Below are 57671 nucleotides of genomic sequence, written 5' to 3' on the forward strand. Positions count from 1 at the left end.
ACCCTCACCGTCACCTCTGATGACGGCAATGGCGGCACCTATACCGAAGACTTCTCGATCAATGTCGCCGATCTCAATGAAGCGGTCACCGCTGATGATGCCTCTGAGACCACGTCCGAGAATGTGAGCCTTGATGGCACTGTCACGGCAACGGATCTCGATGGCGATGCGATCAGCTACAGTCTTGATGGCCAGCCTGCCGAAGGCACGGTCACGCTCAATGCAGATGGCACCTATAGCTTTGCTCCGGGCACGGACTTTGATGATCTGGCCGTTGGCGAAAGCCGCACGGTGACCTTTGACTTTACCGCCGACGATGGCAAGGGCTCAACGGATACCGGCACCGTGACCATTGAAGTCACCGGCACCAATGATGCCCCAACTGCGATTGATCTCTCGGCAACGTCCGTTGATGAGAATGATGGCGGCGCGGTGATCGGCACCCTGACCAGCTCTGACGTGGATAGCTCTGACACGCATACTTACACGGTGTCTGACAACCGCTTTGAAGTGGTTGATGATGGCTCTGGCAATATGGTCCTCAAGCTCAAGGATGGTCAGTCTCTTGATCATGAGAGCGAACCGTCTGTTACCCTCACCGTCACCTCTGATGACGGCAATGGCGGCACCTATTCCGAAGACTTCTCGATCAATGTCGCCGATCTCAATGAAGCGGTCACCGCTGATGATGCCTCTGAGACCACGTCCGAGAATGTGGCGCTCAATGGCACTGTCACGGCGACGGATCTCGATGGCGATGCGATCAGCTACAGCCTTGATGGCCAGCCTGCGGAAGGCACGGTCACGCTCAATGCAGATGGCACCTATAGCTTTGCCCCGGGCACGGACTTTGATGATCTGGCCGTTGGCGAAAGCCGCACGGTGACCTTCGACTTCACCGCTGATGATGGCAAGGGTTCGAGCGATACCGGCACCGTCACCATTGAAGTGACCGGCACCAATGATGCCCCAACTGCGATTGATCTCTCGGCAACGTCCGTTGACGAGAATGATGGCGGCGCGGTGATCGGCACCCTGACCAGCTCTGACGTGGATAGCTCTGACACGCATACTTACACGGTGTCTGACAACCGCTTTGAAGTGGTTGATGATGGCTCTGGCAATATGGTCCTCAAGCTCAAGGATGGTCAGTCCCTTGATCATGAGAGCGAACCGTCTGTCACCCTCACCGTCACCTCTGATGACGGCAATGGTGGAAGCTTCGATCAGGACTTCACCATCAATGTCGCCGATCTCAATGAAGCGGTCACCGCTGATGATGCCTCTGAGACCACGTCCGAGAATGTAAGCCTTGATGGCAATGTCACGGCCACGGATCTCGATCGCGATGCGATCAGCTACAGCCTTGATGGCCAGCCTGCGGAAGGCACGGTCACGCTCAATGCAGATGGCTCCTACAGCTTTGCCCCGGGCACCGACTTTGATGATCTGGCCGTGGGCGAAAGCCGCACGGTGACCTTTGACTTTACCGCTGATGATGGCAAGGGTTCGAGCGATACCGGCACCGTCACCATTGAAGTGACCGGCACCAATGATGCCCCAACTGCGATTGATCTCTCGGCAACGTCCGTTGACGAGAATGATGGCGGCGCGGTGATCGGCACCCTGACCAGCTCTGACGTGGATAGCTCTGACACGCATACATACTCTGTCTCTGACAACCGCTTTGAAGTGGTTGATGATGGCTCTGGCAATATGGTCCTCAAGCTCAAGGTTGGTCAGTCCCTTGATCATGAGAGCGAACCGTCTGTCACCCTCACTGTCACCTCTGATGACGGCAATGGTGGCACCTATTCCGAAGACTTCTCGATCAATGTCGCCGATCTCAATGAAGGCGTAACCGCCTATGGCGGCACGGTAACGGTTGCGGAAAATGGTATCCGGTCAGGTCAAGCCTATGCGACGGATGGTGATGGCGACAGCCTGACTTATTCCATCGTTTCAGCGCCTTCGGAAGGCACGGTCACGCTGAATGCAGATGGCTCCTACAGCTTTGCCCCGGGCACCGACTTTGATGATCTGGCCGTTGGCGAAAGCCGCACGGTGACCTTTGACTTTACCGCCGACGATGGCAAGGGCTCGAGCGATACCGGCACCGTGACCATTGAAGTGACCGGCACCAATGATGCCCCAACTGCGATTGACCTCTCGGCAACGTCCGTTGACGAGAATGATGGCGGCGCAGTGATTGGCACCCTGACCAGCTCTGACGTGGATAGCTCTGACACGCATACTTACACGGTGTCTGACAGCCGCTTTGAAGTGGTTGATGATGGCGCTGGTTCCATGGTTCTCAAGCTCAAGGATGGTCAGTCCCTTGATCATGAGAGCGAACCGTCTGTCACCCTCACTGTCACCTCTGATGACGGCAATGGTGGCACCTATTCCGAAGACTTCTCGATCAATGTCGCCGACATCAATGAAGGCGTAACCGCCTATGGCGGCACGGTAACGGTTGCGGAAAATGGTATCCGGTCCGGTCAAGCCTATGCGACGGATGGTGATGGCGACAGCCTGACTTATTCCATCGTTTCAGCGCCTTCGGAAGGCACCCTGACGATGGATGCCAATGGGCAAACGTCCTTTGATCCAGGCACGGACTTTGACGACCTCGCCGTGGGCGAAAGCCGCACCGTCAGCTTCCAGTATCAGGCAGAAGATGGCAAAGGTGAATCCGATGTTGCAACGGTCAATATTGTTGTCACCGGCACCAATGACGCCCCAACGGCCATCATTCTTGATAACAACACGATCAACGAGAATGCCGATGGGGCAACTGTCGGCACCCTGTCCACCACCGATGTGGATACGTCCGATACACATACCTACACTGTCTCTGACAGCCGCTTTGAAGTGGTCGACGATGGCAGTGGTACGCTCTCGCTGAAACTGAAAGACGGCCAGAGCCTCGACCATGAGACCGAGCCAAGCGTCAATCTGACGGTTACCACCAATGACGGCAATGGCGGCACCTATTCCGAAGACTTCTCGATCAATGTAGCCGATGTCAATGAAGGCGTTACGCTGACGGCAGAAGGATCCTTCAACTTCCTCTATAACGGCAGCTTTGAGCAGTTCAGCAATGGCGTGCATGGTGGTGGAGACGGCACTGGTTGGTACGAAGGTGCGACGATTGACGGTTGGTCACAGACCAACATTGATGTGCATGAAGGTGGCCATATGGGTCTTGGAGCGACCGATGGGGATCATCATGTGGATCTGGCAGGCACCACCAACGGATCGTTGAGCCGCGAAATGCAAGGCATGGAAGACGGTGATACCTACAGCTTGTCGATGGATTTAAAATCCCGCGGTGCCGATGGCTCGGGCACGGGTGATGCCTCAGCTGCGGCTGGGCAGAGTGTGGTCGAGATCGTCTGGAATGGCGAGGTGATTGCCACGGTCGACCCATCCACCGATGGGATGGGCTGGCATACTTACACCTTTGACATCGTGGGCGGCTCTGGCGACGGCTCGAATGTCATCACCTTCAACGAAATTGGTTCCGACAACAGTTTTGGTACCATCCTCGACAACTTCCAGATCACTGATTCCGATGGCTTCGGGGTGCTGGAAAATGAAGCGGGAGCCAAAATCGCCACCCTTGGTGTGATTGATGAAGATGTCGGCGACAGCTACAGCTACACTGCTTCCGATAGCCGCTTTGAAGTGGTGGATGATGGCTCCGGCACAATGATCCTCAAGCTCAAAGACGGGGCGTCCCTCGATCATGAGGCGGAACCGACAGTCGATGTCACCGTGACGGTGACCGATAGCGCGGGCAATTCGGACAGCCAGATCCTCAATGTCACAGTTGGCGATATCAACGAGACGCCTTTGTCGATCGAATTGAGCGGCACGATGGTGGTTGAGGACAATGCCGGCGAGATCATCGGCATCTTGACCACGACCGACACCGATGATGGCGACAGCCATACCTACACTGTCTCTGACAGCCGTTTTGAGGTGGTTGAGGATAGCGGCGACATGGTGTTGAAGCTCAAAGATGGCCAGAGCATCGATGCGGACGCTGAACCGACCGTCAATCTGACGATCACCTCTACCGATAGCGGCGGCATCTCGACGCAACAATCCTTCGCGATTAATGTTGACCCGATCGCAGATGCGCCGAGCCTTTCTATCGGCAATGCCCAGACAACAATCATCAACACCAACTTTGAATCCCTTGCCGGGGACACGTCGGCCTTCCTGCCGGAAGCCGAAGGCTGGCAGACCGACAGTTCCGTCGAGGTGTGGCAGGGTGATACGGTCGATTATGGTGCCGCGAGCACCCATATCGAGCTGAATACCGATCCGCGCGATGGCTATGCGGATGCCCCGAATATCTATCAAACCGTCGACACGGTTGACGGAGCAACCTACACTCTGACCCTCGATTATGCCGGGCGGCCGGGCTATGGCGCAGATGTCAACACAATCGAAATCATCTGGGACGGTCAAGTGGTTGCCACCATTTCGGACAATGCGCAGGATAGCACCACCTATAACTGGCAGACCCACACCATCAACCTGACGGGTGATGGCGATCCTTCCAAGATCGAGATCCGCGAAGCCGGTGTCGATGTGGATTATGGACGCGGTATGCATATCGACAATATCTCTATGGTCGAATCCATCACCTCTGCAGCCCATGGGGAAGCAGGAGCGGCCATCAACTTGCCCGATATCCTGCCAACCCTTCCAGACAATGACGGTTCTGAGAGTCTGGCCCTGTCCCTTGGCAATTTGCCGGACGGCACGGTCCTGAGCGACGGCAGTCATACGGTGACCATTGGCGCTGATGGGGGCAGCGGCGATATCGCCAGCTGGGATCTAGACAACCTGCAGGCAACACCGCCTGCGGACTATGTCGGTACGGTGAATGTGCAGGTGACCGCCACAACGACTGAAATGTCCAATGGAGACACCGCCACCACCACGACTAGCTTCGACATTCAGGTCGAGGAACCACACATTGTGAATGAGGTGACGGGCACCTCCGCTTCTGAAACCCTTGATGGCACCAATGGTGAGGACCTGATTTCAGCCAGTGCCGGGGATGACACCATCAATGCCTATGACGGCAGTGACATCGTCTATGGCGGCGACGGCAACGACACGATTGATGGCGGCAGCGGCAATGACACCCTGTATGGTGACCATGGCAGTGACGTGATTGTTGGTGGTAGCGGCTCCGATATGATCTATGGCGGTATCGGCAATGACACCATGTCCGGAGGCGATGGCAATGACAGCTTCTTCTACATGATGGGGGATGGCAACGACAGTGTGAATGGTGGCACTGGTTCGGACTGGACCGACTCAATCGAGATCTTGGCCGCAGATGGCACGGAGACGACCGAGTATGGGACCGACTGGACCATCAACTTGACCTCGGGCTATTCTGGGATCACGCCGGACGGCGAACAGATGCTGCTCAGTGACGATGCCACTGGCACCATCGACTTTGCCGATGGCAGCAGCATCACGTTCGAGAATATCGACCGTATCGCCTGGTAACCAACGAAGGGCAGGATTCGGGTCGCGAGCCTTGTAGATCGACCCGAAACAACTGGCCTTGCCTTAAAAATCGGCCTTGGAGACAGGGGTTTCCAAGGCCTTTATTGCTCCGATGGATGGAGCTTGTCCCATGTGGCCTCTGGAGCGATGCCTTGAGACCCAAAGCCACCAACAGACCGCTATCCTTTTGGTCGGTCTTTTTCAACCAAGTCCAGTTAGGGAACGTTGTTTAAGTTTGTTGCAATTAACTTAATCTTAGACTCGGGCGCCTAGACTTGTTTCAGATTGGGTTCTGTTTAAGACAGAGCTGCTTCAGGATCCAGAAGACTTTCAGGTTGACGCCGCTGATGACCATGGCGCGACACCAATGATGTGGGTTGCAACCCGCGCGACAAGAAGAGTTTGTTCATGCTTGATACCATCACAGATCTAGCCCGCGAAAAGTCAAGTGACAAACGCAGAGAACTGCTCGGTCGTGTGGCTGACATGTTTTTTGATGGCGCCGAGCATCATTCTCAGAAGGAAGCCGTGATTTTTCGCGATATCGTGCTGAAAATGCTCGATGATGTCGATCTTGAGGGACGCGCGGAATTTTCCGAACGCGCCGCACCCCATGACAGTCTGCCGTCTGATGTCGCACGCCAACTGGCGCAAGACGACGTTGCGGTGGCCGGACCGATGTTGCAGCATAGCCCGGTCCTGACCGATGACGATTTCGTTGCCTTTTCCCAGTCCCTGTCCCCAAGTCATCTGGCAAGCATCGCCCAGCGTGAAAGCCTTTCGGGCACGGTTACCGATGCACTGATCGAGAATGGCACGCGGGAAGTCTGGCACAAGGTGACCCAGAACAAGGGCGCAGAAATCACATCCAAAGGGTTTGACAAACTGGTTAACAATGCCTCTGGCGACCAAATCCTCCAGGCCAGTCTGAGCGCCCGACCTGACATCACGATCGAGGCCGCCAAAAACCTGCTGCCATTGCTGCCTCAGGAAGGCAAGCAACGTCTGGTGCAATTGTTCGAACAGGATTCGGCCATGGGCGGCGAGTTGCTCGATATGGCACAAAAACGTGTTACCGCCGAAAAGCTGGATGGACGCAAGGGCCGGATTGAAACCAAGTTGCTGATCACCGATGTGAAAGAAGGCAAGGTGCAATTGTCTGACGCCATCATCCAACTGGCCGAAGCTGACCGCAGCGCAGACCTCATCTCTCTTCTTGCTGCCATGGCTGATATGGATGAACCACTGGTTTCCAATGCCTTCTATCAGGAAAATGACGACCCGATCGCCATCCTGTGCAAGTCACTGGATGTCAGCGTCGATGCCTTCACCCGTGTGATGCGGGTGCGATGTGATAAGCTGAAGCTGCCACTGAGTGCAGGCGGTCGCAGCATCATTCGTTACAAGGAACTGGATATTTCCTCTTCCCAGCGCGCGATGCGGTTTGTCCAGATGCGCAAAAATCTCGGGCAAGCAAGCTAGGGCTTGCCGGGACTGTCCGTCAAACCACCATGGTGCTGAAATAACAAAGGGGGCTTTCGCCCCCTTTTCTTTGTCTTGTTGATATAAGAGCGGTCACGCCGGTTCTGGCTTCTTCGCCTCTGATGCTTTCTCTCTTGCTTCGGAGCTCGCTTCAACGCCCTCTTCGGCATCTTTCGATTTTGCGTTATTCTCCTCGGAGGACGACTCATTGCTCAGAACACCGGCAAGATCATCCCGCGACAACGAGCCATGGAACTCTCCTTCGTCATCGACCACCGGCACCGGATAGTCAGCGGAAAGGGTCTCAGGCAGCACTTCCTCTAGCGGAGCATCCGGCGAGATGTGCGGCACATCGGCATAATGCTCTTCGCAGAGCTCGGCCTTGGCATCTTCCTGATAATATTCCTCAAGGCTTTCCTGAGTCAGGGTACCCTGATAGCCCTCATCGGTGACGTGATAGGCATAATCATCGGAATGGGCCCGCATTTGCTTGAGTGCTTCACCGATGGTGGCTGCGGTGATACGGAAGGCCTGGGGCTGCATAACCGTTTCCACATTCAGGGCCCGGGCGCGGTTGACGTCGCGCACGAAGGCCTCGACATAGTCGGTCGCCGGGTTGAGCAGGATTTCTTCCGGCTTGTCGTCCTGAACCAGCTCACCATCCTTGAGGATGGCGATGTTATTGCCAAGACGCAGGGCCTCATCCAGATCGTGGGTGATGAAGATGATGGTCTTGTGCAGCTTTTCCTGCAACTCGATCAGCTGATCCTGCATTTCCGAACGGATCAACGGGTCGAGGGCAGAGAAAGCCTCGTCCATCAGCAGGATTTCAGCGTTGGTTGCAAGGGCACGGGCAAGCCCGACGCGCTGCTGCTGACCACCGGACAATTGCGAGGGATACTGGTTCTCATAGCCAGCCAGACCGACCGTTGCCAACCATTCGACACCCCGCTCATGGGCTTCCGCCTTGCTCACGCCCTGAACCGTCAGACCATAGGAAGCATTATCGAGCACTGTGCGGTGAGGCAAAAGGCCGAAGCGCTGAAAGACCATCGACATTTTGTGACGGCGGAATTGTTCCAGCTCTTTTTCCGACAGCTTCATCACATCTTCGCCGTCAACGATGATCTGGCCTTCGGTCGGATCGATCAGCCGGTTGAAGTGGCGGATGAGTGTCGATTTGCCCGATCCGGACAGACCCATGATCACCGAGATATCACCCTTTTTGATCTTCAGGTTGATATCCTTGAGACCGAGCGTATGGCCGGTTTGGGCGAGGATATCGTCCTTGCTCAAACCCTGATGGACCAGTGGCATATGCTTTTCAGGTTCATTGCCAAACAGCTTGTAGAGCCCTTTTACCTCAATCAATGTATCAGACATTAGTGGGCTCCTTTCATATGCTTCTGGCTACGCTGGGCGTAAGCCTGGGATACCCGGTCGAAGATGATGGCGAGCGCCACAATTGCGAGGCCATTGAAAAGGCCGAGGGTGAAATACTGGTTGGTGATCGATTTGAGAACCGGCTGGCCGAGGCCTTTCACGCCGATCATCGAGGCCACAACAACCATCGCCAGAGCCATCATGATGGTCTGGTTGATGCCTGCCATGATGGTCGGCATGGCGAGCGGCACCTGAACACCGAACAGGCGTTGGTGCGGGCTCGCCCCAAAGGCGGTCGCGGCTTCCAGCACTTCCTTGTCGACAAGGCGAATACCAAGGTTGGTAAGGCGAATGACGGGCGGAATGGCATAGATGACCACAGCGATCAGGCCGGGAATCTTGCCGATGCCGAGCAGCATCACAACCGGAATGAGATAAACGAAGGCAGGCATGGTCTGCATGATGTCGAGAATCGGCGTGACAACCGCCTGAACCCGATCAGACCGGGCCATGGCAATACCGACCGGAATGCCCACGACAATCGCCATCAACGTGCAGACCGTGATCATCGAAAGGGTCCGCATGGTGTCTTCCCACATGCCGAAATAGCCGATCAGCAACAGGGAAATGACAACACCGATCAACAATTTCCAGGAGCGGCTGGCGCTGAAGACAATGGCGCCGATGGCCAAGATAATGATGGGCCACGGGGTGTTCAGCAGCAGTTTCTCGAACCAGATCAAAAAGGCAAGAAGGGGATCGAAGATCGTTTCGATGGCTTCGCCATATTCACGGGAGAAACTGCGATAGGCACCGTCCAGAGTTTTGCGGATAGCAACAAGGGTGCCTCTATCAAGTGAGGGGAATTCGCTCAGCCATGACGCATCCGCCATTTGCTTGCCTCCAATATGTCTGTTTAAAAAACAAAATCCCGGGCCCCAAGCAGGGTCCGGGATTCGTGCGCCTATGACAAGGCGCAATCATGCTTTCTAGAGCTCTGCGAGCGCTTTCTTGACTTTTTCAGCCGCTTCAGCAGGAACCCAGGAAGACCATTGGGCTTCATTTTCTTTCAGGAAGTGGATGCCAGCAATTTCGCCGTCAGCCTGATTGTCTTCCATCCATGCCAGAAGACCGTTCATCTGGGAGTTCTTGAAAGAACGCTTGCCAAGATAAGCGGCGATCTCTTCATGTTTCTTGGAGAAATCACCGGTGGTCACAGTCCAGACTTCAGAAGGCGGATACATGGTTGGTTTTGGATCCGCGCAATCTGCCTGGGTGATGCATTCCTTGAATATTTTGTCGTCGACGCCGGAACCGAAGTCAACTTTGACCATTTCATACTTGCCGAGCACAGCGGTCGGTGCCCAGTAGTAGCCGAGCCAGCCTTCGCCACGCTCATAGGCCTTGGCAATGGAACCAGAGAGGCCCGCGCCTGAACCCGGATCGACAATTTCAAAGCCGGCCTCTTCCATGTTCAAAGCCTTGAACAGGTTGCCGGAAGAAATCTGACAGTTCCAGCCAGCCGGGCAGCCATAGAAGCCTGCGAGGGAATCGTCTTCCGGATGCGGGAACATCTTGACGTTCTTCAGCACCCCTTCGATGGTTGCAAGGCTAGGATCCTTGTCGACCATATATTTCGGTACCCAAAAGCCCTCTTCGCCGCCATCAGACAGGGAGGCGCCGGTAATGGCCAGACGACCTTCTTCGACACCCTTGTCAATGGCTTCGCGCATGGAGTTAACCCAGAATTCCGGAGCAATGTCCGGCTCACCCTTCTCGGTCATCGATGCGCCAGTCGGCATGGTGTCGCCAGGAACCAGCTCGGCTTCACAGCCATAGCCGTGTTCGAGAATGAAGCGGTCAACATTGGCGATGAGCGTTGCAGAGTTCCAGTTCATGTCTGCGATGGTGACTTTGCCACAATCTGCAGCCTGTGCAGCAAAGGCGGAGCCTGACAGCATCAAGGCTGCGATCACAAAGCGTTTCATATTTACCTCCGGGATGGTATGTCTCATATATTCTGATCCACTGCAGGACGGCTTTGGGATGCCATCTGGATAGGTAGATCAATCTCGTTGCAGTTGAAGCGACCGCGCACAGGTGCGCGAAGGGTGATCTCGTGCATGACCGGGGCCGACATCACCCCGGAATTCTCAAAAGAATAAAATCCGAACTTGGGACTGTTCACGCAGTCTTCCTTGTCTGTTTAATGGTCCAGATTTTCGCAGCAGACAGAAGATTAACAATTCTCTTTATGGCTCGTCAATCAAAGATCTCCAAAATCCTGTCGATCAGGTTCGACACTGCCACTGCCTTAAAAAAAATAGTTCACCAATATTTCCAATAAATACCCCAGATAAAACGGAAACAACTTTTTACATTTACTCTAAACTTCCAAAATACAATCGAAATCTTTATTTTAAAAACCATTTTGCAGAAAACAACTTAGGACACAATCTGAGGTTTCAGCAGGAATGATGCATTTTCAAGACTTCGAACGGCTTTTTACTGATCAGGAATAGGGCCAATCGGTCCGGAAAAAACCAGATCAATGCGACCAATTGATGCGCCCAAAATGGCGGGGAAAACTTTTTGCAAAGCGGCTTCAAAGGGTCTGAAAGGTCGAATTGAAGAGCGAAGGTTGCCCGAATGAGAATAGAAAAAACAACATCTTGGTGCACTTTTTGCGGCGCACATCTTGCAAGTGCGAACAACCCAGCTCGCTTGCTCTATTCCCCTTCGCCGAAGCGGTCTTCGATCAGAGTGGAGATCGCCTTCAGCGCGTCTTCAGCCTGATTGCCCGACGTCACAACGTCAATGTGACAGCCCGGCGCTGCCGCCAGCATCATCAAACCCATAATTGACGTGCCACACACCGTGTGACCGTCCTTGGAGACCTGTACGTCCGCATCAAACTGATCAACTGTCTGGACAAACTTGGCCGATGCTCTGGCATGCAGGCCACGCTTGTTCTTGATGCACAATCGTTCGGAGAAAGAGGACTGGGACACGTCTGACGAAACGGCTTTCTTGGCAAGGGGTTACACTCTATTGACTGCCCTTGCCCAGAATCACGTCAGGGATCTGGACGAGCCGGTCGGAACACTCCGCTCAGCCGGACAGCAAGTCACTGGCAATATTAATATATTTTCGGCCTGCATCACAAGCCTCATGAACAGCTTCGGTCATCGTACGGTCGGCGCGCACACTGGCCAGCTTGATCAGCATCGGTAGATTGACACCGGCCAACACTTCAATCTTGTTCTCGTCCATGACGGAAATCGCCATATTGGACGGTGTTCCACCGAACATGTCGGTGAGCAAAACCACACCATCGCCCTTGTCGACCGCTTCGACGGCGGTGAGAATATCCTGACGCCGCTGCTCCATGTCATCATCCGGGCCGATGCAGATGGTCTCGATCTGCTCCTGTGGCCCGACCACATGTTCCAGCGCGGCACGAAATTCTTCGGCCAGTCGACCGTGTGTAACAAGGACAAGACCAATCATGGAATGTCTGCTCTCCTTCATATGTCCGGCACCCCGACGGGTTTTAGTCAGGATGGTCCTTACTACATCCCGTTGGGCACCAAAGACTGCCTATCTTCACCAACATGGGGACGAACGCAACCCCAAAAGACAGCCCTGAGCCGTCATCCACCAGCCTTCCATGTGGATAGACGGGCAAAAATCAGATCACAAGCGAGTGCGGATTGGCGCTCCGGTGCCTGCAGGTGATCAATGCGAACACCCTGCACGTCCAATCGGGCCTCATCGCGCGAGGGCATGCGCACAATGTCTTTGGCATCGGTCAGGTCGATCAGCAGGTGCATGACAGCACTGGTCAGATGATGGGCAGGGGACAGTTCGGTGACACCAAAGCCCCTCACCTCTTGCAGCCGCCGGGTTGCCAATGGTGCAAAAGCCAGAAGGGATGGAGCTTGGTGCTCGGCGCCAGCAGTTCGCGCGAGGCGGACATAATCGTCGCTGATAAGAGCAGCATAGAGGCCGCGATGGTCGGCCTCTTGCCGCAAATGACGCTGAAGCAGGGACTTGCCACTGCCGGTAGCCCCTCTGATCAGGATGCCGAGACTGCCGATCACCAGTGAAGCGGCATGCATGATGTCACTGCCTTGGGCCAGATGATCGGGGATGTCGAAGATGGGCCCATTGCGGGCTTCGTCATGGTCCGGGTCAAGATAAAGCGACATGGCAGGCTCCCAACAGCCTAGATTATTTGGTGCTCATTCACCCAGCTTAGCTGTTTTGGTCGGATTTGGGATCAAGCCTTTTCGTCGCATTGACAGGACCTGCGGGCAACTCGACCGTAAAGCGAGCACCGAGAATCGTCGCTTCGGCCTCTTCATGGGCGGGGTCTTCGTCCGGCGCACTGGTGCGATTGGACGCGCGTATCGTCCCCTGATAGGCTTCGACGATCTGCTTGGAGATGGACAGACCAAGACCGGAATTCTGACCGAAATCCTCGCCCTGCGGACGGTCGGTATAAAAGCGCTCGAAGACACGATTGACATCCTCGGCCTGAATGCCCGGTCCATGATCGTCGACGGTCACAACGACCTTCTTGTCCTGTCTGGTCAGGGCAACATCGACGGTGCCGCCCGGCGCGGTAAAGGAGCGGGCATTGTCGATCAGATTGACAAAGACCTGCCCCAGACGACTGTCGTTGCCATGGACCATGAAAGCATCGTCCATGTCCTCACCACCGGACAGGCTCAGCGTGACATGAATGTCGGATTTGGACCCGATTTCATCCTGAATGGTGACGATCGTTTCCATCAGGGCCTGCAGATCAAGGGGCTCGGAATCCTGTCGCGCCAGCTCTGCGTCCAGACGCGAGGCGTCTGAGATATCCGAGATCAACCGATCAAGGCGCCGCACGTCATGTAGAATGATGCCCACCAGCCGCTCACGGGATTCCGGTTTCTTGGCCAGAGGCAGGGTTTCTACCGCCGAACGCAGGGAAGTCAGGGGATTCTTCAGCTCATGGGCCACGTCGGCCGCGAAGGCTTCGATTGCATCCATGCGCTGATACAGGGTTTTGGTCATCGCCCGCAAGGATTGGCTCAATTGACCGATCTCGTCCTTGCGGTCGGAGAAATCCGGGATCTGTTCGCGGGCCTTGACGCCGCGACGCACCCGTTCTGCGGCTTCGGACAATTTGCGCACCGGGCCGGCAATGGTCCCGGCGAGCAGAATGGACAAGGTACCGGTCACCAAGGCGGAAATCAGAAAGACCCGGACAATACCCCAGCGCTCTGCCTGAACGATTTCATCGATTTCCCCGTCGCGGGTGGAGAGCAGCAAGGCGCCTGCAATGACACGGGAGCGCTGGATCGGCACGGCAGCAGAGACAATCAGACGTCCTTTGTCGTTGACCCGGACAATCGACGCGGCCGACCCGTCAAGGGCCTGGGAGACTTCCGGATAGCGACGCCCGTCGGTGCTGCCCAGCTCTTTGTAGAGGGGCAGATCGGCCTGTCGGATCCAGCTGACGAACCGGCTCCAGACTTCCGTCCAACCCTCCTCGCGCTCCACCTCCGGCTCGGGCAGATTGAAACGCAGGATGCCACGGGCATGAAGCTGGCGGGAATCAATCACCAAATTGCCAGCCAGATCATAGATACGGGCACGGGTGTCGGTGGGTGAAATAGCCGCGCGTAGAATGGGAGCCGCCCGTTCGGGATCGATGGGAAACTCGAAGAATCCGAAGGTATCATCAGTCGGTGTGAAGCTTTCACCCGCCTGCAGTTCCAGCAGCCGATCCGGATTGATGGTGATCGCGTCGGCGTCAGCCGCCGCTGAGGCCGCTACGGCCCCGGCGATGATCTTGCCCTGAGTCAGCAGAGAAGAGACGCGGGCATCGATCAAGCCTTCGCGGAACTGGTTGAGATAGAGAATGCCAAGCACCAGCACAGCCAACGCGGCAAGATTGAGAAAGACGATCCGACGGGTCAGGGAAGAAAAGGCAATTGAAGCACCAAGGCTGCGCAAGGGCGCAAGGCTGCGCTTCCGGCTTTCACCGGAAGAGGCTCGCTTGGCTTCCTGTTTGTCCCTGCTTTTCTGCAACATGGTCTTCCAGTCTGCGGATATGCCTGCCTTATGCTTTGTCGGCTTATCCCTCATTCATTCTCTGATCGCCAAGACACGGGCCTTGCCCTTGTCATATCCGCCTTGGCTGGCGCAAACCGGCCCTCTTTATGCGTGTTTTGGCAGACGTTCAGCCAAGGCTGGATAATGCGCGCGAAACGCATCCATAAATTCGTTGATCCATGGCCATTGCTCTTCCCAACGCCCGGCAAAGCGAAGTGCCAGATACCCTGCCATTCCGGCGAGAGCCAGATGGCCACCATTTAGCCCATCAGCCAATGTTGGTGGGGCCACCTGCAATCGGTCGAGGCCCCGCGCGACTTTCTCCCACTGCCGGTCAAGCGCCAGCTGGTATATCTTGTCATCGGGGCGAAAGCGAATTTCATAGGCCTGTGCAAGCAGGCAGTCGGTGATGCCGTCACCAAGCGCTTCGAGAACCTCCACGTCGGTTCGGTCCGAAGGATCCTCAGGGTAGAGCATGCCACCGCTTTCGCGGTTGAGGAATTGCATGATTGCGCGGCTGTCAAAAATGGCCTTGCCGTCATCGGTCAAAAGGGTTGGTATTTTACCCAAGGGATTGTTTTCAATCAGAACATCCGGGTCGTCCGTCGTGACAACCGTAGCGCACTCAGCTTCGATGTTGCAGAACCGCGCGGCCATGCAAACCTTCGAGGAATAGGGGGAGGTTGGGGAAATGAGAAATTTCAAAGCAGAATGTCCTGTATGGAATAGGCAGATTGTCGATGCTTTTTCAACATCCCTCTATTGGCGCTCCGGTTGATCGATCGGATCAACCCTGTTCCCGGAACCGGTAACCGACCCCATAGAGGGTTTCGATCATATCGAAATTGTCATCGGCTGCCTTGAATTTCTTGCGCAGACGCTTGATGTGGCTGTCAATGGTTCGGTCATCGACATAGACCTGATCTTCATAGGCGGCATCCATCAGGGCGTTGCGGCTTTTGACCACGCCGGGACGCTGGGCCAGCGCAAAGAGGATCAGAAACTCCGTGACCGTCAGGGTGACCGGTTTGCCATCCCAGCTGCAGGTATGCCGCTCCTGATCCATGCTCAGCAGACCGCGCTCCAACAGGTCGGCCTTAGCGGTCTGACCATCGGAAGAGACTTTTACCTCACGGGCCTGTGCCCGGCGCAAAACCGCCTTCACCCGCTCGACCAGCAGGCGCTGGGAGAAGGGTTTGTGAATGAAATCATCCGCACCCATTTTCAAACCGAACAGCTCGTCGATCTCATCATCCTTGGACGTCAGAAAGATCACCGGCAGGTCGGTTTTCTGGCGCAATCGGCGCAGAAGTTCCATCCCGTCCATACGGGGCATCTTGATGTCGAGGATCGCCAGATCCGGCGGGGCATGCAACAGGCCATCGAGACCCGAGGCACCGTCGGTATAGGTGTCCACTTTGTATCCTTCGCTTTCCAGTGCGATGGAAACAGATGTCAGAATGTTGCGATCATCATCGACAAGGGCAATTGTTGCCATGCCGTTTCCTTTCCTTGACCGGTTCGCTGTGCGTTGCTTCACAGCCTCTTTGACCAGAGGCCTGTGGCTGCGAACCGCTGTGAGCCAGACCTATTGTTGAAACGCTCGGACAGATCCGATTCTCTCCAGAGGATTGGCCCAGACGCAGGAGGAAAATCCGTTTTTTCCCCACTGCCATCCTCAGACCAAAGCCGTCAATCTGCCATTGGTTTGAGCACTATAACCCGAAATGCGCCAAAATAAGGCAGCTTCTTTTCCGTGTTACCATTCCTTCCAATCCATCAACAGGCCGTTGGCCCCGCCCGCAGCCTCGGCAGCCTGACAAGCCGCCCTGATATCTGCCAGCGGCGTCTGTGCCTTCAAGCTTGCGGCAACAAAGGCCGGATCGAGCAACTGGATCGGGCCGCGACGCGCGATCAGGGTGAAAAGCAGCGGGCCAGTGCTCCACCATGCGGGCGCGTCAGCCAAGCGTTTCAGGACATCGGGGATCGCCTCGATCATGCCCGTCATTGCCGGATGACCGGCGGGCGCCGCAATGAAGGAATTATAGAGCAGCATGCTGCCCCACCCAAGATTGCGCGGGACCGGCTCGGCCATGGCCGTCAATCCGGCCATCGACATAAAGGCATCAAAGCTCCGGTCCATTCGGGCGGGATACCAGTCGCAATCGAGATAGATGCCACCCTCGCGGGCGAGGATAACATAGCGGGCCACATCAACCGCACCGGGATAATCGCCTGCTGCCAGCATGTCATTGAATTCAGGCAGCACATCAATGCCGAGTGTTTGCAGATCGGCTTCGCGCCAGAGCTTGTATTGATACCCATTGCTTGCCGCATGGCTGGCCCATGCGCGGGTTGCTTCTGGCACCGGGCGCTCCCCGATCCAGATTTGATGGATGATTCTGGGGATGGCCTGCTGGTTGGCCGCGACAATCGCGCGTCTGTCATCGGGGCTGACTTTGGTCAGATCAGCCAAAAGCGCCGGGTCAGGCACAAGGTGATATTGATAGGCAATCTTCAACAGGGCATTGCCGTCGCGTTTGGCGGTGCGCAGCATCGCGGCATGCAGCTTGCGCGGCAAGCCCAACGCTGTGTGAGGCTGGACTGCCATCACCCCAGTGTCCTGTTTGGCCGCCTCCAGCACCTGCCAGGCGCGTTCGTTCTCTCCGGCATCGCGCAGGCTGGCGGCCGCGGCGAGCACTTGTCTGAGTTTTTCCATAGGCGCTCCGGTCTTTTTCCCTCTATGATCAATGTGATTTCTGTTTGTCACTTTGATCATGCTATTGATCTTGAAACTCATTGGATCAAGCATGCGCAAAAACTCGCATGCCCATCTTGGAAAGTCTGCATCGCTTGAGATAGTCTCTTCCTTCACGGATTTCAAAATTTTGGGAATTTTCATGTCGCCCACCGCTCAAGACCCAGTGCAGGTGCCCAACGCATCCACCGATCCCACAGCCATTCCGACCGTGGCTCAAGACCTGCTTCGCATTGAGGGGATGTCGGTTGATTTCTCGCTGATCGGCGGCGGACATTTCAGGGCGGTGAAAAATGCCAGCCTGCGGGTCTTGCCCGGCAAGGTGACGGCTCTGGTCGGCGAGTCCGGATCGGGCAAATCGGTCATTTCTCAGGCGGTGATGGGTATCGCGCCGAGGACGGCGACAGTCAAGGGCAATGTCTGGTTCGATGATGCCCGCTATGACGAGCCACCAGTGGACCTGTTGACCCTGCCCAAGGATGGCGCAGAAATCCGCCATGTTCGCGGCAACCGCATCGGCATGATCTTTCAGGAGCCGATGACGTCCTTCTCGCTGATGCACACGATCGGCAACCAGATCAGCGAAAGTCTGGCGATCCATACGAATCTGTCACCCATGGAGCAAATCGAGCTTTGCCACGAAACGCTGGCGATGGTTGGCTTCGACAATCCGCAGCGCATCTATGAGATGTATCCTTTCGAGCTGTCCGGAGGCATGCGACAGCGAGCGATGATCGCCATGGCGCTGATATGCTCCCCCTCGTTGCTGATTGCTGACGAGCCGACCACGGCGCTCGATGTGACCATTCAGGCGCAGATCCTGAAATTGCTCAAGGACTTGCAGACCAAGCTCAATATGGGGGTGTTGCTGATCACCCATGATCTTGGCGTGGTGGCCAATATGGCCGATGAGGTGGTGGTGATTCACCGCGGCAACATCATGGAGATGGGGTCGGTGGACGACATTTTTCGCAACCCCACCCATCCCTATCTCAAGGGGCTGATGGAAGCCGTGCCGCATTTCGGCATGGGACAGGGGGATCGGCTGAAACCTCTGCGCGAGATCCCCATCGACAAGGTTCGGGGGCTCGGCAATTATACCAAACAGAGCGACGCTGCCAATGGCAACAGCGCGGCACCGCAAGTCATTCTCTCAGTGCAGGGCATCAACAAGAGCTTTGCCACCCGCAAACAGAGCTGGGGCCTGAAGGCATCGGGACATGCCCCCAAAAAGGCCGTCTCCGACGTCAGCTTCGATATTTTCAAGGGTGAATGTCTCGGACTGGTCGGGGAAAGCGGTTGCGGCAAGACCACCCTGTCCAAGATTCTGATGCGGGCACTGGAGCCCGATGAAGGATCGATCCATTATGTGGACGAGCAGGGACCAATTAATATCAGCGAATGCAACGGAGCGGCCCTGCAAGCCTTGCGCTCGGATATTCAGATGGTGTTTCAGGATCCGGTCTCGTCCCTGTCGCCGCGCATGACGGTGAAGAATATCCTGACCGAACCGCTCGACATCCACCAGTTGGGTAACCGGAAAGACCGGCTGGATGTGGCTGAGAATCTGCTCAGCGCCGTTGGGCTGGATCGTGCCTCGCTCAACCGCTATCCGCACAGCTTCTCTGGCGGACAAAGGCAGCGCATCGGCATCGCCCGGGCCTTGGCACTTGGTCCCCGTCTGGTGGTTTGTGATGAGCCGGTCTCAGCACTTGATGTGTCGGTGCAGGCACAGATCCTCAATCTGCTCAAGGATCTGCAATCGGAACTGGGTCTGACCTATCTGTTCATTTCGCACAATCTGGCGGTGGTCAATTATATGGCGGACCGGGTGGCGGTGATGTGTTCGGGGCGCATCGTCGAGATTGCCCCTTGCGAAGCCTTGATGGCCAATCCGGTCCATCCCTATACCCGTTCGCTACTGGAAGCGGTGCCCTATCCGGATCTTGACCGAAAGCTCAATTTCGACATTCCGATGAAAGCCAGCAGCGCCTTGCAGGATACATGGCCGTCAGACTTCCAGTTTGACGATGAGAATGCCCTGACGATGATCGATCTGGGCGGCGACCACAAAGTGCTCGCCAAACGAGGCGCAAGCATCGAGGGAGCACAGGGATGATCACCAGACGCAACGCACTGAGCCTGCTGGCCAGCGCCGCCACCCTGCCCTTGTTGCCGATCGGGGCCAAGGCGCAAGCAAGGGATCTGGAACCGGATTTTCTGAAAATTCTGGTCGCCAAGGGCAAGTTGCCACCCGTGCAAGAGCGGTTGCCCAGCAATCCGCGTGTCGTCAAGCTCGCTCAGATGGGGCGTGCCGCCGGACGCTATGGGGGCACATTGCGGACCCTGATTGGTGGCCAGCGGGGCATTCGGCTGGTGCCAATCAACAGCTATGCCCGCCTGATCGGCTATGACGAAGCACTCAATCTGGTGCCAGACCTGCTGGCTTCGTTTGAGGTGGACGCGGATAGCCGCGTCTTCACCTTCAAACTGCGTGAGGGGCATCGCTGGTCGGACGGGTCTCCCTTTACGGCAGAAGACTTCCGCTATTGCTGGGAAGACGTGATCCTCAATGAGGAGCTTTATCGTGGCGGTCCACCGGCCAACATGCTGATTGACGGCAAGCCACCGATCTTTGAAGTGCTTGATGAACTCACCGTGCGTTACACATGGCACGACACGATGCCGGATTTCCTTGCCAATCTGGCCCAGCCAGTGCCACTCAAAATCTTCATGCCATCGACCTATCTGAAGCAGTTCCACGCGAAGTACCAGCCGTCTCAGAAGCTTGAGGAGCTGTCCTACAAATATCGGGTGGATGACTGGGTACGTCTGCATAAGCGGGTTTCGCGCACCAATCGGCCGGAAAACCCCGATCTGCCGACGCTGGAAGCCTGGATGCCGCGCACCAGTCCGCCTGCTGAGCAATTTGTCTTCACCCGCAATCCCTATTATCACCGGGTGGACGAGAATGGCCTGCAACTGCCCTATCTCGACCGGCTTGAACTCAATGTCAGCACCAATGACATCATTCCGGCTGCGACCTCGAGCGGCCAGAGCGATCTGCAGTTCGGCGGTCTGACCTTCTCCGATTTCACCTTGATGAAAACCGCAGAGGAAACCAACCATATCAAGGTCAGTCTGTGGCGACGGGCGCAGGGTTCGAGCTTCGCGCTCTATCCCAACCTGACCTACAAGGATCCGGTCTGGCGCGACGTGTTCCGCGATGTGCGGTTCCGCCGGGCGGTGTCGCTGCTGATCAATCGCGAAGAAATCAACAAAGCGCTGTTTTTCGGACTGGCGGCAGAGAGTGCCAATACGGTCTTGCCGGAAAGCCCGCTCTATAAGGACGCCTATGCGCAAGCCTATGCCCAGTTTGATCCGGACGCAGCCAACCGGCTGCTTGACGAGATGGGGCTCAAGACAAAGCGCTTCAGTCGCCAGCGTCATTTGCCCGATGGGCGTCCAATGGACATCATCATCGAGACCGCAGGGGAAAGCACCCTTGAAACCGACATACTGGAACTGATGACCGATCATTTCCGCCGCTGTGGCATTCGCATCTTTACCCGCTCAACCCAGCGCGAGGTGTTTCGCAAGCGGGCGATCGGTGGTGAAATCATGATGGCGGTGTGGTTCGGTCTCGACAATGGGGTGCCAACAGCGGACATTTCGCCTCAGGCATTGGCCCCGTCAGCGGACGATCAGTATCAATGGCCTGTTTGGGGTATGTATTATCAATCCGCCATGACCAAGGGCGAGCCGCCTGACATGCCCATCGTAATGGAACTGGTGGATCTGCTCAAGCAATGGCGTCATGCGACCAACCACGCACAGAAAACCGAAATCTGGCATAAGATGCTGCAAATCCATGCGGATCAGGTCTTTTCAATCGGGACCCTGAACAGTGCCCTTCATCCGGTCGTCTCGGCCGCCAACTTGCGCAATCTGCCGGAAAAGGGGCTTTATGGCTATTATCCCATGTCCTATCTGGGCGTCTACATGCCGGACACCTTCTGGTATGACGAGGAAAGCTGACCCATGCTGAGTTATATCTTGCGGCGCATCGTCATGATGATCCCGACCTTGCTGATCATTTCAGCCTTGGTCTTCACCATCATCCAGTTGCCCCCGGGCGATTATTTCGACAGCTACATTTCCGAGCTGCGCGCCATGGGCGAAGCCTCCGATCTGGCGGAAATCGAGGAATTGCGCGAACGCTATGGCCTCGACAAGCCCGTGGTTGAGCAATATGTCCGCTGGGTTGGTGGCATGCTGGTGGGGGATTTCGGCTATTCGTTCGAATATCGCCTGCCGGTCAGCGATGTGGTCGGTGACCGCTTCTGGCTGACGGTGCTGGTCTCTATGCTGACGATCATCGTCACCTGGGCCCTTGCTTTCCCCATCGGCATCTACTCGGCCACCCACAAATATAGCTGGGGGGATTATGGCCTGACCTTCCTTGGCATGATCGGCATTGCGGTGCCGAATTTCATGCTGGCGCTGGTGATTATGTATTTCTCCAACAAATGGTTCGGCATCTCAATCGGTGGGCTGATGGACAAGGCCTATCTCAACCAGCCGATGAGCTGGCCGAAATTTTGGTCGATCCTTGAGCATCTGTGGATTCCGGTGCTGATCATCGGTACGTCGGGGACGGCGGCTATGATCCGCCGCCTACGGGCCAATTTGCTGGATGAATTGCAGAAGCAATATGTCGTGACGGCGCGGGCCAAGGGTCTGCACCCCAAAAAGGTGCTGCATAAATATCCGCTGCGCGTGGCGCTCAATTTCTTTGTCTCCGACATTGGCTCAATCCTGCCCGCGGTCATTTCAGGGGCCGAGGTGACGGCAATCGTGCTGTCGCTGGAAACCACCGGGCCGATGCTGGTGCGGGCGCTCAGTTCCCAAGATATGTATCTGGCGGGCTCGTTCCTGATGTTCCTCGCCTTCCTCACGGTGATTGGCATGCTGGTGTCTGACATCGCCCTTGCCTTGCTTGATCCACGTATCCGTTTCGGGGGAGGACGCGCCAAATGACTGCCATGCTGCCGCCACCGGGCGCTCCGATCAAGCATTATGTCTCAGATGCTCCGTTCGACCCTTATGCGGTCGAACAGGATGAGGGCGATCAGAAAGGCCTCGCCGCCGCTTCGCAATTGCGGCTGATGTGGATCCAGTTTCGTCAACACAAGCCTGCCGTGATTTCGGGGATCTTCCTTCTGGTCTGCTATCTGAGCATTCTGTTCAGCGAGTTTCTGGCCCCTTACAGTCTGGAAACCCGCAATCTCGACGACATCTATGCCCCGCCACAATCGATCCATCTGTTCCATGAAGGCAGCTTTGTCGGCCCCTTTGTCTATGGCCGGACGATGGAACTAGACATGACGAAATTGCAGCGGGTCTATCAGGACAACAAGCAGGATGTGCAGCCCTTGCGGTTTTTCTGTAAGGGCGAGCCTTACAAATTCTGGGGTCTGTATGACGGCGATTTGCATCTGATCTGCCCCGCCGAAGGGGGTAAATTCTTCTGGCTGGGGACAGATCGGCTAGGCAGGGACATTTTGTCGCGCATTCTCTATGGGGCGCGGATTTCGCTGACCATCGGCCTGTTCGGCATCATCATGAGCTTTGTGCTCGGCATCGTGATCGGTGGCTTGGCAGGCTATTATGGTGGCTTCATTGACATGACGGTGCAGCGGATCATCGAAGTGCTGCAATCGATCCCGTCGATCCCGCTTTGGCTGGCCTTGGCGGCGATCATTCCGGTGACCTGGCATCCGTTGTTGGTCTATGCGGGCATCACGCTGATCCTCGGACTTCTGGACTGGACCGGATTGGCCCGCGCTGTTCGCTCCAAGCTTTTGGCCCTGCGCGAGGAAGATTATGTGCTGGCTGCCCAATTGGTGGGGGCCAAGCCAAGGCGGATCATTTTGCGCCATCTGGTGCCCGGCTTCATGTCGCATCTGATTGCCAGCGCCACCCTGACCATTCCGGGCATGATTCTGGGCGAGACCGCGCTCAGTTTTCTCGGTCTTGGCCTCCGGCCGCCGATCACTTCGTGGGGTATCTTGCTGACCGAAGCCAGAGGCATAAACATAATTGCGCTCTATCCGTGGCTTTTGTTGCCGGTTGTTCCGGTCATTTTGGTGATTCTGGCCTTCAATTTTCTTGGAGATGGGTTGCGTGACGCTGCGGACCCCTTTAGGTAGCACCATGTTGTAGAAAAAGAGGCGCGCAGTCGCGATTTTGCCAGTGACCTACAGTTCAGAACATATTGCGTTCGAGGCCCCTGTTTCATCGGGGTTCCATACCAGCAAAGATGGCACTTCATTCATTGACGGTGAGAGAGACATGGCACGTCGAAATCTGAATATTCGCATCATGATGTATAGCCATGACACGTTCGGGCTGGGGCATCTGAGGCGCTGCCGAACCATCGCGCATTCACTGGTGGAAGATTTCAGTGGTCTGGAAGTGTTGATTGTCTCCGGCGCGACGATTGCCGGTGCCTATGAATATCGAGCGCGGGTCGATTTCGTGAAGGTCCCCAGCGTGATCAAACTGCGCAATGGCGAATATAGCTCGATGGAAAAGCATATCGACATCAAGCAAACGCTGGCCATGCGCTCTGCCATCATTCGCCAAAGTGCCGAGATTTTCAAACCGGACATCTTCATTGTCGACAAAGAGCCCATGGGCTTGCGCGGCGAAGTAGAGGAGACTCTGCGATATCTCAAGGCCCATGATACCCGTCTGGTGCTGGGCTTGCGTGACGTGATGGACGCGCCCCACTTGCTTGATGCGGAATGGGCCCGCAAGGAAACGATGGACAAGATCGACCATTTTTTCGATGAGATCTGGGTCTATGGACCGAATGACTTTTACGATCCGCTGACTGGCCTCGATGTGCCGCAGTCGGTGCGCGACCGGATGGAGTTTGTCGGCTTTCTGCAGCGTCAGACCGCCATGTCGGATGAAGGCAGCCATGCGCTCGACGAAGGGGACTTCATTCTGGTCACGACAGGCGGTGGTGGCGATGGGGATGATCTGGTGCGCGATGTGCTCAATGCCTATCATCATGATCCCAGCCTGACGACCCGAGCCCTGATCGTTCTGGGTCCCTATCTGCCAGCTGAAGATCGCCATGCGCTGATCGAGCTTGGCGCTGACATCGATCATGTCGATATGATTGCCTTTGACAGCAAAATGGAAAATCTCGTGGCCAAGGCCAAATATGTGGTCGCCATGGGGGGCTACAACACCTTTTGCGAGATCATGTCCTTTGACAAACCTGCCCTGATCGTGCCGCGGACAGAACCGCGTGAAGAACAATTGATCCGAACAAAACGCGCCGAAGAGTTGAATTGGGTCACAATGCTCTTACCTGAGCAGTCAAGAGATCCTGCCACCATGGCAGCCGCCCTCAAAAAATTGATCCATCAGCCGGCCCCCTCGGCCCATGCGAATGGCATCAAACTCGATGGGCTGGTCAATATATCCGACAAGATCGAGCGTTTGTTTGTGCCGGACGGCAACGACGCAAAGAGCGAAGCCGAAAAGGCCTGAATTGTGACCGACAAGACCAAAATCGTCGTATTGCTGAAAGGCTATCCGCGCCTTTCAGAGACCTTTATTGCACAGGAGCTTCTGGGGCTGGAACGCGCGGGACTGGAACTGCATCTGGCCTCGATGCGCCATCCCACCGACAAGAAACGCCATCCGGTGCATGATGAAATCAAGGCACCGGTTTTTTATCTGCCTGAATATCTCCATCACGAACCGTTGCGGGTACTCAAAGGCCTCTGGAAAGCCGCCAAGACCTCCGGATTTGGCAAGGCCTTCAAACGCTTCCTGAGCGACCTGCCCAAAGACTTGTCCCGCAATCGGGTGCGCCGGTTCGGACAGGCAGCGGTCTTGACAGCGGAATGGCCCGAAGGGGCGACGTGGCTCTATGCCCATTTCATCCACACGCCCGCCTCCGTGGCGCTCTATGCCAGCGAAATGATGGGCATTCCTTGGAGCATATCGGCCCACGCCAAGGATATCTGGACCTCGGCAGACTGGGATTTGGCCGAAAAGCTGACGCGCGCCAACTGGACGGCCACCTGCACCAAAACAGGGCATGAGCATCTGCAATCGCTGGCCGATGATCCGAGCCGGGTGCATCTGAGCTATCACGGGCTCGATCTGGATCGCTTCGAGGGCAATCCGGTGCCGCTTGACCCAAGGGATGGATCGGATCCGGCCAATCCGGTTGTACTGTTCAGTGTCGGGCGTCTTGTTGAGAAGAAGGGCTATGACACGCTGCTTGAGGCCTTGTCGCTGCTGCCCAAAGGCCTCAACTGGCGCTTTGATCATGCAGGCCACGGGCCTTACAAGAAACAGCTGGTGGCCCAGAGCGAGGCATTGGGGATTGCCGACAAGATCAACTGGATGGGGGCGGTCGATCAAAAAGACGTGCTGGCAGGCTACCGTGCCTCGGACATTTTCACGCTGGCCAGCAAAATCGCGGCTGACGGCGACCGGGATGGTTTGCCCAATGTGCTGGTGGAAGCTGCCAGCCAGCAGAAATGCTGTGTCGCAACCCGTGTTTCGGCAATCCCGGAGCTGTTCCGTGATGATGAAAATGGCCTTCTGGTTGACCCCGAACAGCCAGTTGAGCTGGCCCATGCTCTGGAACGGGCGATTACCGACCCGGCTTTGCGGGCACGTCTGGGAGCACAGGCCGAGAAGGATGTGCGCAAGGATTTCGACCATAAGGTCAGTGTGTCCTTCCTCAAATCCCTGTTTATCGGTCCGGCTAAGGGTTCGGCCCCTAAAGCATAAAAGCCCTGCATAAAACAGATCGGCAAAGAGCGGATAGTCTGAAGGATGGAAGAAATGGATAAGCAGAATGGGTCCGGTCGCGGCAAAAAAGTGATGTTCTATGTGCAGCATCTGCTGGGAATCGGACATCTGGCGCGGGCCAGCCGGATCTCTGCTGCGCTGATTGAAGAGGGATTCGATGTGACTGTGGTCACCGGCGGCAAGCGCGTCGAAGGGTTCCCCGGCAAAGGCATCAAGCATGTCGCGCTGCCCGGCATTGCGTCGGACAATGCAAGCTTTTCAAAACTGATCGATGAGAATGGCACGCCGGTTGATGACGCTTTCAAGGCCATGCGGGCTGAATTGTTGATCAAGACCTATCACGACATCGCACCGGATTTTGTGCTGGTCGAGGCCTTTCCGTTTGGCCGCCGTCAGGTGCGGTTCGAGTTGCTGCCGCTGATGGAGACCATTCAAGCAAGCGACAACAAGCCGATCGTCATCGGCTCGGTGCGCGACATTCTGCAAGAAAAGATCAAGCCGAGCCGCAACGAGGATACGGTTCAGTATATCGATCAGTATTTCGATCATATCTTCGTCCATGGCGACCCCGACTTCATGCCGTTCGAGGCGACCTTCCCGCTGTTTGACCGGATCAAGGACAAGGTGCGCTATACGGGCATCGTCGCGGCGCCACCGCCAGAGGAACCAGAGGACACGTTTGCCGTCGTTGTGTCGGCTGGCGGCGGTGCGGTTGGCCGCGATTTGGTCACGGCAAGCCTTGAAGCGGCCAAAAACAGCCCCCTGCCTGGCAATTGGTGCATCATCACGGGGCCCAATCTGCCGCAAGTTGAGTTTGAGCAATTCCGCGCCGATGCCCCCTCTCATGTTCAGATCGAGCGGTTTCGCACAGATTTTGCCAGCCTATTGAAGGGGGCTTCCCTGTCCGTGTCACAATCGGGTTATAATACGGTCTGCGATATTCTGAGGGCGCAGTGTGGCAGCGTTCTGGTGCCATATACCAGTGGAGGAGAAACCGAACAGACCCGCCGGGCGGAAAAGCTGGAGGGGCTGGGTCTGGCAACTTATCTGAATTCGGATGATCTGAGTGGACCGACGATTGTGGCCGCCATGCGCGAGGAAATGGACAGGATGGCGCGACGCCCAGCCTTCAAGATTTCTCTCGACGGGGCGAAGACCACTGCGCACATGCTCCGCGAACTTGCCTGAATTTGCCTGAATTGGACTAAACGTCTCTTGAGAAGAGTGGCTTGATGCGCCAATGCTTGCCAGAGCAATGCAGCGCTTCGATGGCCTGCATAAAGGTGAGCATGGAACGAAACCTGATTCGATATATCTGGACGCATACCAAGCAAGAGCAGTTGATTGTTCTGACGCTCGTCCTGTTGTCGATGATCCCCTACTATCTGGCGCTGGATCTGCCCAAGCAGATCGTCAACGGACCAATTCAGGGGCAGGGTTTCGAGGCGGAAGGCGCCACACAGCTCTTTTTCCAGACCATCATCGACCTGCCCTACTTTGGCTCGGTCGAGCTGTTTTCCGGCATGGAGCTGGATCGGCTCGATTCCCTTTGGGCGCTGAGCGCGCTGTTTCTCGCCTTTGTCATCATCAAGGGCATTTTCAAGCTCAACATCAATACCTTGAAAGGACGGCTCGGGGAACGCCTGCTGCGCCGCATCCGCTATCAACTGGTCGATCGCATCCTGCGCTTTCCTCCCAGCTATTTCAAACGGGCCAAGGCCGGTGAAATTTCGAGCATGGTCAAGGACGAGGTGGAGCCGATGGGCGGCTTCGCCGGGGATGCCTTCGTCCAGCCCGCCTTGCTTGGTGGGCAGGCGCTGACCGCTCTGACCTTCATTTTCGTTCAGCATTTCTGGCTCGGCATGATTGCCGTATGCATGGCCTTGTTTCAGGCCTTCATCATTCCGAAGATGCGCATGCGGTTGATCGAGTTGGGGCGGCAGCGGCAATTGACCGCCCGTCAGCTGGCCGGTCGGGTGAGCGAAATCATCGATGGCATCCAGACAATCCATGCCTACGACACGTCCAACTATGAGCGTGCCGGGATTGGCGGATTGTTGGCCACGATCTTCAAGATCCGCTACGACATCTATCAATGGAAGTTTTTTGTCAAATTTCTCAATAACTTCCTTGCCCAACTAACGCCGTTCCTGTTCTACAGCATCGGCGGCTATCTGACCATCAAGGGTGGTCTGGATGTGGGGCAACTGGTCGCCGTGATCAATGCCTATAGCGAGCTGCCCGGACCGCTGAAGGAGCTGATTGACTGGGATTTGGCGCGGCAGGATGTGCAGGTCAAGTATGAGCAGGTGATCAACCAGTTCGAGCATGACGACATGTTGGCGTCTGACATGCAGGCGATCAATGGCAATGCCGACCAACCGCTGCCGTTGCCCCTGTGCGCTGCCAATGTGACGCTGGAGGATGAGTCCGGGGCAGTTTTGTTGCGCAATGCCACCGTCCGCATCGAGAAGGGTGAAACCGTCGCCTTCGTCGGAGGAGCCAGCAGCGGGGCCTCGCCGCTGGCGCAATCCCTCTCGCGCCTGTTGCCGCCTGTGAGCGGGCGCATTCAGGCTGGGCAAGTTGATCTCTACAGCCTACCGGAGACCATCACCGGACGGCGGATCTCCTATGCTTCCAACGATCCCTATCTGTTTGTCGGTACGCTGAAGGAAAATCTGACCTATGGGTTGAAGCATGAACCGGTGGCCGTGCATTTGGTGTCCGAAAGTGAACAGGCACAGAAAAAATGGGAATATTCAGAAGCCAGACGGACCGGCAATCCGACGCTCGACATCAATTCGGACTGGGTGTCGGAGAATAGCATCTTCCGGCCCGGATCAGGGGCCGATACCGGTCTGGCGGCTGCGCGCGTGGTGTTCGATACGGTGCAATTGACCGGTGACATTGTTGATTTTGCCCTCAATACCATCGTTGATCTTGAGGCTTATCCGGACATTCGCAACACCATCCTCAACCTGCGCAAGGATTTTCGACAGGAGCTTGAAGCCCGCGGAATCACCGACCTCGTCGCACCGTTCGAATTTGAAGGCTTCAATGATCATGCGATGCTGATCGAGAATTTTCTGTTCGGCAATGTGGTCGATCCGGAAAATACCATGCCGCTGATCGCCGAGAATTCCCACTTCGGCAAGGTCATGTCCGATACCGGGCTGGATGTCGACTTTTTCGAAATGGGCCGAACGATCGCCGCCAACCTTGTTGAATTGTTTGCTGATCTACCCGAAGACCATCCGTTCTTTCAGAATCTCGACCATATCACGGCGGATGACATTGCAGCGCTGGGCAAAATCCTGCCCAAGGTGGAAAATCGCGCCATGCGTCAGGTGAACAGGGACAACACCATCCCCTTCATTCGGCTGGCGGCGATCTATATCGAGCCACGCTATCGTCTCGGCCTGTTGACGGATGCGATGAAGAAGAAAATCATCGCAGCCCGCAAGCGCTTCCATGCGGCGCTGGATCCGAAGCTGCTCACCTTGATGGATCCCTACAAGGCAGACAGCTATCTCACTTCGGCCAATCTTCTGGAAAATATCCTGTTTGGCAAAGTGGACATCAGCTATGGCGACGCTTCCCGACAAATCCGCAATATCCTGTCGGATCTGCTCGGGCGCCATCAGGAGTTGAACTTTGCGATTATGAAGCTCGGTCTCGACTTCAATGTCGGCGCTGGTGGCAGGCTTTTGACCGAGGCCCAGCGGATCAAAGTGGGGCTGGCGCGGGCCATCATCCGGCGCTCGGACTATTATATCCTCAACCGTCCCATTGCCGGCTTTGACCCTGATATTCAAGACGAAATTGTCCGTGACACACTGGCGTTGCTCAGTGAATCGGCCGACAATCCCGGTGTAATCTGGGTCCTTTCACATGAGAGGTTTACGAAGTTTTTCCAGCGTGTTAGCATCTTTGAGCAAGGCACGTTAAAAGAAGACAGTGCTCTTGAAGACTACATTCAAAAAACTAAATCTAATAAGAGCTAGTCTGGCATCGTCGTTTCTTTGAACCCCAAACCCCGATTTCCGGGTGAGGATCTTTCGGATGCTGTTGTGTGATGAAGTCGAGACGTTAACCCATACGTCTTTGTTTGAATGCCTGGACAAGACCAAGCTGAAGCTCCTGGCATTCAATTCTGATCGCGTGAAATTCATGCCTGGGCAAACCTTGTTTGCGCGGGGCGATGAAGGTGACTTTGCATTTGTGGTCTTAAGTGGTCAGGTGGACGTGTTCGTCGATGTCGGCGAGGGTGACCGTCAGAAAGTCCGGGAAGCTTCGAATGGGGATCTGATCGGCGAAATGTCAATTATCGCCAACCGCCCGCACCAGAAAACCGCCATTGCCAAGACATCAACAGAAAGTTTGCGGATTGGCAAACAGTGCTTCCTGAAAGTCATTGAGGGATGTCCAAAAACATCTGCCAACGTGATTTCCCATTTGGGGCACCGCCTGTCTGAAGAAACCCGCAGCATGGAAAATCCGGTTTCCTGAAGGCCCTGTCCGGCCGTTCTCTCTCCTCCGCCGAAATCCGATATCAGACATTGCTTCAGAGCGCTCGAGCTTGGCTCAAACTTTGGCGTTGGCTTTCGCTCGCCCCGTCCTTTTCACCCCGCACCTGATCAGGACTTGATCAGAGTGGCCGGGTCGATCCAATGGCAGGCCGCATGGGATGTCGTGATCTCGAATAGCCGTGACAGAAAACCCGTTGCCTGATCGTCATGAACCAGATGATGGGTCAGAATACCGATAACCTCATCGGAACCACTGGATTGAATCAGACCAGTCATCTCGTTGAATAGCGCATCGGATGGACGACCAATGCTGCCTGCCTTCCAGTTGATGATATCGACATGGGTCTCGTGAAAAGGCAGGGCATGCGATGCCTTCCAGCCAGACTTTTTGTCGTGAAAGGTAGACAGTGCCCGATAGCCGATCGCGCTTAGAGGATCGACCAACGCCGCATCGATCCGGTTCCATGGCGGCACCAGCATGGGGATGCATTGTTCGCCATAAAGACAAGCCAGTTTGTTCAAGCCTGCCTCAAGCTCCGCCAGAACCGTCTTCATGGGACGGTGAAGCCCCAGCTCCTGCTTTTTCTCGCCGGGTGCCGCATGATTTTGATGCGACCAGCCATGCACGGCCACACGGACACGATCCGCCCCGAAGGAGGTCAGACAGGACTGCAGCGCCTCTCCGGTTTCCTGAGGAATGACCGCCAGCAAGGCGGGAATGGCGTGCTGTCCTGCACCGTCAAGAAACCGGGTAAGCTTGTCGCTTGGCTCCACCGCATCATCGTCTCGGAGCCAAAACCGGATGCGGCGGCCCGCTCCGGCCTTGGTGTCGAGCGCCTCGATAAATCGCTTCTCTGGTGTTGTTGGCATGGAATGATCCAGTTTTAATTGATCCGATCTTTGGGGCCTGTGTCAGTGCAGGCCCGCTAGTAGCCCGCATAGGCTTCCAGCAAAATGGCATCAAGCCGATCTGCTGCTTTTTCGAAAGAATGATCCGCTAAGACATGGGCACGGGCTTGTTCGCCCTGCCGGATCCGCTTTTCTTCATCCAGCAATAAATCGCGTATGGCGGCGGCAAGGTGCACGGGCTCCTGCGGGGCAACGAGGGTGCCGCCCTCCCGGTCAGAGACCACCTCGGGCACACCGGCGACATCATAGGCGATCACCGGCACACCCATCGCCTGTGCTTCCAGATAGGCAAGGCCATAGGCTTCACCGATGCCCGGCCAAAGATAGAGCGCCGAACGACCAAGGATCTGCCGAACCTCTTCCGGCGGTTGCTGGCCGTGAAAAGCGACACGCTCAGGACCAAAGGCGGCAAACAGACTCTCGACCTGCGCCCGCTCTGTTCCATCGCCGACAATATCAAGCTGCCATGGCTCGGTACCAAGCATCGAGAGGGCCTGACTCAGATGGCTGTAGCTTTCAAGCTTGTCCCCTGGTCGCATCATGGCAACCGTTGCCAGCGCCTGTGTCGGTCGGCCCCTGACGGGAGGTGCATCCCGGAAAGCGTCAACCTTTAAAAATGGCTTGATCTGATCGATCCGGACATTGGGGTTGGCCTCCAGCAGACCACGGGCATCGCGCCGGGTGATGCAAATGTTGGAGACGGCCTGACCAATCGCTTCGCGCACAAATTCCTGCAACGGCGCCCAACCTGCCGCATCGCGCCGCCGGGAATGGGAGGCTTCAAGCGTCACATAGGGAATGGCATATTTGCGACAGAGCGTAGGGCCGAGCAGGTCGGGCGATTTGTAATAGGGGTGATAACTAAACCACAAATCCGGTAGATTGCCTGCCTTGGCAAACAAGGTGTCTAGCCGCTGGAATTCCAGCGCAGCGGCTTCGCGCAGTGCGCTCACATCTGCACCATCAGGCTCTCTGGTAAAGGCCCGCAACTGCGAGATCACCTCGACTTGATGTCCCTTGGCCTGCATCGCCTCGATCAGCATGCGCGCCATCAGACGGTCACCGGAAGGGGTCGGGTGATCGGGAGACTTCAGCGGTGCGTAGAAAGAAATTTTCATATTTCTATCAATACTTTATCGAACTGCAAAGCGCTTCACTCTTCAGCACATCCATACAGTCTGCCGAGCGTACGAAATTGTCGTAAAAGACGGTCCAGCTGCGCGGGGCAGGGTCGCGATACAGCCCGAATTTGAAATACTGGTTGGGACCCAAGCCCTCTGCTTTCTGACTGATATGCCCCCTGATTGTAGCCAGATGCAGGCCGTTGGCAAACAATTCCAGATGACCGTCTCCGTCGGCGCCCGGTTTGGAATAGACCGCGAAGTCTATCCAGCCAGAGGTGGCGGACGGCATGCTGTGACCATAGGTAGTGATCTTGATCCTGTTTGAGCAGGCAGCGAACCGTGCACCGACCTTGGGCTGAAAGCCATCCTCATATGCGACCAGCGCCCGCATCTGGCCTTCATGTGGCCGCAACCAGACCGGTGCGTCCCCGGCGGTACATTCGGCCAGAGAGCCAGCCTTTGTGGACTTTTGGGCCGGATAGGCGTTGGTTTCGACGGTTGCATAAATCTTGCCGTGCTTCATGCGCAAGGCCAGATAGGGACTGATGGCCTGCATCCGGGTGCTGCCCGATTCCCGCTTCCATTGGGCAAAGACAAAACGGTGATGTAATTTTGGCATTGGTGCCTGAAAGCGAACCGAAATGCCGTACCACACGCCCTTGTCGAACGGCACGCGGGAAGCCGTTTTCTCCCAAACCTCGGCCCGTTCGCTGCAATTTTCCTCATCAGGTCGACATTTTGGGGTGACCGTGAGTTTGAGTGCCCGCTTTCCATCGCGGACCATATCGGACTGGAAGGCATATCCCTCGGCAGCCTGCTCCTTGGACTGTCGGTAATACAAACCACAGGAATGGGCAAAGTCGCTGCCTTCAAAGCCATCCTCTATTTTTGTGCGATAGTCCCAAGGCGCCGCCTGCGCCAAATCGCCCGCGCAAAGGCCCATGGAAGCAGACGCCAACAAGGTCAGAACGGATACGGCAACTTGGCTTCTCATTATGGGTTCCTCCCTCGGGCACTTGGTTCCCTTGATTTCCCTGCCGACAGAGGTAAGGAATTTGAGGCATGATTTCAATTGGTTGTCTATCCAATCGCGGCATCTCAACGCCTTTGACTGTCATAATTTCGTTAACAAAATCGCGAGCGGACCAAAGCGATGGAAATTCGCTCGATTGGCTCCTATATTTCCGACAGAGGGCGCGGTTCGCGCGAGGCACGCCCCGAGCATCTGTCCCTTTCAAAGAAGAAGCGAGTTTTCCTCATGACGCTTGACGACCTGAAGATCGCCGTCATTGGCCTTGGCTATGTCGGTCTGCCCCTTGGCATCGAGTTTGGCAAGGTCTATCCGACCATCGGATTCGATATCAATGCAGAGCGCATTGCAGATCTTCGGGCAGGCAAGGATAAGACTTTGGAGGTCACGGGCGCGGATTTTGCCAAGGCGCACAATCTCAGCTTTACCTCGGATCCTGCCGATCTGGCCGATTGCAATTTCTATATCGTCACGGTGCCAACCCCGGTCGACAGTTTCAAGCGTCCGGACCTTGCTCCCCTGATTGGCGCATCGCAGACCGTGGGAAAGCTGCTGAAGGAAGGCGACATCGTGGTCTATGAAAGCACGGTCTATCCGGGGGCCACCGAGGATGACTGTGTGCCCATTCTGGAGCGGGAATCCGGCCTCACCTTCAACCAAGATTTCTTTGCCGGTTACAGCCCCGAACGCATCAATCCGGGCGACAAGGCCCACCGCTTGCCGGACATTCTCAAGGTCACATCAGGTTCAACCCCCGAGATTGCCGATTTTGTTGACGCGGTCTATGGCTCCATCATCACGGCAGGCACCTTCAAGGCCGAGAGCATCAAGGTGGCCGAGGCTGCCAAAGTGATCGAGAATACCCAGCGCGATCTCAACATTGCTCTGGTCAACGAGCTGGCGATCATTTTCAATCGTCTGGAAATCGACACCCAGTCGGTGCTGGACGCTGCGGCGACAAAATGGAACTTCCTGCCTTTCCGCCCCGGTCTTGTTGGCGGTCACTGCATTGGTGTCGATCCCTACTATCTGACCCACAAGGCGCAGTCGATCGGCTATCACCCGGACATTATTCTGGCAGGTCGCCGGATCAATGATGGCATGGGGGGCTATCTGGCCGGGGAAATGATGAAGGCTATGCTGAAGAAGAGGATTCAGGTCAATGGCTCACGGGTGCTGGTGATGGGGCTGACCTTCAAGGAGAATTGCCCGGATTTGCGCAACACGCGGGTGATCGATCTGATTGACGGGCTGAAGGAATGCGGCGTGCAGGTGGATGTCCATGACCCTTGGGTCGACCAGCCGCTGGCCTGTTCCTCCTATGGCATCGACATGGTGGAGGACCCAGAAGCGGGCACCTATGATGGTGTGGTGCTGGCGGTGGCGCACGATATTTTCCGCGATCAGGGCCTTGATGCCATTCGCGGCTATGCCAAGGATCTCAGCATCTTCCTTGATCTCAAGAGTGTTTATGGGCCTGCGGATAGCGACTTGCGGCTCTGAGGCCCAATCGGAACATTTGGTCCCATCATGCAGTCAGAATGATCGGGCCTTTTCTGGTAACGACAATCGAGTGTTCAAACTGAGCGGTCAGAGCGCCGGGTGTGAAGAGTTCCCATTCCCGCTCCCCATCATGGGCAAACTCCGCGCCGGTTGACAGGAACGGCTCAATGGCGAGCACCATGCCCTCTGAAAAGCGGCGCTGATCGCGTTTGTCGGTCACAGCAAGGATTTCGGGTTTGTCATGCAGGGTTTCTCCAACGCCATGGCACCCGAGCAGATTCTCGATGATCGTGTAGCCGCCTGTCTTGGCTTCTGCCTCGAAGGCCGCCGGGATGACCTGCATCGACGCACCAGCGCGAACCGCATCGATCGCCCGATCACGGGCGCGTTTGGCAGCCTTGACCAGGGTTTCCTTCTCCGGCGTGACCGGCGGCAGGATGAAGGTCGCGCCCGCATCGGTGAAATAGCCATTCTTGCAGGCTGAGACGTCGATATTGACCAGATCACCGGCTTTCATGCTTTGTGTGTCAGCCCAGCCATGGGCAATGACCGGTTCGATGGAAATGCAGGTGGCGCCGGGAAAGCCATAGACCTTTTCGGGGGCCGATTCCGCACCTTCCGCTTCCAGCCATGCCCGCGCCAGATCATCGAGCTCACGCGCAGTCATGCCCGGCTCGAGGGCGGCTCCCATCTGGCGGATCACCTTGGCAACGGCTCGCCCACAGGCTTTGAATGCTTCGAGCTGTTCGTCGGTCTTGATGATCATGACATGTCCTGTCTTATGCGGGAGGGGGTGTGCCGATGCCAAGGATCACTTGCAAGCCTTCGACAAAACCGCTTATAAATTCATGACTTCGCAAAGGCAAGGGGACCGGAAGGCGAAGTCTGGAGGTGTGCTCATGACAAAGACGGAAAAGTATGTACCGCTCGATTTTCACGCGTTAGACGAGGGGGAAATGCAGCGGCGGGCCGATGCCTTTTTCGACGTCATGCGCACAAGACGCACGGTGCGGGATTTTTCGGATCGAGTTGTCCCGCGCTCGATCATCGAGACCTGTGTCGCCACCGCGGGGCGCGCGCCATCCGGCGCCAATCAGCAGCCATGGACCTTTGTCTGCATCTCCAGCCCGGAGATCAAAAAGCAGATCCGTCTGGCAGCGGAAGAAGAAGAACGGGCCTTTTATGGCGGGCGAGCGGGCGAGGAATGGCTCGACGCCCTGTCGCATCTGGGGACGAACGCCAACAAGCCGTTTCTGGAGCACGCACCATGGTTGATTGCCATCTTTGGCCAGCGCTGGGGCAAGCAACCGGATGGTAGCCGCAAGAAGCATTATTATGTGCCGGAATCGGTGAATATCGCCACCGGCTTTCTGATAGCTGCCCTGCATCAGGCAGGGCTTGCCACCCTCACCCATACCCCGGCACCGATGAATTTCCTGGGCGAAATCTGCGAACGGCCGGAAAATGAAAAGCCTTATATCCTGCTGGTGGTGGGCTATCCGGAAGATGGGGCCAAAGTGCCGAACATTACCAAGAAGCCGCTCGGGAAGATCACCAGCTGGCTCTGAAACAAAGCCAGACAAGGGGACACAGTGACCTTCCCAAGACGGTTGGCGACGGTCATAGTCCTCTGTCGCCGTCACCGAAAGTTTCATTGAGCTGCAGGCTGACGCTCATCAGCATCCAGAAGCTGATCCCAAGCATGATCAGGCGACCTTCAGAGGCCATGGGCAGGGAATAGCTGGTCACAAACATGGCCACGCAAGAGCCTGCCCAATACAGGCAGAAGGCCTTTTCAGAGATGGTCCATAACAGGCACCCAACAAAGAAGACAGCGCAAAGAACGAATGCGATTTCCATGGAATCCTCCTCTCCATGATGATGATCCCACGATAACGCTGGAGGCTGTTCTGTGAGATTGACACAACACAAAAGCCAAGCTTCAAGACGCATTTTTCTTTCGTTATACCGCACTATTTTGCATAATTTATCCTAACAATTCGACCACTTTCAGGATTTTAATTGCCATAAAGCAAACACATTAGAACAAATCTTTCTCATAGCTAAGAATGCCTACAAAAAGCCCCACAAAAGGGCTGAAATCCGGCATTTCGGTTGCGCGACGTCGCGCACGAAATGATCATTTTGCGGCGGCTGAGCTTTGCACTTCGATCTCGGCATGATGGTTCCCCTCAACATGATCTAGAATGCCCCTGCCTTAGACGCTGCGTGTGACAGACACGTGAAGCACAGATGGGTGTTTTCAGGGGCATTTTGCGCTTCACCCATGCCGCAAGGGTGGAAAATGTCGGCCAGACAAGTTCGCGCTTTTGCTCTCTTTTCCTTTGCTTTGTATAGAGATAGGTTGGGTCAAAATACCAATCCTCCCGGAGACCGACATGTGCCGCTGGATCGCCTATAAGGGGCAGCCCATCTATCTTGAAAATTACGTCACCAAGGCCGAGCATTCTCTGCTGCATCAAAGCTTGCATGCGGAAAAAGCCAAGATCGAAACCAATGGTGATGGCTTTGGCATCGGCTGGTATGCCAACCGCGCGGAGCCGGGCATTTATCGCGAAATCCTGCCCGCATGGAATGACTGCAATCTCAAATCCCTTGCCGCACAGATCCAGTCGCCGCTTTTCTTTGCCCATATCCGCGCCTCCACGGGCACCGCCACCAGCCGGTCGAACTGCCATCCTTTCTCGCATCAAAACTGGATGTTCATGCATAATGGCCAGATTGGCGGCTATTCCAAGGTGCGGCGGTTGTTGGAGCGTCAACTGGATGACACATGTTTCGATGCGCGGCAGGGCACGACGGATTCCGAACTTCTGTTCCTGCTGGCGATGCAGGAAGATCTAAAAACCTGCCCGGTCAAGGCTCTGCAGGCGGTGCTGGAACGGGTGCGGGCCGCGATGGTGGACAAACGGGTCGATGCCCCCTTACGCTTCACCTCTTGCCTCTCGAACGGCGAGAAATTGTTCGGCTTTCGTTGCTCGTCGGACAATCAGGCGCCGTCGCTCTTTTATCGCCGCTATGAGAATGGCGATATCATTCTGGTCTCCGAGCCGATCGACCGGCAGACCGAATGTTGGCAGGAAGTGCCGCAGGATCACGCGATCTGTTTCACCGATGACACGATGATCCTGCGGGAGATGAAGTTGTGACAGCCTCCCATCCCAGCTTTGCCAATCCGGCCCTTGCCGATGCCTTCAATGCTTTCCCTTTGCCAACGCGCCAAGCCTTACAGAAGGTTCGGAGCTGGATCTATGAGATTGCAGCCGCTGATGCGCAGATCGGGACGATTGTTGAAGAACTGAAATGGGGGCAGCCCTCTTATGCCACGCAGCCCAAAAGCGGGGTGCCTTTGCGGCTGGGGCAGCCAAAGGATGGGGCCAGCGGTGCTCTTTATGTCCCGTGCCAATCGGCCTTGATTGGGGAGTTGCGCGCCCATTATGATCACGACGAAGCCTCCAGCATCTGGTTTGAAGGCAATCGGGGTCTGCATTTTGACCCAACCAAACCCTTGCCAGAGACCGAGCTTCGTCACGCCATCAAGCTGGCGCTCACCTATTATCGGCGACGCAAGGGCTGACGAGACGCCTTGCACTGCAGCCAACGCTCCGCTTGCCAAGTGCTTAATCTGATTGGGCTTGCGCAACAATGCCGAATGTGCCGTGGATCATCCGTTTGCCATCGAAGGGCATCGGTTCGTGCATTTGGCCATCCGCCATAATTTGCTCCCACGCTGCGTCATGCGCCTCTTTGGATGGCCAGACAATCCAGGAGAAACAGACCGTCTCATCAGGCTTGCATTGAACGGCCATTGGGAAGGACGTCACCTCTCCCTCGGGCACGTCATCACCCCAGGCATCAACGGCATGCAATGCGCCATAGCGAACGAATGTCTCGCACATTTGCTGAGCAACCTTGGTGAAGTCTTCTTTCCTGTCGTTGGGCACCGCATAGGCAACCCCGTCGATATAGGCCATTCTCTCCGTCTCCCTGACCATGTGTGCCATTTGGCTCCACTTTCATGCCAAGCATCAGGCTATAGCAGATACCGAACCGAGGCGATCCGTGGCTGGCGAAGTCTTGCTCACGTTTGCGTGAGCAAGAATACTCAACCAGTCGCATGGCAAGCTGGATTTCCACTCGGCGCCATGCTAGAGCCAGTTGGCATCCTCGCGGCCTAACAACCCCGATTGCGACGCGGTCTCTCACCCTGTTCACGCCTGATCGTGACCCCTCATCCACGGAACCGATACAAGTCTCTGCCATGCCCACCTGGATTCTGATCACCATCAGTGCTGCCTTTCTGCAGAATATTCGCTCGTCGCTGCAAAAGCATCTGAAAGGCGCTTTGGGGACGATGGGCGCGACTTTCGTGCGCTTTGCCTTTGGCGCCCCATTCGCTGTGCTCTATCTGCTGGTCTATGCAAGCAGCGTCGGCAAAGCGCTGCCAACCGCCAACGGGACCTTTCTCTTTTGGGTGCTGGTGGGGGCGAGCACCCAGATTATCGGCCAGTTGCTGCTGATCTACCTGTTTTCCTTCCGCAATTTCACCGTCGGCAGTGCCTATTCCCGCACCGAGCCAGCACAGGCGGCATTGTTTGCCTTCATCGTCTTTTCGGAAACCCTGACTCCGGGCGCTCTGGTTGCCATTGGCATCGCCGTGCTTGGCGTGATGCTGATTTCGGTCGCCCGAACCAGCCTCACCCTGCACAGTCTGCTAACCTCGGCCTTTTCCAAAACCGCCTTGATCGGACTTGGTTCGGGTTCGTTTTTCGGGGTGGCAGCCTCCTCATATCGCGCAGCTTCCCTCTCCTTGGTCGACAGCATGGCTGCACCGGATACGATTTTGCAGGCCAGCTTCACCTTATCGGTCGCCATATTGACCCAGACCCTTGCCATGGGGATCTGGATCGCAATCCGGCACCGTGAAGAGTTTGGCAATATGCTGCGGGTTTGGAAGGCATCTCTTGCCACCGGCTTTGTCGGAGCGACGGCATCGTTCGGCTGGTTCATCGCCATGACCCTGCAGCAAGCGGCAATGGTCAAAGCGGTGGCTCAGGTCGAGCTGCTTTTCACCTTTGCGACCTCGGTCTTTGTCTTCAAGGAAAAGATCAATCGGCTGGAACTGATTGGCTGCGCAATGATTGTTCTGGGCGTGGTCACTTTGGTGCTGGGATGATGGCAAGGCATTTGCACGCCTCGCCATAGCCCAATGCGTGTGGGACTTATTTTTTGTTCAAACCTATCGAGGCCCCGCAGGTCACAGAGACTTCATATTTGTAGCTGTCGCGTTGACTCGTGGTGTTGCTCAACTTCCAGCCTTTCTTGGCTTTGTTTTTGCGTGCCGCAACCGCATCCAGCTCGAAATAGGCGTAAGCCTTGACGCTTTGCTGTTTGCTCAGCACCTGCTGCTTGCTTTGTCCCTTGCCCATCAGATATTGCATCCGCAGTGCGCAGCGTTTTTTCGGATCAGAGCCGTGCCATTTGATCGCATGAAGTGGGAGTTTGGCATTGTAATGCAATGAGACCGTGCGTTTGCTGCCAGATCCGACAGCCCGGTGGGCAAAGCTCTTGCTCCAAAGGGCACCGTCCGCTTCGAAATAGCGCACACCCTTGAAGGATCCGAGCTTCATGGCGACGATGCGCTTGCCGCTTTTCGCTTTGGCATAGAGCCCCAGCGGGAAGGTATAGCTGGTGGTCTTGATCTGGGTGTAGCCGTTGCCATTGGCCGCAACATAGATCGATTTGGGATTGATACCATCGCGCTTGACCTCAACCTTTTCGATCCAGTCCTTGGCGTGGGCCACGGAGGGGACGGCGAGGCCGGTAGCGACAATGCCAGTGGTGAGACAAGCGGCGATGAGAGCGGTTTGTTTGAACATGGGAATTCCTTTCATGAGTGATATCCGCGATTGCTGTTTCCCATCAGTCGCGGCCACCCCGGAAAGGGTTCTTCCAAAAAACTCAAAAACTACGCAATTGTACCTAACTTAGTTCGGAGCACCTCGCAGGATCTCCTTGAGCGACGTCACCAGAGCCTGACATTCCGTGCTGGTGCCGATGGAAATTCTCAGCCAGTTGTCAATCCGTGGGTGGTTGAAATGGCGCACCAGAATGCCGCGCTCACGCAAGGCGGCTAGCAAAGTGGCCGCAGGCATATCCCCGTGGGAGGCAAAGACAAAGTTGGTGGCCGAGGGCAGCACGTCAAAGCCGAGCAATGTCAGATCACCCACTAGCTGTGCCCGGTCCGACTTCACTTTGGCAATCGTCTCCTCAAAGCCTTCCCGGTCCTGCCAGGCGGCGAGCGCCGAAGCGAGCGCCAACCGCCCAAGCGGATAGGAATTGAAGCTGTCCTTGACCCGGATGAGGCCTTCGATCAGATGGGGTTGGCCGAGTGCAAAGCCAACGCGCATCCCGGCCAAGGCGCGGGACTTGGAGAAGGTCTGCACCACCAACAAGTTGTCATAGAGTGGGATCAGGCTTGCGGCACTGTCAGCACCGAAAGCGACATAGGCTTCATCGACCAGCACCACCACATCGGGGTTTTGCTGCAAGATCTGTTCAATTGCCGCCAGAGGCTGAGCAATGCCCGTTGGCGCGTTGGGGTTGGCCACCACGATGCCACCACAGGGGCGGGCATAATCTTCCAGCCGATAGCTGAAAGTCTCATCCAGCGGGACCAGTTGATGTTCGATCTCGAACAAGCGGCAATAGGTCTTGTAGAAGCTATAGGTGATGTCAGCAAAGAGGATCGGCTGTTTGCCCGAAAAGAAGGCGCGAAAGGCATGGGCCAGCACTTCGTCCGATCCATTGCCGGCAAAGACATGGGATGCATCCAACCCATGGCTTTCGCCGATGGCCGTGCGCAGGGCACTGGCGGTCGGGTCGGGATAGAGCCGCAGATCCTCTCCTGTCTCGGCCCGGATCGCGTCCAATATCTTGGCCGATGGCCCATAGGGGCTTTCATTGGTGTTGAGCTTGATCACCCGCTCGCCCTTGGGCTGCTCACCGGGAATATAGGGCTGCAAGTCCCCAACAATCGGGCTCCAGAATTTCGACATAAGTGGGCTCCTTGGGCAACGTGGGAATGGGCGTAGCGCGAGCGAGTAGAAAATGCAATCCAATCCGCTTTATCCTTGCTTGCTGCGCCCCAAAATAAACAGGCCCGACAGGACGATGAGGACGGAGCCGAAGAGCATGGCTGGGGTGAGGGGTTCGCCGAACCATAGGACGCCGAGCAGCACGCCGAAAATCAGGCGGGAATAGCGAAACGGGGTAACGGCAGAAATCTCACCAGTGCGCATGGCTTTCATCAGACAAGCATAGGCGGCGACGCCAATGAGGATCGCGATGACAGTATAGATGAGTGCTGCGGATGTCGGAGCACGGAAGGCTTCGCCCTGCCAGAGTTGCAAAATGAGTCCCGCTGCAGCCAAGGCCAGAAACCCGTAAAAGCCGAGCTGCGAGGTGCTGATGGTGGACGGGGCCGCACGGCTTGCCAGATCCCGACCCGCAAAGCCGAACATGCCGATCACGGCCAAAATCGAGAGCAGAGAAAAACCGTCGGTGCCGGGGCCAATGATGATCAACACCCCTGCCAAACCGACGCCGATGGCCGACCAGCGCCGCCAACCAACCCGCTCGCCAAACAATAGGGCGGCGGCGGCCACCACGACCAGAGGCGTCGCCTGCAAGATGACCGAAGTGGCCGACAGAGGGGTCAAGACAATCGCCAAAGCGTAGAAGAGTCGACCGGTCATCTCGAACAGAGCACGGATGCCCATAGCCGGTGACAGGATGTCTTGGGTGAAGAGACGCTCGCGACGCAAGATGCTCGCTAAGGCAAACACCAAGGCGCCGCCAAGTCCAAGCAATGCCATAATCTCACCGATTGGCAGCGTCACAGCCAGGAGCTTGACCGCCGTATCCTCCAATGCAAAAGCTGCCATAGAAGCAACCATCCAGAGGCTGCCCATCAGGTTGGCATGTCGACTGAAACGGGCTTCTTCCGCTGGCTTTGCAGGGCCGTGCGATGTGGCTTGGTTGATCATGGTGGCATGGTCTCGAAGGAAAACTGGGCAGAGCAAAACACCCTGCCCTGACGGGGCAAGAGACTGCACTCTAGGCGTATTTGCGTCACCTTGACCAGCCCCAAACTGCATGGGGGAGGCTGGTTGCTCTAGTGCGCTTCGTCCCAATTGTTGGCCGCTTCGGCATCGACCTTCAAGGGCACGCTGAGCTGGAGGGCGGGCATTGGGGCATTTTCCATGATGTCACGAACCACTTTGATGGTGCTGTCGACTTCCGCTTGAGGCACTTCGAAGATCAATTCGTCATGCACCTGCAACAGCATGCGGGCGGAAGAGCCAGCCGCCAAGAGGGCGTCATCCATGCGCACCATCGCACGGCGGAGGATGTCGGCCGCCGAGCCCTGAATTGGGGCGTTGATGGCGGCGCGTTCCTGAAAGGCCTTCATATTCGGGTTTTTCGACTTGATGTCCGGATAGTGGATCTTACGGCCAAAGATGGTTTCGACATAGCCCATGTCACGGGCCTGCTGTTTTGTGTTTTCCATATAATCGCGGATACCGGGGAAGCGGGCGAAATAGGTGTCGATATAATCTTTCGCTTCGGTGCGCGAAATGCTCAGCTGGTTGGCCAGACCAAAGGCCGAAATGCCATAGATGATGCCGAAATTGATCGCCTTGGCCCGGCGTCGGGTCGCCGGATCCATATCCTCGATCGGCACATTGAACATTTCCGACGCGGTCATGGCATGAATGTCGAGGCCGTCTTCAAAGGCCTTTTTCAGCTGTTCGATATCGGCCATATGGGCCAGCACGCGCAATTCGATCTGGCTATAATCGGCAGAGATCAGCTTGTTGCCTGCATCGGCCACAAAGGCGGTGCGGATCTTGCGGCCCGCTTCAGTGCGAATTGGAATATTCTGCAAGTTCGGATCGGACGAGTACAGGCGCCCAGTGGTGGTCGCAGCCAGAGAATAGGATGTGTGAACGCGCTTGGTCTCAGGGTTGATGAAGCCGGGCAGCGCGTCGGTATAGGTGCTTTTCAGCTTGGACAGCTGGCGCCATTCGACGACCTTTTTCGGCAGATCATGACCCTCGGCGGCCAGATCTTCCAGCACGCTGGCCGAAGTGGACCAAGCGCCGGTCTTGGTTTTTTTACCGCCGGGCAAGCCCATTTCGCCAAACAGGATGTCGCCAAGCTGCTTTGGCGAGCCGATATTGAAGGGCTGACCGGCAAGAGCGTGGATTTCTTCTTCCAAGCCCGCCATGCCTTGCGCGAAGGTGCCGGACAGGCGCGACAGGATCTGGCGATCGACCGAGATGCCGCGCTTTTCCATTTTGCGCAAAACCGGCAGCAAGGGTCGCTCGAGCCGTTCATAGACCGTGACCATGCCATTGGCAGCAAGGCGCGGCTTGAGGATCATCCAGAGGCGCAGGGTGACATCGGCATCTTCGGCGGCATAGGCGCTGGCTTTGTCAATCTCCACCTTGTCAAAGGTCCGCAGGCTCTTGCCGCTGCCTGCCACTTCTTTAAAAGGGATCGGCTTGTGACCAAGCCACAGCTCGCTCAGCTCGTCCATACCGTGGCCATGCTTGCCAGCATCGAGCACATAGGACAGCAGCAACGTGTCGTCAAGCGGCGCCAGATCGATGTCATAGCGTGAGAGCAACAGGGTGTCATATTTGAGATTCTGGCCGATCTTCAACACGCTTGGATCTTCCAGCAAAGCCTTTAATCTGGTGACAGCCTCTTCCAGCGGGATCTGGCCTTCGACCAGCCCACCGCCGAACATGTCACCCTCGCCACTGACATGGGCCAGCGGAATATAGCAGGCTTTGCCCGGCTCGGTCGCCAGAGACACGCCCACCAGATTGGCCTGCATGGCATCAAGGCTGTCGGTTTCGGTGTCCAACGCCACATGGCCAATGCGGCGGGCCTCGGCGATCCAGCGATCCAGAGTGTCAAGGCTGGTGACGGTCTCATATGTTTCGTGATCGATGGGCAGTGCGCCGATTTCACTTGCCATACGGGCCGCCAGATCAGCCGGGGACGGATTGTCCTTGTCACCACTCTGTGCGGACTCTTCTGCAACGTCAGGCATTTCCCAGCCGGCCACCTCAATGCTTGCCTCATCGACATGCTCAGCATCGGTGTCAGTCAGTTCGGCAATGCGGCGCGTCAGGGTGGTGAATTCCATCGCCTTGAGGAAGGATACCAGCTTTGGCCCTTCCAGATCGCAGCAAACCAGCGCGTCGAGACCCAAAGGCAGCGGCACGTCGCGCTTGAGGAACACCAGTTCTTTCGACACACGGGCCTGATCGGCAAATTCAATCAGATTTTCCCGGCGCTTCTTCTGCTTGATGGTGTCAGCCTTGGCCAACAGGCTTTCCAGATCGCCAAATTCGTTGATCAGCAGCGCTGCGGTTTTCACGCCGATTCCCGGCACGCCGGGAATGTTGTCAACCGAATCGCCCGCCAGAGATTGCACTTCGACCACCTTGTCAGGGGTGACGCCAAATTTCTTCATCACCTCTTCGTCATCGATGCGCTTGTTCTTCATGGTGTCGACCATGGAAATGCCCGGCCGGATCAGCTGCATCAGATCCTTGTCCGAGCCGATGATGGTGACATCGGCCCCTTCAGCCAAAGCGCGTTCGGCATAGGTGGCGATGATGTCATCGGCCTCATAGCCCTCAAGCTCGATGCAGGCGACATTGAAGGCACGCACCGCATCGCGGATCAGGCCGAATTGCGGCACCAGATCTTCCGGCGCGGGCGGACGATGGGCTTTATATTGATCATAAATATCATTGCGGAAGGTCTTGCCCTTGGCGTCAAAAATTACGGCCAGATGGGTCGGCTGAACCCCTGCCAGTCCCTTGTCGCCTTCTTGCATGAGCTTCCAGAGCATGTTGCAAAAACCAGACACCGCGCCAACCGGAAGACCATCGCTTTTGCGGGTCAGCGGTGGCAACGCATGATAGGCCCGGAAGATGTAGGACGATCCGTCAACCAAAAAGAGATGCGGCTTGTCTGTCATGAAAGTCTCCCTGCCGGCCTTTGGCCGTGTCCTGTCTTGCTTGGCGTCTGGATTTGGATCTGGTGTCTGGTTCAGCACCATGCACGATGCGAACAAACCATGATCATCATTACGCGTGACCTTAGCGCACCGACGCCACAGAAGAAAAGAGAAAAGGACAAAATGCCCCCGACTGCACACACGCAGCCGAGGGCATGATCTTTGCGGCGAATTGTCTGCTCCGACTATTCAGCAGGCAGATAGACCGGTTTTTCCGCTTTCTTGCGGGTCAGTCGCGCCCAGTTGGGGCGCTGGTAAAGATAGTGCAACAGCGGCAGGCGCTTGCACAGCTCATACATAGCAATCGCGCCGAGAATGGCAATCACGGAGACGAGGAAGGAAATCATGCCTGCGCCACAGACGGTACACAACTTTGGCAATAACAGGCGTGAGACGCCCATCGGCAAAAAGAAGCCAAGATAGATCGGCAGCGAGCGCTGGCCACAAAAGCGCAGGATCTGCGCCAGACCGCGGCTTGGCAGAATGGCGAGGAAATCAATCACCGCGACAAAGCCAAGAATGCCCATGACGATGGCAACCGGGGTGAACTGGGCATAGCCGAAATAGAGCACGGCTCCGTTGGCGACCACCCAGACAGCAAGACCAACTATGGATGCCAGCTTCTGTTCGCGGGCGGTTTCGGCCATTTTGAACCAGATGTCGCGGCCAAAATGCCCAACGAGGAAGAAGACGTAATATTTCGAGAAGAAGTCAACGACCTCGATGCCTGTAGCACTCAGGATATATTTGCAGGCCACGGCAAACGCAAACTGGGCCAGCATCGGCACGCCTGCGCTCAGCCGCAACACAAGGAAATAGATCGGCAACAGATAGATGAACCACAACATCCCGAAAGGCTGGACAAAGGAGCTGAGATAATAGAGCAGCGTGCCTTCCTTGCCGAATTCACTGATAAAAAATGGTGCCTTGAAGACGAACTGAATGGTCATCCAAAGGAAGTAGAAATAAAAGAAATGGGCAAATTTGCCATCAAGGAATGGACGCCACTCCTTGCTGATCGCCTTGGCGGCAAACAGGCCTGCGACGGCAAAGAAGACCGGCATACGGAAGGTACTGGCAAAAGCCACCACATAATGCATGAAGCCTTCGGTCCCGAGATATTTCTCCACGCCTCCGGTGGAATGCATGATGACGACCAGCAATATGGTCATGCCCTTGGCGAGATCCACCCAGGCAACGCGATTTTTTTGTGCAGGCGATGTATCCGACATGGCCATCTCTCCAACCCTTCGGCCGCTTTGACAGGCGGCGGGGTCCCTCATGTTTTCGTAAAATTTTATCTATTCTGTAAGTACTATCGCTCAGTTTTTGCAATCATGCGCGGCCTAGTTGCGGTTAACGTTAACTTAACAATCAACCTATTGAAATTTAACACTTAAATAGCTTTCAACTGATTGTGAACGGCGGGACTTTACGGGATCTTTGGCCTGTTTTTTTCGGTGTTGGTCAGTCTGTCGGGTGTGCCAAGGCGACACACAGCATTAACAGGCTATTTGCCATCCGGTCGCTAGACTGGGGCCCGAATCATGCCATCTGGAGGGGCAAATGGCGTCTTTCCCACGAATTTGCCTCAATCCGGGCGCATAGACCATGCCCAACCATAACCAAGACAAGTCACTCCGCCTTGTCGACTGCTCTGAAACGTGGACATTGTAAGCCAATATGCCTCGGAAAAGACCTCCCGGCCCTGCCGACATGCCAAACGAAACGCGGCCCAACAGAGCCCGACCCAAAGCATCCCGGCCAAATGACATCCGCTTGACGGAAGATGATCGCAGTCATCCCGGAGCGCAGCGCAAGCGCCCGACCAAGAAGGCTACCCGCAAAGAGGATGCTGGGCGCAAGGAAGGGGCTGGACGCAAACGACCGGCAGCATCCGCAAAAGGCGGGAATGGTGGCGCACGGGGTGGCGCGGGCAATGGTCGCAAGCCAGCGGCGCGTGCCAAACGACGGGCACCACGGCGCGGCGTCCTCGGCTTTTTGTTCCGCGTGGCACGGGACGTCACCTACTGGCTGGTCATCCTTGGCCTGTGGGGCTCGATCGTGGCCGGTGGCATATTGCTTTATTACGGGGCGCAGTTGCCGCAATCGACCGCTTGGCGCATACCGGATCGCCCCCCAAACATTCAGATCGTGTCGCTTGATGGCGGCGTCATTGGCAATCGCGGCGAGACCGGTGGGCAGAGGGTGCGCCTGTCATCACTGCCGCCATACCTGATGGATGCGGTGGTGGCGATTGAGGATCACCGTTTCTATTCCCATTTCGGTTTTGATCCGGTTGGCTTTACCCGTGCGATGGTGACCAATGTGGTGCGCGGACGATTGTCGCAAGGTGGCTCGACCCTGACCCAACAGCTGGCGAAGAACCTTTTTCTCGAGCATAAGCGGACCATCGAGCGCAAGGTGCAGGAGCTGATATTGGCGATCTGGCTGGAGGCCAAATTCTCCAAGCAGGAAATCCTCGAAATGTATCTCAACCGGGTCTATCTGGGCGCCGGTGCGACCGGGGTCGATGCGGCTGCGCGCACCTATTACAACAAGCCTGCCTCCATGCTGACCCTGTCGGAAGCGGCCACCATTGCAGGCCTTCTCAAAGCCCCCTCCCGTCTGGCACCAAACCGCAACCCAAAGGCGGCCAAGGAACGGGCCAAGCTGGTGCTGGCAGCCATGGAGCGCGAAGGCTTCATCACGGCTGAAGAGCACAAGCTCGCCCTCACCCAGAAAATCAATGCGGTCGAGCGCCACAAGGCCAGCTCGCTCAATTACATTTCCGACTGGGTAATGGAGCAGGTGCCGGATCTGGTTGGCGAGATCAAACAGGACCTGATCGTGGAGACGACGATTGATTTGCGGATGCAGACCCTTGCAGAAAAAGCGATTTCCAATGCGATCGATGCGTCTGGCAAGAAATATGGGGTTGAGCAGGGCGCTCTGGTGTCGGCGTCACCCTTCGGCGAAATCCGGGCGCTGGTGGGTGGGAAATCCTACCGGGAGAGCCAGTTCAACCGTGCGGTAAAAGCCAAGCGGCAACCGGGCAGTGCCTTCAAGCCATTTGTCTATCTGTCCTCGCTGGAACTGGGCAATCGCCCCGAAAGCATGCGGGTCGATGAGCCGGTCAGCTATCGGGGCTGGGAGCCGAAAAACTACTCCAAGAAATATATGGGTCAGGTCACCTTGAGAAAGGCCTTGGCGATGTCCCTGAACACGGTCGCAGCCCAGCTGACCTTCGAGGTGGGACCGAAACAGGTCATCCAGACCGCGCATAGGCTGGGCATCAAGTCTGATCTGGCCAATCATCTCTCCATCGCACTGGGCACTTCGGAAGTCTCGGTGCTGGAAATGGCTGGCGCTTATATGCCCTTTGCCAATGGTGGAGCGCGGGTGGATCCCTTTATCATCCGCCGGATTCTCAGCAAGGATGGTCAGGTGCTCTACACCCATGGCAACCAGCCGGGCACGCAGGTGATCGAGCCCAATACGCTATCTTTGATGAATTCGATGATGCAGGAAACGCTGATTTCCGGTACGGGCAAGAAGGCCCTTTTGCCGGGACGACCCGCTGGTGGCAAAACCGGCACCTCTCAGAATTACCGCGATGCCTGGTTCGTCGGCTATACGGCCAATCTTGTCACGGCGGTCTGGTTCGGCAATGATGATGGCCATCCGACCAAGCGTGCCTCTGGCGGCAATCTGCCCGCCTCGACGTGGCATGCCTATATGGCCGGGGCACATAATGGCATGACCATTGCCGCCCTGCCAGGGGTCAGCGTCAAACAGCTGGCAGAGACAAGGCGGGTTGCCGGAGGAGAGAAAAATCCTTGGGTCAACCCCGATCTGTTGCCTCCGGGCGAGACATTGGCACCGCCTTTGCCGCGCGAGCGCAAGAGTTTGTTCTCGCGCATATTTGGCGACTAGGGCACCGGTTTAGTCTTCAACCCCATAGCGATGCAGATCGCGGCCATGGTCGCGCAGCCATTTCCGTCCAACTTCGAAAGCGGGGCAGAGATCGGCCACATGGGCCCAGAAGCGGTCTGAATGGTTCATTTCGCGCAAGTGCGCCACCTCATGGGCGGCGAGATAATCGAGCACATGGGGCGGGGCCATGATGATGCGCCAGCTAAAGGACAGCACCCGGTCGGCGCTGCAGGACCCCCAACGGCTGGTGGTGTCCTTGATGCGGATGGCTGATGGACGCCGTCCGAGTTTTTCGGCATGGATAGCAACCGAAGCGGTGAGATCCTGACGGGCCTGTTTTTTCAGCCAGTCGGTCACCCGGCGATTCATGTGGGATTCGTTGCCGCTCACCAGCAAAATATGCCCGCCATCCTCTTCCAACAGTTTCACGGTGCCACGGGCTTCATCTTCATGCTCGAGAGTATGGGGAATGGCCCGAACCGGGATCACGGCCCCATGCTCGAACGGCATGTTGGGCTGGCGGTCGTTGCACTTCTCTACCAGCCAGTCCACATGGCCTTGCAAGAATTGACCGACCTTCTCGGCACTGATATTTGCAGGGCATGTGGCAATTGGCTCGCCGGTTCGGGTGTCAAGGCGCAGGATCAGACGTTTGGCACGCGGATTGAACCGCAGCCGGACGTCAATCGGCCCGGTCGGATGATGCAGCCTGATGATGGGCGGCAGCTCTTTCTTTCGACTGAAAAGGCGTCCGCGGGTCAATCAGCATCCCTTCTCTGGCTCAATTCGACCATTCCAAGATCACTTCTCGATCTGCAGTTTGACAAGGTTGGCATAGAGCCCGCCCTTGGCATGGAGATCGGCATGGCTGCCTTCCTCCACCAACTCACCATCCTTGATGACACAAATCTTGTGGGCATTGCGGATGGTTGACAGGCGATGGGCAATCACCAGCGTTGTCCGGCCTTCGCTCAGTCGGTCAAAGGCCGCCTGCACCTTGGCTTCGGATTCACTGTCGAGCGCTGACGTTGCCTCATCGAGCAGGACGATCTGGGCATTCTTGACCATCGCACGGGCGATGGCGATACGCTGCTTCTGGCCGCCGGAAAAGTTGCTGGCATTTTCACTGACCGAGGTCTCATAGCCATCGGGCAATGCCATGATGAAGTCATGGGCGAAGGCATTTTTCGCGGCCTGTTCGATCTCCGCATCGGTCGCATCAAGGCGACCAAATCGGATATTGTCACGGATGGTGCCAGAGAAAAGCACCGTATCCTGCGTCACCAAGGCGATATGGTCATTGAGCGAGGCAAGTGTGCAGTCGCGAATATCGGTGCCATCAATGCGCACTGCGCCGCCCGTCACATCATGGAAACGCTGGACAAGGGCCATAATGGTCGACTTGCCGCCGCCAGACGGACCAACCAAGGCGGTCGTCTTGCTGCCTTCCAGCGTCAGGGAGAGATCGGAAATGACCGCCTTGTCCTTTCCATAGGAAAAGGCGACATGGTCAAATTTGACCTTGCCCTCTGACACGCCCAACGGTTTGGCATCGGGCTTTTCCACCAAGCGGGTTGGGCGATCGATGACTTCATACATCAATCGAACGCCGACAAGATGGTTCTCAAGGTTGACCTGCAAGCGGCTCAAGCGTTTGGCCGGGTCATAGGCCAGCAGAAGGGCCGTCAGGAAGGCGATAAACTCGCCCGGCGTCTGCCCCCCGAGAATGGTCTGCCAGCCGCAATAGAGGATGACCAGCGCAAAGGCGATGCCACCGAGCGTTTCCATCAGCGGACTGGTGCGGGCGCTGAGATTGGCGATCTTGTTGGCGCGGCGCTCCACCCCTTCAATGGCTTCATTCATCCGCCCGGCCATGATATCGGCCAGACCAAAGGTGCGGATGATGCGGAACCCCTGAGCACTTTCCTGCATGGTCTTGGTGGTCTGGGTCATCGAGACAAACTGATCCTTCGCTATCGAGCGCACCCTTTTGATCAGTTTGGCCACCACGAAAATGGCAATCGGCGCAATCACGAAGGCGATCAGCGACATGGTTGGATTCTGGATGACCATCACCGCCACCAGCCCGATCAACGACAACAGATCGCGGCCAAAGCTGGTGACCAACAAATCCATCACGGCACGGGCCGCCGCGGCATTGTGGCCAATGCGGGTGATCAGCTCACTCGATGGATAGTCTTCGAAAAAGTCCGCCCCTTGGGCCATGAAGTGGCGATAGAGCTTGCGTTGCATTTCCGCGACAATTGCGTTGCCTATCCGGGCCATCGTCGTGGTTTGCATGAAGGTGGCAAAGCCTTTGGTCATGTAGATCGCCATTACGACAAGCGATACCATGACGACGCGATCGAAATCCTTGGACACGAAGATTTCGTTGATCACGTCGCGCATGATCCAGGCACTCAGCGCCGTGCTGGCTGCCACCAACCCCATGAAAAAGAAGGCAAACGCATAGCGTTTGGCATAGACGCGAAAATTCTCCGACAGCAGCCGATGAATGAGATAGCGGGACGTTTCAGGGTTGGAGAAATAGCGGTGCCATTTGTCGCGCAAGCTTGTGGCGGTCATGCCTGTCCTTTTCGTCGGTCGGCGTTGTCTTGAATGGCTTGAGTGACGGCAACCCCGCCTCCTTGATGCCTCTAGCAGGGTTGTTTATCGCTTTTTTGTAACCGAGAAAAGGCTTAATCGTATCCTCCACGTCCTCCCTTTGCGGCAGTTTTGCTGTCTCCTTGCATAGTTCCCCTGCTTATTGATCGGTTTGGAGCACTTTTTCCAACAAGGCGCGCCGGGTTGCCATTTCGGTATGCATGAGCTGACGCGTGTCATTTGGCATATTCGTCGCCTCAATCACATCAATCGCGTCGACTGTGACCATGTAAACATGCTCAAAATTCAAAGGCCATCGCATCTGGCGAGAGACGTCGTAGACACGCTGCCTCCGGCTTTCGCAGGAGAGAATTTTCCACCCTTTGACCAGATACTTGCATGCCTTGGCTGCGTTGTGTCCCCAAGCCTTGGCATCACCTAACTTGCCTTGCTTGGCGAAGCCTGCTGCGGCGGCCACCAAACCACAGCCAATCGTGGCCTTGGACGGCGGCCCCTGATCGACAAGAGACAGCCCGGTAAATTCATCGAGCAACAGGCTAAAAACCCGCTGGTAATCCTTGCTGCAAGCCGCTTGGGCCAAGGCGTTTGAGCATTGGATCAAGGCCGTAAATTGCCTGTCCGAACCGTGCATTTGTGCCCTGAGCGAAGGATCAACAATCGAAAGACTTGCCGCCCCATAAACAGCAGAAGGGGAAAGCGTGCCACACAGACGCCGGACCGCTTTTTCCTTGGCCGTGAGGATCTCGGCCTGACTGGCCACAGAAGGCAGCAGGGTGCCCATTGCGCAAAGGCCAATGACAGCAATCAGGCGCAACGCCGATTTTATCGACATGCTTGAGCCCCCTGCTGATTGCCCAATGCGAGTAGCAGATCTTCAAGCGATCCGTTGGAGCCCGCCTGATAGATATTGCCCGACGTCGCTTGCGCGACGCAGGCCAGCACATCACCGCCACCCATCGAGATAACATCAACCCGGACACCGGTCTGTGCCTTGGCGACCGCACAAGGGTCCGCGTCACAGGTATCCTTGCCATCGCTGACGAAAATCACGCGGCCACCCGGCTTTTGTGCCGCTTTGCTCATGGCCGTCTTCAGTGCAATGGCCGCTGGCGTGGCGGGTTTGGCTTCCAGCGCGCGCACCTTGTCCACCAGACGTGCGCGTCGGCTGGCATCATAGTTGCCCATATCGACAACCCCTTCACAGCCAGCAAAGGAGACGACCCCGAACTCGATTTGCGGATCGATTTTCTGCGACAGGGCCGCCACCGAATCCTTCAGGACATCCAGACGCTTGCGGCCATTTTGTTCGACATAGCTGTTATAGAGCCTGCGTGCATTCCATCCTGCTGAGCCGCCCTTTTCCATCAAGCCTTCCAGACGGGTGGCCAACGCATCATCCATGTCCTGGGGCAGCGCCATGCTCCGAGAATGGTCAAGGGCCAGCACGATATAGGGATTGGTCCGTTTGCCTTCCGGGCATGGATTGTTGCCATTCGGCTTTTGGGCCGTGGCGGGCGGAGTGCCCGCGGGCGGCGGCGTACCATTTGGAGACGCTGGTGGGCTGGCTGGTGGTGTAGCAGGTGGAGATCCCGGCGGCGGATTTCCAGCGCCGGGCGTTCCCGGAGCAGCTGGCGGCGTGGCGGCACCAGGCGCGCTGGCTTCGGGGTCAAGAGGGGCCCCATTCAGCGGGGCGGGCTTGGGCAAGGGCATGCCGGGACCCTTGGCCTTTGGATCTGCGGTTGCATTGTCCGCCTTGGACGGGTCTAGCTCAGGACTGGTTGGATCGGCCTCGCCTTTTGCGATCCCGGGCATAGTGCTGCTGGGCGGTGCTGTGTCCGGACTGGTCGCGCCGGGGGTGACAGCGGGTGCGCTCCCCGGACCAGCACTTTGGGCATCAAGAGGGCTTGTTGGAGCCGGGGCCGCTTTTAGGATGCCGGGTGCGACAGGCGCGAGGGCTTGCGGCACGGCAACGGATGGCGATGTGGAACCAGCAACTGGGGGAACCACGACAGAATGCGTATCCATCGGGGCCGCCCTGAAACTTGCTGGCGGGCAGAATTCGGGTTCCGCCTTCAATCGCTCAAGGCTCTGGACTTGCCGATAGAGTTCATTGATCCGGGCGACATTGGGCAACGGATCGCGCGAGCACCAGGCAATTTCGACACCGAAAATCCGGATGCCGCACGCCTTCAAGGCAACATAGCCCAGCGAGACCAGCAAGCAGACAAGCAGCAACCACAACAGGATGCTGACAGCTGAACGAGAGAGAGATCGAAACACCGGCTTCTTACGCCCCTACTGCATCATGGCCTGAATCTGTTGTTGCAAGGCCTTCACTTCCGCTTCAAGGCTGGCGATCCGGGCGTCATCGGCCCCTCCCGACCGGGCTGCTTCCAGCTCGGCCCGCTTTTGGGCAAGCTGAGCCTTGGCACGGGCCAGTTCTGCCTGACGGTCATAGGCAATCATCCGCAATTGGTTGGTCTGGGCAGCATAGGTGCCGTTTTTCAGATTGCCTCTGGCGCACCAGTAATTGTCATAGCGGGCGTCCCCGGTGCAGGTGCTCTGGCAGGCGGAGAGCAGAGGTGCCGCCGCCAACAGGCAGAGAGCGGTGATCGCTGTCGATGTGATGGTCTTTGCCATTGGGAATTGTCTCCAAATCTATGGAGCGGCCCGACATCCACCGGGCACGCATCCATCTGGTTAATGACTAATTGAAGGCGAGGTCGAGATCGTCCGGCACACGGGAATAGGCGGTTTGCAGGGCGTCACGTTGCTTGGTCAGCGCGGCCTTTTGTGCTTTGAGCTTGGCGATCTGTGCATCAACCTTAAGCTTTTTGTTCTTTTTGACCGCCTCCAGATCGCTGATGTCGCGATCAACATTGTCAACCTGATCGTTGATGATGCGCATATTCTCACGCGCACTGAGCATCTGATTGCGATAGGTGTCCCGATCGAGGGTGCCCGCCTGATAGCTGGCATTCATCTGCGGGATCCGCTGGTTGGCATTGGCCGTCAGCTTGGCGGTCATGTTGGCCATGCTGCGATAATAGGCAATGCTCTTTTCAGTCGCAGCGATGATCGACTTCAGTTCATCCTGCTCGGCCGAGACTTCACGGGTTTCCTTGTTGACCTTGCTGGCATCCACACCGCCCATGACACCACCGGCCAAGGCTCCAAGGCCAGCCCCACGCAGCATCGAGCGTTTGTCGCCACCCGAAAGAATGAGGCCAAGACCACCACCAACGGCAGCCCCGATCAGCGCGCCGGTTGCCACGCCCTGCACGACCCGCTTGTGCTCGGTCTGTTTCTGACGCAAGGCAATTTCTGTCGGCGTGAGATGCTCATTCGGTTGTTTGGTGGCAATGCAGCCGGAAATCGTCACGGAAAGGGCCAGCATGGTTGCCAGCATCCGGAATTTTAGTTTAACCATACCCAATATCCTCAAGGTCGCTTGTTTGTAGAAATAGAAAAATCAATGAATTAGGAGCCTCACAGACCGCTTTCCTCCGGGATCGGATTGATGAAATGCAGCAGGTTGCTTCGGTTGCGTCGCTGCCTGAATTTGCGGATCGAAATCTGGAGCTGCTCGACAAAGCGCTTCATGTTTTCGTCGCCACGCTCCATAAGCGAACGCTTGACGATGCTTGCCTGTCGCTCCAATTCCTCATCGCTATAAGCGGACAAAGTGTCGACGGTTTCGAAATAGGCGTCTTCGATCAGTGTGAAATGGCCAAACTCGGCCCGGATTTTTGGGGGATAGAAATCCATGCCGATCTTGGTTTCCTTGGCCTGCTGATAGCCTGCTTTCAGGCTCTTGATCGCCCGAGCACTGAGATAGACCTCCATCGCCTGCAGCCCACCGCTGGACAAGGTCACTCGCAGATTGCGCGCCTTGAGCGCATTGCGCCGGGTGAATTCCTGCTGAAGCTGATTTTGCAGCTGATCGATTTTTGCCCGTAATTCCTCATTCTCGACCTGACTGGCCATATCCGCCATTTGCTGCAAGGGCTGGTCATTGGCGTCGCCTTCCACCTGTCGCTGGGCTTCCTCAAAGGCGGATTCCAGGCGAGGCACCTGATCCACATCGCGCGGCATGGAGGAGGTGCCGACCATGATGCGAAAGCCCATGGACCGGCGTTTAAACTCGCCTTTCAGCTCGGCGGAAAAGAAGGGATGTTCGTCGCGGCGGGCGGAATTGATCAGGTCGGGCTGGTCCTTGAAAGAGCCGCCACGGGTAACATAACCCCCAATCGCCCCATGGACCCGATCTGGTCGGCGCATACGGAAGGGTTCGAGAACGATTTCTTCGGCATTGCCATAGACGTCATAGAGACCCGCCGGGTTCGGCTTCTTCTTGCCGATCAGTTTGGGTTTGCCACCAGACGATGTCGCGCCATTGTACCAGGCATAATCATCCATGGTGCCATCTGAAAAGAAGAGCGGTTCATTGCGCTGGGCCGAAGACACCTTGCTGCCGCCACGGGCCGCATATTCCCATTCCACCTCGGTGGGGAGGCGGACGAAGCCATTTTCCGCGCCGATCTGGACCAGCAGCGGCATCATGCTTTCTTCGTTGCCATAGAGCCAGCCATTGAGTTTGCGGGTGAAATCAACCGCATCATACCAACTGACATTGGTCACGGGTTGATTGAGCTTGCGGGACATCCGCCTTGGGCACGCATCCGGCCCCTTGGTCACCGCCTCATACTGGCCAAGGGTCACTTCATAGGCGCCGATCAGATAGTAGCGCTGATTGGCCACCACA

At 56.4% G+C, this 57671-nt stretch carries 46 protein-coding genes (1 of these 46 running past the window's edge); 17 read left to right on the top strand and 29 right to left on the bottom strand.

Features of this window, described 5'->3' with window-relative positions; all coding sequences use genetic code 11:
- Together FDK21_RS18745 and FDK21_RS18750 are read left to right on the top strand one after the other, a co-directional pair.
- On the top strand, positions 1–5541 hold a 5541-nt coding region (locus FDK21_RS18745), incomplete at its 5' end, for a calcium-binding protein (protein ID WP_138150435.1).
- A gap of 408 nt (positions 5542–5949) precedes the next feature.
- A complete protein-coding gene (locus FDK21_RS18750; RefSeq protein ID WP_138150436.1) occupies positions 5950–7023 on the top strand; it encodes a DUF2336 domain-containing protein in 1074 nt (357 codons plus the stop codon).
- 93 nt (positions 7024–7116) lie between these two features.
- On the opposite strand, the gene FDK21_RS18755 is transcribed toward FDK21_RS18750, so the two are convergent.
- The 11 genes from FDK21_RS18755 to FDK21_RS18800 form a co-directional block, all read right to left on the bottom strand.
- A complete protein-coding gene (locus FDK21_RS18755; RefSeq protein WP_138150437.1) occupies positions 7117–8406 on the bottom strand; it encodes a glycine betaine/L-proline ABC transporter ATP-binding protein in 1290 nt (429 codons plus the stop codon).
- Positions 8406–9299: a proline/glycine betaine ABC transporter permease gene (locus FDK21_RS18760; protein WP_114007951.1), complete on the bottom strand. Its 894-nt coding sequence runs from the start codon at positions 9297–9299 to the stop codon at positions 8406–8408. Before FDK21_RS18760 ends, FDK21_RS18755 begins: the two co-directional genes overlap by 1 nt.
- Positions 9300–9395: 96 nt before the next feature.
- Positions 9396–10394 (bottom strand): ABC transporter substrate-binding protein, encoded by a 999-nt coding sequence (locus tag FDK21_RS18765; RefSeq protein WP_138150438.1) that lies wholly within the window; start codon positions 10392–10394, stop codon positions 9396–9398.
- Between the two features lie 23 nt (positions 10395–10417).
- The gene (locus FDK21_RS20695) at positions 10418–10594 is read right to left on the bottom strand and encodes a hypothetical protein (protein ID WP_157967520.1); all 177 of its coding nucleotides are present in this window, start codon (positions 10592–10594) and stop codon (positions 10418–10420) included.
- Positions 10595–11135: 541 nt separating this feature from the next.
- On the bottom strand, positions 11136–11417 hold the full coding sequence (locus FDK21_RS18770) for an HPr family phosphocarrier protein (RefSeq protein WP_114007953.1): 282 nt from the start codon (positions 11415–11417) through the stop codon (positions 11136–11138).
- 100 nt (positions 11418–11517) lie between these two features.
- Complete coding sequence (locus FDK21_RS18775) at positions 11518–11916, bottom strand: PTS sugar transporter subunit IIA (protein ID WP_114007954.1); 399 nt, start codon at positions 11914–11916, stop codon at positions 11518–11520.
- Between the two features lie 143 nt (positions 11917–12059).
- Positions 12060–12617, bottom strand: a complete 558-nt coding sequence (locus tag FDK21_RS18780) for a hypothetical protein (RefSeq protein WP_114007955.1) — start codon at positions 12615–12617, stop codon at positions 12060–12062.
- Positions 12618–12663: 46 nt separating this feature from the next.
- The gene (locus FDK21_RS18785) at positions 12664–14550 is read right to left on the bottom strand and encodes a sensor histidine kinase (RefSeq protein WP_281405413.1); all 1887 of its coding nucleotides are present in this window, start codon (positions 14548–14550) and stop codon (positions 12664–12666) included.
- Positions 14551–14622: 72 nt separating this feature from the next.
- Positions 14623–15222: a glutathione S-transferase family protein gene (locus tag FDK21_RS18790; protein ID WP_246657624.1), complete on the bottom strand. Its 600-nt coding sequence runs from the start codon at positions 15220–15222 to the stop codon at positions 14623–14625.
- 82 nt (positions 15223–15304) lie between these two features.
- Positions 15305–16015, bottom strand: a complete 711-nt coding sequence (locus FDK21_RS18795; protein WP_114007958.1) for a response regulator transcription factor — start codon at positions 16013–16015, stop codon at positions 15305–15307.
- A gap of 261 nt (positions 16016–16276) precedes the next feature.
- Positions 16277–17236 carry a glycosyltransferase gene (locus tag FDK21_RS18800; RefSeq protein WP_138150439.1) on the bottom strand — a complete coding sequence of 320 codons (960 nt, stop codon included), beginning with the start codon at positions 17234–17236 and terminating at the stop codon, positions 16277–16279.
- Between the two features lie 280 nt (positions 17237–17516).
- On the opposite strand from FDK21_RS18800, the gene FDK21_RS18805 reads away from it, so the two are divergent.
- From FDK21_RS18805 to FDK21_RS18845, 9 genes are all read left to right on the top strand, one after another.
- Positions 17517–19394, top strand: coding sequence for an ABC transporter ATP-binding protein (locus FDK21_RS18805; protein ID WP_246657627.1), 1878 nt, complete (start codon positions 17517–17519; stop codon positions 19392–19394).
- On the top strand, positions 19391–21313 hold the full coding sequence (locus FDK21_RS18810; protein WP_138150441.1) for an ABC transporter substrate-binding protein: 1923 nt from the start codon (positions 19391–19393) through the stop codon (positions 21311–21313). The genes FDK21_RS18805 and FDK21_RS18810 overlap by 4 nt, the downstream gene beginning before the upstream one ends.
- 3 nt (positions 21314–21316) lie before the next feature.
- Positions 21317–22315, top strand: a complete 999-nt coding sequence (locus FDK21_RS18815; RefSeq protein ID WP_114007960.1) for an ABC transporter permease — start codon at positions 21317–21319, stop codon at positions 22313–22315.
- Positions 22312–23487, top strand: coding sequence for an ABC transporter permease (locus FDK21_RS18820; RefSeq protein WP_138150442.1), 1176 nt, complete (start codon positions 22312–22314; stop codon positions 23485–23487). The genes FDK21_RS18815 and FDK21_RS18820 overlap by 4 nt, the downstream gene beginning before the upstream one ends.
- A gap of 142 nt (positions 23488–23629) precedes the next feature.
- Positions 23630–24844 carry a glycosyltransferase family protein gene (locus FDK21_RS18825; protein ID WP_138150443.1) on the top strand — a complete coding sequence of 405 codons (1215 nt, stop codon included), beginning with the start codon at positions 23630–23632 and terminating at the stop codon, positions 24842–24844.
- Positions 24845–24847: 3 nt separating this feature from the next.
- Positions 24848–26104 carry a glycosyltransferase family 4 protein gene (locus FDK21_RS18830; protein WP_138150444.1) on the top strand — a complete coding sequence of 419 codons (1257 nt, stop codon included), beginning with the start codon at positions 24848–24850 and terminating at the stop codon, positions 26102–26104.
- A gap of 54 nt (positions 26105–26158) precedes the next feature.
- Entirely contained in the window at positions 26159–27313 is a 1155-nt protein-coding gene (locus FDK21_RS18835; protein WP_138150445.1) for a glycosyltransferase, read from the top strand.
- A gap of 101 nt (positions 27314–27414) precedes the next feature.
- A complete protein-coding gene (locus FDK21_RS18840) occupies positions 27415–30129 on the top strand; it encodes an ABC transporter ATP-binding protein (protein ID WP_138150446.1) in 2715 nt (904 codons plus the stop codon).
- A gap of 64 nt (positions 30130–30193) precedes the next feature.
- Positions 30194–30634 (top strand): cyclic nucleotide-binding domain-containing protein, encoded by a 441-nt coding sequence (locus FDK21_RS18845; RefSeq protein WP_171022154.1) that lies wholly within the window; start codon positions 30194–30196, stop codon positions 30632–30634.
- 128 nt (positions 30635–30762) lie between these two features.
- Here FDK21_RS18845 and FDK21_RS18850 read toward each other — a convergent pair whose 3' ends face one another.
- From FDK21_RS18850 to FDK21_RS18860, 3 genes are read right to left on the bottom strand one after another with little or no spacing between them, the layout of a single operon-like run.
- Complete coding sequence (locus FDK21_RS18850; protein WP_138150447.1) at positions 30763–31524, bottom strand: polysaccharide deacetylase family protein; 762 nt, start codon at positions 31522–31524, stop codon at positions 30763–30765.
- Positions 31525–31580: 56 nt separating this feature from the next.
- A complete protein-coding gene (locus FDK21_RS18855; protein WP_138150448.1) occupies positions 31581–32681 on the bottom strand; it encodes a glycosyltransferase family 4 protein in 1101 nt (366 codons plus the stop codon).
- A 7-nt stretch (positions 32682–32688) separates the two neighbouring features.
- On the bottom strand, positions 32689–33681 hold the full coding sequence (locus tag FDK21_RS18860; protein WP_138150449.1) for a polysaccharide lyase: 993 nt from the start codon (positions 33679–33681) through the stop codon (positions 32689–32691).
- A gap of 264 nt (positions 33682–33945) precedes the next feature.
- On the opposite strand from FDK21_RS18860, the gene tviB reads away from it, so the two are divergent.
- Positions 33946–35220, top strand: coding sequence for a Vi polysaccharide biosynthesis UDP-N-acetylglucosamine C-6 dehydrogenase TviB (gene tviB, locus FDK21_RS18865; RefSeq protein ID WP_138150473.1), 1275 nt, complete (start codon positions 33946–33948; stop codon positions 35218–35220).
- Between the two features lie 25 nt (positions 35221–35245).
- Here the strand turns inward: tviB and map are convergent, their stop codons facing one another.
- Positions 35246–35986, bottom strand: coding sequence for a type I methionyl aminopeptidase (gene map / locus FDK21_RS18870; RefSeq protein ID WP_114007969.1), 741 nt, complete (start codon positions 35984–35986; stop codon positions 35246–35248).
- A 133-nt stretch (positions 35987–36119) separates the two neighbouring features.
- Here map and FDK21_RS18875 point away from each other — a divergent pair, with 133 nt between their 5' ends.
- The gene (locus FDK21_RS18875) at positions 36120–36788 is read left to right on the top strand and encodes a nitroreductase family protein (protein ID WP_138150450.1); all 669 of its coding nucleotides are present in this window, start codon (positions 36120–36122) and stop codon (positions 36786–36788) included.
- A 52-nt stretch (positions 36789–36840) separates the two neighbouring features.
- On the opposite strand, the gene FDK21_RS18880 is transcribed toward FDK21_RS18875, so the two are convergent.
- Positions 36841–37080, bottom strand: coding sequence for a hypothetical protein (locus tag FDK21_RS18880; protein ID WP_138150451.1), 240 nt, complete (start codon positions 37078–37080; stop codon positions 36841–36843).
- 539 nt (positions 37081–37619) lie between these two features.
- On the opposite strand from FDK21_RS18880, the gene FDK21_RS18885 reads away from it, so the two are divergent.
- Together FDK21_RS18885 and FDK21_RS18890 are read left to right on the top strand one after the other, a co-directional pair.
- Complete coding sequence (locus tag FDK21_RS18885) at positions 37620–38390, top strand: class II glutamine amidotransferase (RefSeq protein ID WP_138150452.1); 771 nt, start codon at positions 37620–37622, stop codon at positions 38388–38390.
- Positions 38387–38818: a DUF1801 domain-containing protein gene (locus FDK21_RS18890; RefSeq protein ID WP_138150453.1), complete on the top strand. Its 432-nt coding sequence runs from the start codon at positions 38387–38389 to the stop codon at positions 38816–38818. The genes FDK21_RS18885 and FDK21_RS18890 overlap by 4 nt, the downstream gene beginning before the upstream one ends.
- 43 nt (positions 38819–38861) lie before the next feature.
- On the opposite strand, the gene FDK21_RS18895 is transcribed toward FDK21_RS18890, so the two are convergent.
- A complete protein-coding gene (locus tag FDK21_RS18895; RefSeq protein ID WP_138150454.1) occupies positions 38862–39215 on the bottom strand; it encodes a DUF1428 domain-containing protein in 354 nt (117 codons plus the stop codon).
- Positions 39216–39502: 287 nt separating this feature from the next.
- On the opposite strand from FDK21_RS18895, the gene FDK21_RS18900 reads away from it, so the two are divergent.
- A complete protein-coding gene (locus FDK21_RS18900; protein WP_138150455.1) occupies positions 39503–40417 on the top strand; it encodes a DMT family transporter in 915 nt (304 codons plus the stop codon).
- 46 nt (positions 40418–40463) lie between these two features.
- On the opposite strand, the gene FDK21_RS18905 is transcribed toward FDK21_RS18900, so the two are convergent.
- The 5 genes from FDK21_RS18905 to FDK21_RS18925 form a co-directional block, all read right to left on the bottom strand.
- The gene (locus tag FDK21_RS18905; RefSeq protein WP_114007979.1) at positions 40464–41120 is read right to left on the bottom strand and encodes a hypothetical protein; all 657 of its coding nucleotides are present in this window, start codon (positions 41118–41120) and stop codon (positions 40464–40466) included.
- A gap of 108 nt (positions 41121–41228) precedes the next feature.
- Positions 41229–42299, bottom strand: coding sequence for a histidinol-phosphate transaminase (hisC, locus tag FDK21_RS18910; RefSeq protein WP_138150456.1), 1071 nt, complete (start codon positions 42297–42299; stop codon positions 41229–41231).
- A 69-nt stretch (positions 42300–42368) separates the two neighbouring features.
- A complete protein-coding gene (locus FDK21_RS18915) occupies positions 42369–43289 on the bottom strand; it encodes a DMT family transporter (RefSeq protein ID WP_246657625.1) in 921 nt (306 codons plus the stop codon).
- Positions 43290–43417: 128 nt separating this feature from the next.
- Positions 43418–46306, bottom strand: a complete 2889-nt coding sequence (gene polA / locus FDK21_RS18920) for a DNA polymerase I (RefSeq protein WP_138150457.1) — start codon at positions 46304–46306, stop codon at positions 43418–43420.
- A gap of 224 nt (positions 46307–46530) precedes the next feature.
- Positions 46531–47577, bottom strand: a complete 1047-nt coding sequence (locus FDK21_RS18925) for an acyltransferase family protein (protein ID WP_171022155.1) — start codon at positions 47575–47577, stop codon at positions 46531–46533.
- A gap of 547 nt (positions 47578–48124) precedes the next feature.
- On the opposite strand from FDK21_RS18925, the gene FDK21_RS18930 reads away from it, so the two are divergent.
- Positions 48125–50281: a transglycosylase domain-containing protein gene (locus FDK21_RS18930; RefSeq protein ID WP_171022156.1), complete on the top strand. Its 2157-nt coding sequence runs from the start codon at positions 48125–48127 to the stop codon at positions 50279–50281.
- 9 nt (positions 50282–50290) lie between these two features.
- Here FDK21_RS18930 and FDK21_RS18935 read toward each other — a convergent pair whose 3' ends face one another.
- The 7 genes from FDK21_RS18935 to FDK21_RS18965 all read right to left on the bottom strand — a co-directional run.
- Positions 50291–51043 (bottom strand): SprT family zinc-dependent metalloprotease, encoded by a 753-nt coding sequence (locus FDK21_RS18935; protein ID WP_138150460.1) that lies wholly within the window; start codon positions 51041–51043, stop codon positions 50291–50293.
- A gap of 39 nt (positions 51044–51082) precedes the next feature.
- Positions 51083–52867, bottom strand: a complete 1785-nt coding sequence (locus tag FDK21_RS18940; RefSeq protein WP_138150461.1) for an ABC transporter ATP-binding protein — start codon at positions 52865–52867, stop codon at positions 51083–51085.
- 178 nt (positions 52868–53045) lie between these two features.
- Positions 53046–53738, bottom strand: a complete 693-nt coding sequence (locus tag FDK21_RS18945; RefSeq protein WP_138150462.1) for a hypothetical protein — start codon at positions 53736–53738, stop codon at positions 53046–53048.
- Positions 53729–55186: a hypothetical protein gene (locus FDK21_RS18950; RefSeq protein ID WP_138150463.1), complete on the bottom strand. Its 1458-nt coding sequence runs from the start codon at positions 55184–55186 to the stop codon at positions 53729–53731. Before FDK21_RS18950 ends, FDK21_RS18945 begins: the two co-directional genes overlap by 10 nt.
- A gap of 15 nt (positions 55187–55201) precedes the next feature.
- The gene (locus FDK21_RS18955; RefSeq protein WP_114007989.1) at positions 55202–55546 is read right to left on the bottom strand and encodes a hypothetical protein; all 345 of its coding nucleotides are present in this window, start codon (positions 55544–55546) and stop codon (positions 55202–55204) included.
- A gap of 67 nt (positions 55547–55613) precedes the next feature.
- Positions 55614–56336, bottom strand: coding sequence for a hypothetical protein (locus FDK21_RS18960; RefSeq protein WP_138150464.1), 723 nt, complete (start codon positions 56334–56336; stop codon positions 55614–55616).
- A gap of 59 nt (positions 56337–56395) precedes the next feature.
- Positions 56396–57671, bottom strand: the 3' portion of a protein-coding gene (locus tag FDK21_RS18965) for an SUMF1/EgtB/PvdO family nonheme iron enzyme (RefSeq protein WP_171022157.1). It continues 323 nt past the right edge of the window; 1276 of the gene's 1599 nt are visible here — the last part of the coding sequence; its start codon lies beyond the right edge, outside the window; the stop codon is at positions 56396–56398.

It is taken from the genome of Cohaesibacter sp. CAU 1516 (assembly GCF_005771485.1).
GTDB classification, from domain to species: domain Bacteria; phylum Pseudomonadota; class Alphaproteobacteria; order Rhizobiales; family Cohaesibacteraceae; genus Cohaesibacter; species Cohaesibacter intestini.

What these genes read in the sequence shown, in the direction of transcription:
- FDK21_RS18750 (WP_138150436.1), top strand. Translation starts at nt 5,950, where the DNA reads ATGCTTGATACCATCACAGATCTAGCCCGCGAAAAGTCAAGTGACAAA.
- FDK21_RS18755 (WP_138150437.1), bottom strand. Translation starts at nt 8,406, where the DNA reads ATGTCTGATACATTGATTGAGGTAAAAGGGCTCTACAAGCTGTTTGGC.
- FDK21_RS18760 (WP_114007951.1), bottom strand. Translation starts at nt 9,299, where the DNA reads ATGGCGGATGCGTCATGGCTGAGCGAATTCCCCTCACTTGATAGAGGC.
- FDK21_RS18765 (WP_138150438.1), bottom strand. Translation starts at nt 10,394, where the DNA reads ATGAAACGCTTTGTGATCGCAGCCTTGATGCTGTCAGGCTCCGCCTTT.
- FDK21_RS18775 (WP_114007954.1), bottom strand. Translation starts at nt 11,916, where the DNA reads ATGATTGGTCTTGTCCTTGTTACACACGGTCGACTGGCCGAAGAATTT.
- FDK21_RS18780 (WP_114007955.1), bottom strand. Translation starts at nt 12,617, where the DNA reads ATGTCGCTTTATCTTGACCCGGACCATGACGAAGCCCGCAATGGGCCC.
- FDK21_RS18785 (WP_281405413.1), bottom strand. Translation starts at nt 14,550, where the DNA reads ATGAGGGATAAGCCGACAAAGCATAAGGCAGGCATATCCGCAGACTGG.
- FDK21_RS18795 (WP_114007958.1), bottom strand. Translation starts at nt 16,015, where the DNA reads ATGGCAACAATTGCCCTTGTCGATGATGATCGCAACATTCTGACATCT.
- FDK21_RS18800 (WP_138150439.1), bottom strand. Translation starts at nt 17,236, where the DNA reads ATGGAAAAACTCAGACAAGTGCTCGCCGCGGCCGCCAGCCTGCGCGAT.
- FDK21_RS18805 (WP_246657627.1), top strand. Translation starts at nt 17,517, where the DNA reads ATGTCGGTTGATTTCTCGCTGATCGGCGGCGGACATTTCAGGGCGGTG.
- FDK21_RS18810 (WP_138150441.1), top strand. Translation starts at nt 19,391, where the DNA reads ATGATCACCAGACGCAACGCACTGAGCCTGCTGGCCAGCGCCGCCACC.
- FDK21_RS18815 (WP_114007960.1), top strand. Translation starts at nt 21,317, where the DNA reads ATGCTGAGTTATATCTTGCGGCGCATCGTCATGATGATCCCGACCTTG.
- FDK21_RS18820 (WP_138150442.1), top strand. Translation starts at nt 22,312, where the DNA reads ATGACTGCCATGCTGCCGCCACCGGGCGCTCCGATCAAGCATTATGTC.
- FDK21_RS18825 (WP_138150443.1), top strand. Translation starts at nt 23,630, where the DNA reads ATGGCACGTCGAAATCTGAATATTCGCATCATGATGTATAGCCATGAC.
- FDK21_RS18835 (WP_138150445.1), top strand. Translation starts at nt 26,159, where the DNA reads ATGGATAAGCAGAATGGGTCCGGTCGCGGCAAAAAAGTGATGTTCTAT.
- FDK21_RS18840 (WP_138150446.1), top strand. Translation starts at nt 27,415, where the DNA reads ATGGAACGAAACCTGATTCGATATATCTGGACGCATACCAAGCAAGAG.
- FDK21_RS18850 (WP_138150447.1), bottom strand. Translation starts at nt 31,524, where the DNA reads ATGCCAACAACACCAGAGAAGCGATTTATCGAGGCGCTCGACACCAAG.
- FDK21_RS18855 (WP_138150448.1), bottom strand. Translation starts at nt 32,681, where the DNA reads ATGAAAATTTCTTTCTACGCACCGCTGAAGTCTCCCGATCACCCGACC.
- FDK21_RS18860 (WP_138150449.1), bottom strand. Translation starts at nt 33,681, where the DNA reads ATGAGAAGCCAAGTTGCCGTATCCGTTCTGACCTTGTTGGCGTCTGCT.
- tviB (WP_138150473.1), top strand. Translation starts at nt 33,946, where the DNA reads ATGACGCTTGACGACCTGAAGATCGCCGTCATTGGCCTTGGCTATGTC.
- map (WP_114007969.1), bottom strand. Translation starts at nt 35,986, where the DNA reads ATGATCATCAAGACCGACGAACAGCTCGAAGCATTCAAAGCCTGTGGG.
- FDK21_RS18875 (WP_138150450.1), top strand. Translation starts at nt 36,120, where the DNA reads ATGACAAAGACGGAAAAGTATGTACCGCTCGATTTTCACGCGTTAGAC.
- FDK21_RS18880 (WP_138150451.1), bottom strand. Translation starts at nt 37,080, where the DNA reads ATGGAAATCGCATTCGTTCTTTGCGCTGTCTTCTTTGTTGGGTGCCTG.
- FDK21_RS18885 (WP_138150452.1), top strand. Translation starts at nt 37,620, where the DNA reads ATGTGCCGCTGGATCGCCTATAAGGGGCAGCCCATCTATCTTGAAAAT.
- FDK21_RS18895 (WP_138150454.1), bottom strand. Translation starts at nt 39,215, where the DNA reads ATGGCCTATATCGACGGGGTTGCCTATGCGGTGCCCAACGACAGGAAA.
- FDK21_RS18900 (WP_138150455.1), top strand. Translation starts at nt 39,503, where the DNA reads ATGCCCACCTGGATTCTGATCACCATCAGTGCTGCCTTTCTGCAGAAT.
- FDK21_RS18905 (WP_114007979.1), bottom strand. Translation starts at nt 41,120, where the DNA reads ATGTTCAAACAAACCGCTCTCATCGCCGCTTGTCTCACCACTGGCATT.
- hisC (WP_138150456.1), bottom strand. Translation starts at nt 42,299, where the DNA reads ATGTCGAAATTCTGGAGCCCGATTGTTGGGGACTTGCAGCCCTATATT.
- FDK21_RS18915 (WP_246657625.1), bottom strand. Translation starts at nt 43,289, where the DNA reads ATGATCAACCAAGCCACATCGCACGGCCCTGCAAAGCCAGCGGAAGAA.
- polA (WP_138150457.1), bottom strand. Translation starts at nt 46,306, where the DNA reads ATGACAGACAAGCCGCATCTCTTTTTGGTTGACGGATCGTCCTACATC.
- FDK21_RS18925 (WP_171022155.1), bottom strand. Translation starts at nt 47,577, where the DNA reads ATGTCGGATACATCGCCTGCACAAAAAAATCGCGTTGCCTGGGTGGAT.
- FDK21_RS18940 (WP_138150461.1), bottom strand. Translation starts at nt 52,867, where the DNA reads ATGACCGCCACAAGCTTGCGCGACAAATGGCACCGCTATTTCTCCAAC.
- FDK21_RS18945 (WP_138150462.1), bottom strand. Translation starts at nt 53,738, where the DNA reads ATGTCGATAAAATCGGCGTTGCGCCTGATTGCTGTCATTGGCCTTTGC.
- FDK21_RS18955 (WP_114007989.1), bottom strand. Translation starts at nt 55,546, where the DNA reads ATGGCAAAGACCATCACATCGACAGCGATCACCGCTCTCTGCCTGTTG.
- FDK21_RS18960 (WP_138150464.1), bottom strand. Translation starts at nt 56,336, where the DNA reads ATGGTTAAACTAAAATTCCGGATGCTGGCAACCATGCTGGCCCTTTCC.